The sequence below is a fragment of the Candidatus Methylomirabilota bacterium genome (assembly GCA_035315345.1).
Lineage (GTDB): Bacteria > Methylomirabilota > Methylomirabilia > Rokubacteriales > CSP1-6 > CAMLFJ01.
Genome location: DATFYA010000003.1, coordinates 1 through 56,631 on the forward strand (window position 1 = coordinate 1; position 56,631 = coordinate 56,631).

Below are 56,631 nucleotides of genomic sequence, written 5' to 3' on the forward strand. Positions count from 1 at the left end.
CCTGCTGGAAGGCGTGCCCGGGCTCGGCAAGACATTGCTGGTCAAGACGCTCGCCGAGAGCCTCGAGCTGTCGTTCTCGCGCATCCAGTTCACCCCGGACCTGATGCCGGGCGACATCATCGGCACCAACATCATCGTGGAGGACGCCCAGGCCCGGAAGCACTTCCAGTTCCAGCGAGGCCCCATCTTCGGTCACATCCTCCTCGCCGACGAGGTGAACCGGGCCACTCCGAAGACACAGTCGGCGTTGCTCGAAGGCATGCAGGAGGGCGCGGTCACGGTGTCGGGGGCGGCCCATCCGCTGCCGTCGCCGTTCTTCGTGCTCGCGACTCAGAACCCCATCGAGATGGAAGGCACCTATCCGCTGCCCGAGGCGCAGCTCGACCGCTTCCTCTTCAAGCTGCGCGTCCGCTACCCCGGGCTGGAGGAGCTGACCGAGATCATCGACCGCACCACCCACGTGCGTCAGGTCGAGGTGCGCCGGGTCCTGACCGGGGCCCAGGTGCTCGCGATGCGCGAGCTGGTCCGCGAGATCCCGATCGCCAGCCACGTGCGCGACCTCGCGTCGTTCATCGTTTTGGGCACGCATCCGCAGTGGGAGGGGGCGCCGGAAGCCACGCGGCGCTTCATCCGCTACGGGGCGAGTCCTCGCGGAGCCCAGGCCCTGGTGCTCGGCTCGAAAGTGCGCGCGATCTCGGAGGGCCGCTTCAATGTCAGCGTGGACGACCTCCGGGCCACCGCGCTGCCCGCCCTGCGTCACCGCCTCATCCTGAACTTCGAAGGCGAGGCGGAGGGCATCGACGTGGACGACCTGATCGGCCAGATCGTCGAGAACGCGGAGAGCAGGAGCGGATCCGGGAAAGAGGTCTTTCTCAGGTAGCGGGAGGAGCCACTCATGCCCGGTCCCACGGTGATCGAGCGGCTGGTCGCGGACGTCGGCCGGCAGATCCGGCTGCGGCGGGCCGAGTTCTACGGCCTTCGCGGGCTGTTCTGGGGCGCGGTGGCGGCGGTGGTGCCGCTCGTGGTGAAGGAGTCCTTCGGGGTCTGGAGCTACGTGGCGGCGGCCCTCCTGCTGATCGGTGGAGCGACCGCGGGCGCGCTGCGCGGCTTCCTCATGCGGCTGCCCCAGGCCGAGGCCGCGCGCTTGGCGGACCGCGGCTACGGGCTGGCGGAGCGGGTCAGCACCGCGCTCGAGTGGTCGAGCCGCCCCGACCGTACCCCGATCGTCGACGCCCTCGTCGCGGACGCGTCGACCCGCGTCGAGCAGCTGGGCGCCCGCCGCATCATCGTCCGCCGCGTGCCGCGCGAGGCCAGGCTGGTCCCGGTGCCCCTGGTGATCGGTCTGGCCCTCGCGGCCGCGCCGCCCATCCCGTTGCCCGAAGGGCGCCTGCCCAGCTTCTCGGTCTCGCGCGAGGACGACGAGGAGAAGGCGCCTCCCGACCGCAGCGGCGAGATGCAGGAGGCGGAGCGAAAGCAGGCGACGCGGCGCGATCCCGTCCAGCGCGCCGACGTTCAGGAGCGCAATCTCTCCCCGCGGCTCGGCGGGGGCGGTCAGAGCCAGCCGGGCGACCTCGCGGCGGTCTTCAAGGACACCTCGTTGGGCGGCCGCGCTCCCGACTTCAACTCGTTCCTCAAGAAGGGTGACGACCGGCTGCGCATGCTGGAGCAGCTGGACCGCATTCCCGACCTGCAGAGCGACTTCACCCAGAACCAGACCCGCATGGTCTTCCAGAAGGCGAAGGCGCTTCGAGGCGGGCTCGATCCCAACAAGAAGGTCTCGCCCGAGAAGCTGCGCGAGCTGCTGAGCGAGATGGAGCGGCTCGGCCGGAAGAACGGCGGGCAGGGCCAGGCGGGGAACTGGTCGGGCGACGTCTACGAGGGCATGGAGGCACTCGAGGGCGGCCAGAGCGACAAGGCGATGGAGGCGATGGAGCGGGCGCTGAACAAGATGCGCTCCATGGAGGAGCGCGGCCGCGACGGCAAGTCGCTGAAGGGCGGGCGCGAGAGCGAGCGGCGCGGTGGCCGGCGCGGCGACAAGGGCTCGGGTCAGCAGGCCGGCGGGCCCGGCGACGAGGGCGACTTCCCCGAGGGTGAGGGCCTGCTCCCGGGGCGGGGCAAGAGCACCTCGCCGAAGGGCGATGCCACGTCGCGGCTGAGCGGCAACCCCTTCGACGTGGGCGTCGAAGGCGAGGCGCGGCCGGGCCGCAAGCAGGGCATCGATACCAACATGCTCGGGCGCGGCGCCCAGATGCCGTCGCGCATGCAGTACATGGGTGTGCTCGGGCAGTACCGGAAGATGATGGAAGAATCCATCGCGCGGGAGCAGGTGCCGCGCGACTTCCAGGGGCAGGTCAAGGAGTACTTCCAGTCGCTGGACGAGAAGTAGCGCCGTGACCACGGTCCGCACCGGGCAGGAGCTGCTGTCCGCGGATTTCCTCGTCCAGCTCGAGCGCCTGAGCTTGCTCTCGCGCCGCTCCTTCCGCGGACGGGTGAAGGGGGAGCGGCGCAGTCCGCGCAAGGGCATCAGCGTGGAGTTCTCCGACTACCGTCAGTACGGCGTCGGCGACGACCTGCGCTACGTGGACTGGAACGTCTACGCCCGGCTCGACCGGCTCTATCTCAAGCTGTTCGTCGACGAGGAGGATCTCTGCCTCCATCTCCTCCTCGACGCCTCCGCGTCCATGGGCTTCGGCGAACCGTCCAAGCTCGAGCACGCGGCCAGGCTGGCCGCGGCGCTGGGCTTCGTGGGGCTGGTGAGTCTCGAGCGGGTCGGGGTCGGGGTGATGCGCGAGCGCATGGCCGAGGGCTTCAGCCCCGCGCGGGGCCGCAGCCAGGTGCTCCCCCTCATGGACTTCGTCGGACGGCTACGGGCGGGCGGGGCCACCTCGCTCAACGAGGGCCTCGCCGCGTATGCCCTGCGCTCGCGAGAGGCCGGGCTCGCGGTGCTGATCTCGGATCTGATGGACCCGACCGGATACGAGCGCGGGCTCAAGGCCCTGCTCGAGCGGCGCTTCGACGTGCACGTCGTCCACGTGCTGGCGCCCGAGGAGATGAACCCCGGCTTCGGCGGTGATCTGCGGCTGCTCGACGCCGAGACCGATGAGCTGCGGGACCTCACCCTCGACGGCGAGGCGCTGCGCGCCTACCAGGCCCGCCTGCGCGACTTCCTCGACCGGGCCGAGCAGTTCTGCCGCGGCAACGAGATCACCTACCACCGGGTGGTGACCGATACGCCGGTGGAGGAGTTCATGCTCCGACAGCTGAAGGGTCTGCTCCTCGGATGAACTTCCTGAGTCCGCTCGCGCTCTTGATGGCCACGCTGTCGGTCCCGCTGCTCCTGCTCTACTTCCTGAAGGTCCGCCGGCGGCAGATGCGGGTGTCGAGCCTGCTGCTCTGGGACCCGTCGCTCCGGGATCGGGAGGCCTCGACCTTCTTCCAGCGCCTGCAGCGCGACCCCCTCCTCATCCTGCAGATCCTCGCCCTCCTCGCCCTTTCGGTGGCCCTCGCCCGACCCGCGGTGAACGTCATGGGGCAGGGGGCGAAGCGGGTCGCCATCGTGATCGACAGCTCCGCGTCCATGAAGGCCACCGACGTGCCCGGCTCGCGCTTCATCCAGGCGCAGCGCGCCGCGCTCGGGCTGCTGGGGCAGCTCGGCGAGGGCGCCGAGGTCATGGTGATCGACGCGGGCGTGCAGCCGAGGGTGCTGGTGCCGTTCACCCGCGAGCACGATCGCGTGGCGTCGTCCATCCGCTCGATGGAAGCGCACGACCTGCCCAACCGCCTCGCCGAGGGGCTGCGCACCGCGCGGGCGCTGGTGGGGACCGATCCGCGGGCCGAGATCCACGTCTTCACCGACGGATCCCATCCCGCCGCGGCCCGCGCCCAGGGCAACGACGTGCGGGTGCGCTGGACGGGGACGGGCCGGCGCTCCCACAACGTGGGCATCACGAGCCTCGCGGTCCGGCGCAACTACTTCGGCACCTACAATTCGCAGGCCTTCTTCTCGGTCGGCAATTTCTCGAGCGAGCAGCAGAACCTGTCGTTGCGCCTGACCCTCGACGACGAGGTGCTGAGCGAGCGCACGCTCACCCTGGGGCCCCAGGTGCGGCGGGCCATCGTGGTGCCGTTCAGCGAGCAGCGCGGCGGGGTGTTGAAGCTGCGCCTCGATGTCTCGGACGATCTCGACGCGGACAACGTCGCCTACGCGGTGATCCCGCCGCCCCGCACCATCTCGGTCCTGCTCGTGAGCCCGGGGAACCTGTTCCTGGAGAAGGCGCTGCAGACCGATCCGCAGGTGAAGCTCGAGGTGCGCAAGCCGGACGCCTACCCGGGCGGGATGGAAGGCTTCGACGTGGTGGTGGTGGACAGCGTGAGCCCGCAGAAGCTCGGCAACGGCCGCTTCGTGCTCGTGAACACGGTGCCCTCGGACGTGCCGCTCGAGGTGCTCGGCCGGCTCGATTCGCCGACCATCATGGACTGGGACCGTACGCATCCGATCATGCGGCAGGTCGACCTCGCCAAGGTGACCATGGAAGACGCCATGCGCGTCCGGCCCCTCGCCGCGGGCAAGACCCTGGTGGAGGCGGTCGGCGGCCCGCTGGTCTACGCGCTCGAGGAGCGCGACCGCAAAGCGCTCTTCTTCGGATTCGATCTCTTCCGCAGCGACTTCCCGCTGCGGGTCGCCTTCCCGCTGATGCTCTCCAAGGGTCTGCGCTGGCTGCATCCGGCCGGACTCGATCAGAGCAGCCTGCAGCTGCAGGCCGGACAGCCGATCCTCATCCCGGTCGAGCACGGGGTGACCACCGCCACGGTGCGGACGCCCTCCGGCCGGAGCGTGCGGGCCCAGGTCAACCGGGGGATGGCCAGCTTCACGGAGACCGACGAGGTCGGCGTCTACGCGGTCGTCACCGGGCGCGGCGAGACGCGGGTGGCCGTGAACCTCATGAACGCCGACGAGTCCGACCTCACCCCGCAGCCGCTGCCCACCTTCGTCGAGGGCGCGCGGCCGGAATCCCCGCCGGTCCTGATCCAGCGGGAGCTGTGGCCGTTCTTCGTGGGCCTGGCCCTCCTGTTGTTCGCGGTCGAGGGCTTCCTCTACTGGCGGCGTCAGACCGGCGGCCGGCTCGGCCTGCCGCGCGGTCTGGGCGATCGCTGGGCGCTCGGCCTGCGGTGCCTGCTGGTCGCGGTGCTGCTGCTGGCCCTCACGCGGCCGACCGTGCCCCGCTGGGCGGACCGGCTGAACGTCACGTTCCTCCTGGACGCGTCGGACAGCGTGAGCCTCGCCGCGCGGGAGAGCGCGTATCGCTTCGCCTCCCAGGCGGCCGGCGCGATGCAGCCGGGTGATCAGGCCGCGCTCGTGGTGTTCGGCGAGGAAGCGGTGGTGGACCAGCCGCTGCGGCCCACCGCGAAGATCGAGCGCCCGCAGGCGCAGGTGCCGGGACGCGGGACCAATCTCGCCCAGGCTCTGCAGCTGGGGCTCGCCACCGCGCCGGCCGGCCAGGCCAACCGCTTCGTGCTGCTCACCGACGGACGCCAGAACCAGGGCAATGCGCTCGCGGTGGCGCAAGCCGCGAAGGACGCGGGGGCCGACATCTATTACGTGCCGGCGCCGCTGACCTTCACCCAGGAAGTGGTGGTCGAATCCATGGTGCTGCCCCAGGAGGTGAAGTTCGGCGAGCCGTTCCAGGCCAAGGTGGTGGCCTGGAGCCAGGCCGAGACGCAGGGGCGGCTCTCGCTATACCGTAACGGGGAGTTCCTCGGCTCGCAGGTCGTCCGGCTGTCGCCGGGCAAGAACGTCTACACCTATCGCCAGTCGCTCGAGCAGAGCGGCATCCACGTGTACCAGGCCGCCCTCGACGTCGACGGCGACACCATCGAGGAGAACAACCGCGCGATCGGCACCCTGGTCGTGCGCGGCCGCCCCCAGGTGCTGCTGGCCGAGAAGGATCGCACGCAGGCCCAGGCCCTCTCGGCGGCGCTGCGCTCGCAGCACGTCGACGTCACGGTGGTCGAGGCCGACAAGATCCCGAAGGACATGGCCGGGCTGCAGAAGTATGACGGGCTCATCCTGTCCAACGTCTCCTCGCTCAAGATGACCAAGAAGCAGATGGAGAATATCCGCGACTACGTCCGCGAGCAGGGCGGCGGGCTCATCATGCTAGGCGGCGAGGAGAGCTTCGGCCTCGGCGGCTACTATCGCACCCCGATCGAGGAAGCGCTGCCGGTCACCATGGAGGTGAAGCAGAAGATCGAGATCCCGAGCCTCGCGGTGGTGCTCTCCATCGACCGCTCGGGCTCCATGGCCATGACCACCGACGAGAAGGTGACCAAGCTCGACATCGCCAAGGAGGCCGCGCATCTGGTGGTGGACCTGCTGGACGAGCGCAACGAGGTCGGGGTCATGAGCTGGGACACCGAGTTCATCTGGGACTCGCCGCTCCGACCCGCGCGCGACAAGCAGACCATCCACCACGCCATCGCCACCATCAAGGCGGGTGGCGGAACGGACGGGTATCCCGCGCTCAAGGAGTCGTACCAGGTCCTGTTCGACCGGCCCGCGCTCCTCAAGCACGTCATCTTCCTCTCGGACGGCCAGATGACGCGCGGCGACTTCGCGGGCCTGTTGCGCCGCATGGCCAAGGACAAGATCACGGTCTCCACGGTGGCCATCGGGAAGGACGCCGACGTGCCGTTGATGGTGGACGTGGCCAAGTGGGGCCGCGGCCGCTTCTACTACACCGAGGACGATTCCACCATCCCGCGTATCTTCACGCTGGAGACCCAGCTGGCCTCCAAGGCCTCGCTGGTGGAGCAGCCATTCAAGCCCACGGTGGCGAGCCCGGCCCACGAGGCCATTCAGGAGATCAACTGGAAGGAAGCGCCGCCGCTCGGCGGCTACGTGGCCACCAGCATGAAGGCGAACGCGGACCTGGTGTTGATGACCCACCAGGAAGACCCGCTGCTCGCCACCTGGCGCTACGGCCTCGGCCGCTCGGTGGCGTTCACCTCCGACGCCAAGGCCAAGTGGGGCGTGCTCTGGGTCCGCTGGAGCGGCTTCAACAAGTTCTGGTCGCAGGTGACGCGGTGGGCGTTGCGGACGGGGACCCGCAGCGATACGGTGGCCACCGTCTCGCGAACGGACAACGACGGCGAGGTGCTCGTGGACGCCATCGATCCCAAGGGCGAGTTCATCAACTTCCTCGACTCGCAGGTCGGGGTGGTGTCGCCCGACAAAACGCGGACCGTGATCGACCTCGAGCAGATCGGCCCCGGCCGCTATCGCGGCCGATTCCCGGCGGGACAGGAAGGCGTGTATCTGGTGGGCATGGCGCAGCGGCGCGCCGACCAGATGGTGGGATCCCAGCTCGCGGGACTGGTCGTCCCCTATGGTCGCGAGTTCCGCGACCTGGGCGTCGACGAGACGTTCTTGCGCGAGCTGACCGAGCTGACCGGGGGCGGGATGCTCGCGGATCCGAAGGACGCGTTCCTCCAGAATCGGCACAAGTCACGCCTCAGCCTCGACATCTGGCCGTGGCTGGTGGGGGCGGTGGCCGTGCTGCTGATCCCGGAGATCGCGTTGCGGCGCATCGGACCGGTCGGGCTCGGCCGGCTGTGGGCGCGGGTGGGACGCGGCAAAGGAGGAGCAGGGCATGAGAACGCTGACCGGAGCTAGAAAGGTCGTCGTCACCGCACTGCTGCTCACGCTCGCGGGGGCGGCGAGCCTGGAGGCGGCGCCGAAGCCGCGCAACGTCCTGATCGTGCCGTTCGCGGGCACCGACCTCACCCGCGACGAGCAGTGGATCGGCGAGGGGGTCGCCCAGTCGCTCATGCTCTCTCTCGTCAACGTGCCGGGACTGGTGCAGATCGATCGCGATCGCCTCCGTCAGCTGCCTCAGCCCGAAGCGTGGGACGAGGCGACCACGCTCGCCGCGGCCCGGAAGCTCGCCGCGGACGTCGCGCTGTACGGCGAGGTGAAGCGCACCGGCGCGGATCTCATCGTGCAGCCGCGGTTCCTCGAGCTGCGCGGGGACAAGGTCGACAAGGGGAGCCTCGACACCTTCACGGTCGCGGAAGGCCAGCTGCTCGATCGCCTGCGTCCGCTGCCCGCCGCCTATCTCAAGGCGCTCAACGCGCCCGCGACCGACGCGGAGCAAGCTCGCGCCCAGAAGTGGGCGGCGCCCACCGCGCAGCTCAAGGCCTACGAGCTGTACGTGCGCGGTCGGCAGGCCGGATATCGCGGGACGCAGGACGGCAACGAAGCGGCGGTGGAATTCCTGAGCCGCGCGATCGAGGCCGATCCGCAGTTCGTGGCCGCGCAGTACGCCCTCGGCGTGGTCCACCAGAACCTGGGCAACCGGTGGAAGGCGGCCGCGCAGTTCCGGGCGTCGGCTCAGCTCGATCCCACCTATCCCGAGCCATACAAGGCGCTCGGCGACTTGTACCTGACCGCGCCGCGCCGCCTCTTCGAGGAGGCCATCAAGGCTTACACGAAAGCCATCGAGCTGCGTCCGTTCTTCGCCGAGGCTCACGTGGGGCTCGGCGACGCGCTGGCCGCCAAGGGTGATATCGATCCCGCGGTGACCGCGTACCGCAAGGGGCTCGACTACAACCCGATGAACGCGAAGGTGCACGTGAGCCTCGGGAAGATCTACTACTCCGAGAAGGGCCTCTACTACGAGTCGGTGACCGCCTACAAGAAGGCGATCGAGCTCGATCCCGCGTACCTCGAGGCGCGGACGGGCCTGGCCGAGGTCTACGAGGACAAGGGGCTCTACAAAGAGGCCATCGAGGAGTATCGCAAGGTCGTCGACGCGGACGCCAAGAACACGGGAGCGCTCTACAACCTGGCGCTGGTGTACGAGAAGGTGGATCCGAAGGAATCGATCTCGCTGTGGGAGCGGTACATTGCACTGGCCAGCAGCCTGCCGTCCGAGAAGGATTGGGTCGACGTCGCCAAGCTCCACTTGAAGAAGCTCAAGCACCAGCAACCCAACTAGCCAGTCCGGCTTCCGCGGGGATCGCCTCGATCCCGGCGGCCCGGCCGGTGGGCCAAAGTCGAGCGATCCCGCCGGATTCGGTCACGTCACTTGACCGAGTGCGTCAGGCAGTGCCGGCCAGTCGACCGATAATTCAACAACATGGCATCTCCGATATTCTGGCCTCGGTCTTGCTCGCATACCAGGCATGCGCCGGTCCAATCAGGGACTCGGAGGCGGCATTCCACGCGAGCGCGGGTTCACGCTCGTCGAGCTGATGGTCGTGGTCGCCGTGATCGGCGTGCTCGCCACCCTGGCGATCCCCCTGTACACCAACATCCAGGCTCGCGGCCGGCTGGCGAAGGCCCAGGCCGATTCCCGCACGCTGGCCTCGGCGATCAGCGTCTACGGCACTCACATGGGTCGCATCCCGACCGCGCTCACCCAGCTCACCGTCGTCGCGACCAACGCTCAGGGCCTTCGCGCCGGTCCCTTCGTCGCGAGCGTGCCGCTGGCGCCGGGCGGATGGATCGCCTACACGTACACCCCGAACACGACGGCCGGGACGTTCACGATCACCACCAGCGGAGACGGCACCACCGTCAACATTCCGTAGCGCTCGTGTCGCGACGACGCGCGCGGTTGCCGCACGAGCGGGGCTTTCCTTGACTAACCCGAGCGCATTTTCTATCGTGAGCCAATCATGAGCGATCTGCGCAAGGATCCGACCCGCGGCCGCTGGGTGCTCGTGCGGCCCGGCCTCAAGCGGCCCGCGTCGTCGGTGTGCCCGTTCTGTCCGGGCAACGAGTCCCTCACGCCGCCGGAGATCTTCGCGTATCGCAAGGAAGGCGCCCGTCCGAATGGACCGGGCTGGACGGTGCGCGTGATCCCGGAGGCGGATCCCTACTTCCGCATCGAGCAGGAGCTGGTGCGCGAGGGGGTGGGCCTGTACGATCGCATCTCCCCGCGCGGCGCTACCGAGCTGATCGTGGAAAGCCCGAGCCACGACGATACCGCGGCCACCCTCGGCGACGGGCAGTGGGAGCAGGTGCTCTGGATGTACGGCGAGCGGATCCGTGACCTCAAGCAGGATCCGAACATCCGTGACATCCTGGTGACCCGACGGCACCGCGCGCCCGGCTCGCAGATCACGCATCCCTATTCACGGCTCACCGCGATCCCGATCATCTTCGACGAGGTTCGCCGCAAGCTGCGGGAGTGCCGCGAGCACTACGAGTACAAGCGGCGCTGCGTGTACTGCGACATGATCCGCCAGGAGATCGCCGCGGGGGATCGCGTGGTCCGATTCACCGACCACTTCCTCGCGCTGTCGCCCTACGCGGCGCGATCGCCGTTCGAGACGTGGATCCTGCCCCGGCAGCACAGCTGCGTGTACGAAGGGTCGCTGACCGGCGAGGTGGTTTCCGATCTGGGCACCATCCTGGGCGGCCTCTTCCGGACCTTGGCCGGTAAGCTGGGCGATCCCGCCTTCGAGATGACCCTGTACACCGCGCCAAACCTGGCGGCCAAGATCCTGCCGGGCGAGTGGGCGACCATCGCCGACGACTATCACTGGCACATCGAGGTCTGTACCACCCCCGACCGCTCGAATGGCGTCGGCGGGATCCACGTCAATGACACTCCCCCCGAGGACGCCGCCAAGGAGCTCCGGGAGTCCTGGATGTAGGGTCGGGCCGGCTGCTCCGGTCAGACCGCGCTAAGGCCAGACGAGAGCAAGCCGATTTCACCCCTTTCGCCTTGACAACGGCCCGACCCGCTGGCAAACTCCGACCATAGGAGTCGGAGATCCGGGGAGTCGGAGATACGAGACTCGGATCTCGAGAGCCGGACATTACGGCAGCGGAGACGGACCACGAGTCGGCCTGAGTACAGGGGATCGATGTGCTGAGATTCACGAAGCGGGCGGACTACGGACTGATGGCGATCCACTTCATCGCTTCCCACGGCGACGATGGCGCGGTGAGCGCGAAGCGAATCGCCGAGGAGTTCCACATTCCGCCCGAGCGGCTGGCCAAGATCCTTCAGCGGCTGGCGAAGAAGAAGCTGATCGCCGGCCACAACGGGCCGAAGGGCGGCTACGTGCTGACCCGGCCGGCGTCCCACATCACCGTCGGTCAGGTGGTGCGGGCTCTCGAGGGCCCGCTGAGCGTGGTCAGCTGCATGACGCCTCACGACGACTGCCCGCAGTTCGCGCGCTGCAACTTGCGGGGGCCGGTGCAGAAGATCCAGGCCGGGATCACCCACGTGCTCGATAGCATGACGCTCGCCGAGCTGGCCGTGGAGCCCACAGCTCCAGTGACACCGCTGGTGAGCATTCACTAGGAGAGAGAAAGGGCGATGGCGTTGAAGCTTCCCATCTTCATGGACAGCCAGTCCACGACCCCGGTAGACCCGCGCGTGCTCGAGGCGATGATCCCGTACTTCACGGAGAAGTTCGGCCATCCGGCGAGCCGCAACCATCCCTTCGGCTGGGAGGCGGAGGGGGGCGTGGACCAGGCCCGCGAGCAGATCGCCCGGCTGATCGGCGCCCGCGATCCGAAGGAAGTGGTGTTCACCTCGGGGGGTACCGAGGCGATCAACCTGGCGCTGAAGGGTGTGGCCGAGATGTACCGGGAGAAGGGCAATCACATCGTCACCACCACGATCGAGCAGCGGGCCACCCTCGACGTGTGCAAGCGGCTGGAGCGGCAGGGCTTCGACGTGACCTACGTGCCGGTCGGCCGCGACGGCCTGGTGGACGTCGAGACGGTGCGCGCGGCCCTGACTCCGAAGACCGTCCTCGTCTCGGTGATGTTCGCCAACAATGAGATCGGGACGATCCAGCCGATCGCCGAGCTGGGCAAGCTGGCCAAGGAGAAGGGGATCCTGTTCCATACCGACGCCACTCAGGCGGTCGGCAAGATCCCGGTGGACGTCGAGGCCATGGGTGTCGACCTGCTCTCGGCCACCGCCCACATGCTCTACGGCCCCAAGGGTGTTGGCGCGCTGTACGTGCGGCGGAAGAACCCGCGCGTGCGCCTAGCCCCCATGGTGGACGGCGGCGGTCACGAGCGCGGCATGCGATCGGGCACGGTGCCGGTCCCCCTGGCGGTCGGCTTCGGCAAGGCGGCCGAGATCGCCCGCGAGGAGATGGCGGAGGAGTCGACGCGGCTGGCCGCCCTCCGGGACCGGCTGCAGGAGCAGATCGTCTCGAAGGTGGACGAAGCCTACGTCAACGGCCACCCGACGCTGCGGCTGCCCCACAACCTGAACATCTCGTTCGCCTACGTCGAGGGCGAGTCCGTGCTCATGGGGCTCAACCGCGAAGCCGCGCTGGCCTCGGGCTCGGCCTGCACCTCGGCGACGCTCGAGCCCTCCTACGTCATCTCCGCCCTCGGGGTGGACTCGGAGCTGGCCCACTCGTCCATCCGCTTCGGGCTGCACCGGTTCACCACCGAGGAGGAGGTGGACTTCGTGGCGCGCAAGACGGTCGAGGTCATCCAGCGGCTGCGGGAGATGTCGCCGCTGTACGAGCTGGCGAAGGAAGGCGTGGACCTGAAGTCGATCCACTGGAAAGCGGAATAGCGGGCGCGAGCCCTCAGGCAATCACTCAGGAGGATGTGCGGACATGGCCTACAGCGATAAGGTAGTCGACCACTACAACAACCCGCGCAACGTGGGGTCCTTCACCAAGGACACCCCCGGGGTCGGGACGGGCCTGGTGGGCGCGCCGGAATGCGGCGACGTCATGAAGCTGCAGATCAAGGTCAATGTCGACACCGGCGTCATCGAAGACGCCAAGTTCAAGACCTTCGGCTGCGGCAGCGCCATCGCCTCCTCCAGCCTGGCCACCGAATGGCTGAAGGGCCGGACGGTGGACGAGGCGGCCAAGATCAAGAACACGGACATCGTGAGCGAACTGAAGCTGCCGCCCGTGAAGATCCACTGCTCCGTGCTGGCCGAGGACGCGATCAAGGCCGCGCTCCAGGACTACCGCGAGAAGTGGAACAAGAGCGAAGCCCCGTCCGGGCGGGACGCGTCCTAAGAGGAGGGGACCGACGCCATGGCGCTCGCGATGACCGACAACGCGGTGAAACAGGTGAAGGGCCTCATCGAGGCCCAGAAGCTGGAGAACGTGTATCTCCGCATGGGGGTCAAGGGCGGAGGCTGCTCGGGCTTGTCTTATTCGCTGGAGCTCGACAACGAGATCGGGCCTCACGACAAGACGTTCGAGATCGACGGGGTCCAGGTCGTGTGTGACAAGAAGAGCTACCTGTACCTCAACGGCACCACCCTCGACTACGTGATGCAGGGGCTGACGGGCGGCTTCACGTTCGTCAATCCCAACGCGAAATCGAGCTGTGGGTGCGGCACGTCGTTCTCGGCCTAGGGCCCGGATCGCGGCGGACGACAACGGGCCCGGACGGGCCCGTTCTTCTTTTCAGGAGCGATCGGTGAGCGACTACTTCACGGTATTCGGGCTGCCCCGCAAGCTGACGGTGGACGGAGCGGCGCTGCAGCGGCGCTTCTACGAGCTGTCGCGCGAGCACCACCCCGACTTCCACCAGGGGGCGGCGCCCGAGCAACAGGCGGAGACGCTCGCGCGCTCGGCCCTGGTCAACCGCGCCTATCGGGCCCTGCGGGACCCGCTGCCGCGAGTCGAGTACCTGATCGCGCTGGAGGAGGGGCGGGAGGTTCGCGAGGGCGCGACCGACAAGCCGCGGGCGCCGCGGGAGCTGCTCCAGGAGATGCTGGAAGTCCAGGAGGCGCTCGAGGAAGCCAAGGCCGAGGGCATGAGCCCCGCGGCGGGAGAGCGCCTCCGCGAGGAGCGCGCGCGACTCGAGGCGCGCCATGCGGCCGAAGCCGACGCCATCGTCGGCCGCGCGGGGGAGTGGGACCGGCTGGTCGAAGGGGGCGGCGACCGCGAGGCGCTGCTCGAGTGGTTCAAGCAGCGTCTCGCGACTCGGGCGTACCTGCGCACCGTGATCGACGACCTGACCGAGGCGCTGGGAGAGCGCGAAGAGAGCGATGTCTCGCATCGTCGGCATTGACCTGGGCACGACCAACAGCCTCGTCGCCCACGTGGAGGGCGGCATCCCGCGGGTGATCCCGGACGCGGAGGGCCGCGCGTTGCTGCCCTCCGTCGTGGCCTGGACGCCCAACGGCGTGGTGGTCGGCGAGGCGGCGCGCCGTCAGCTCGCCCGCAACGCCGCGCGCACCGTGTATTCGGTGAAGCGGCTCATGGGTCGCGGCTACGACGACGTGAAGGACGATCTGTCCCGGCTGCCGTTCCCGGTGACGCCGCACGCGGAAGTGGTGACGATTCGCATCGGCGACCGCGAGGTGACCCCGCCCGAGGTCTCCGCCCACGTGCTGCGCGCCCTCAAGCAGCGCGCCGAGGCCCACTTCGGCGAGCCGGTGGAGCAGGCGGTGATCACGGTGCCCGCCTACTTCAACGACGCCCAACGGCAGGCCACCAAGGACGCCGGCCGCATCGCCGGCCTCGACGTCCTGCGGATCGTCAACGAGCCCACCGCCGCCTCGCTCGCCTACGGGCTGCAGCGGATGGCGGAAGGCCAGATCGCGGTGTACGACCTGGGCGGCGGCACGTTCGACATCTCGATCCTGCGGGTGAAGGACGGCGTCTTCGAGGTGCTGGCCACCAACGGCGACACGCACCTGGGCGGCGACGACTTCGATCGGGCGATCGTGGACTGGATCCTGGCCGACATCCAGGCCGGTCACGGAGCCGACCTGAGCGGCGACGCGGAGGCGCTCCAGGAGATCCGTCTCGGGGCGGAGGCGGCCAAGTGTCGGCTGTCGTTCGAGGAGCGCACCGTGCTCACGATCCCCTTCGAGCGGTTCACGTACCGGCGAGACATCGCCCGAGCCGAGATCGAGGCCCTGGTCGAGCCGCTGGTGGCGGCCACTCTCGGTCCGTGCCGGCAGGCCCTGACCGACGCCGGGCTCGATCCGGCTCGGATCGAGCAGGTGGTGCTGGTCGGCGGCGCCACGCGGATGCCGCTGGTCCGGCGACGGGTCGAGGAGCTGTTCGGCCGGACTCCGCACAGCCGCCTGAACCCGGACGAGGTGGTCGCGTTGGGCGCGGCGGTGCAGGCGCAGATCCTGGCCGGCGGAATCACCGACTTGCTGCTGCTGGACGTGACCCCGCTCTCTCTCGGCATCGAGACCTTGGGCGGCATCGTGAGCGTGCTGATCCCGCGCAACACCACCATCCCGACCCTGGCCAAGGAGTACTTCACGACGTCGGTGGACGGGCAGACCACGATCGACATGCACGTGCTCCAGGGTGAGCGCGAGCTGGCCAAGGACAATCGGTCGCTGGCCCGCTTCGACCTGGCCGGGGTGGACCCGATGCCGGCCGGGATGCCCAAGATCGAGGTCACGTTCCTGATCGACGCCAACGGCATCCTGCAGGTGCAGGCCCGCGAGCTGCGGACCGGCAAGGCGGCCAGCGTCCAGGTCACGCCCACCTACGGACTCACCGAGGCCCAGGTGGAGCAGATGGTGGAGGACTCGTTCACCCACGCGGAGGCCGACGTGGAGGCGCGACTCCTCATCGAGACGCGCACCGAGGCCGACACCGTGATCAACCACGTGGAGCGCGCGCTTCGCCAGGCCGGCGCCATCGCCACCGCGGAGGAGCGGGCCATCATCGAGGGCGCGCTGGCCGCGCTGCAGGCCGTGCGGTCCGGGGCCGATCGCGACCGGATCCGCGATCTCACCATCGCGCTCAACGAAGCCACCGCGCCGCTCGCGGACCGGATGATGGAAGCGGCCATCAAGGACGCGGTCACGTCCCGGCGCGCGGACCGACTGCTGGAAAATTCGGAGAGCTCCTGATGGCGGTGCACAAGGTCACGTTCCTGCCCCTGAACAAGACGGTCGAGGTCGACGACAGCCAGTATCCGCTCGCCGACCACGGGCGGCCGGGATCGCTGCTCGACATCGCCCTCGCCAACGATATCCATCTCGAGCACAATTGCGGCGGCAGCTGCGCGTGCACCACCTGTCACGTGGTGGTTCGGGAAGGCGAGCAGAACCTGTCGTCCATGGAGCCGGACGAGGAGGACCGCCTCGATACCGCGGAGGGGCTCACCCTGCACTCGCGGCTGGGCTGTCAGGCGGTGGTCCGTGGCGACGTGGTGGTGGAGATACCCAAGTAAAGGGGCCGACATGAAGTGGACGGACGCCGAGGACATCGCGCTGGCGCTGATGGAGGCGCACCCGGACGTGGACCCGCTCACGGTCCGCTTCACCGACATGCACAAGTGGGTGGTGGCGCTGCCCGGATTCAGCGACGAGGCCAAGAACTCCAACGAGGGGCTCCTCGAGGCCATCCAGATGAAATGGCACGAGGAGTACCAGGACCGCTGAGCTACCAGGTCACCACGTGATCGTGAGCGAAGATCAGGTCGAGCAGCTCGGCGTAGTCCAGATCGCCCTCGGCGAGCCGGCGCACCGTGACGTCGGCGGCCAGCGTGGGCGCGGCGGCGCCGTCGAGCAGCACCACCGTGACGCGGGCGCCGGGCTCGCGCCGGTTGGCTTCGATCACCGACGCGGCGAGCGTGGCCGAATCGCTCTTGACCAGATGGAGGAAGCCGGCCATCAGAACACGAGGAACCGCGTGGCCCGGGGCACCAGTGCCGCGATCTCCTCCCGGCTCACCGAGACGACCGGGTGGCCGTCGGCATTCCAGTCGGGGTGGGTGGGCAGCGCCCCCTCCACGTGGAAGGTCACCCCGAGCTTCTTGAGCGAGGCGCGGAACTTGGCGATGTCGTCGCCGTCGATCAGATCGTCGGTGTCCTCGTCGAGCAGGTGGACCGCGGGCCCGGTGAGCACCACGTGCACCTCGTTGTCGCCGGCGACGATGCCGAGCGCGATACGCATGGCCTCGTTGGCCCGATGCGAGACGCGCGGGTCCTCGGAGATGACGACGAGGGTGGGCTGGCTCGGACTCACGGCCGCACGCGGGCTAGTTGAGCGCGATGAAGCGGTCGGTGCCGTTGATCACGTCGGTGAGCACGACCAGGCCGCAGTTGGTGGCGCGATCCGACAGAGGCAGGCGTCGCTTCTGACAGCCGTACGCGCACACGAACAGCTTGAGGCCACGCTCGGCGAGGGCCTGCAGGCGGGCGTCCTCCACCGCGGCCACCGCATCGTCGATCAGGTACAGGTACACGTCGCCGCCCGCGTCGAGCGCCGCGCGGGACAGTCCGAGCGCGGTGTCGAGATTCGGGTGATCGGGCGCGGTGGAGACCATCAGGCCCAGCTTCCGACTGGCGAGAGCCATGGCGGCGAAGCGTAACATCGTGAAAGGGGAGCGTCAATGAACCGTCAAGTCTATCTCGATCACAACGCGTCCACCCCGGTGCATCCGGAGGTGGTGGACGCGATGCTGCCGTACTTCAGCGAGCGCTTCGGCAATCCGTCGAGCGTGCACGGCTTCGGCCGCGCCGCGCGCGAGGGGCTGGAGACCGCGCGGGAGCAGGTCGCCCACTTCCTGCGGGTTGGCAAGGAAGAGATCGTCTTCACCTCCGGTGGCACCGAGTCCGACAACATGGCGGTCAAGGGGGTGGCGATGGCCCGGCGCTCCGGGCACATCATCACCAGCAAGATCGAGCACCACGCGGTGCTGCGGGCGGTGCAGAACCTCGAGACGATGGGCTTCGACGCGACCTATCTGGACGTGGACGGCTTCGGGATGGTGGATCCCGATGCGCTGCGCCGGGCGATCCGGCCCGACACCATCCTGATCTCGATCATGCACGCCAACTCCGAGATCGGCACCGTCCAGCCCGCGCGCGAGCTGGGCGCGATCGCCCGGGAGCACAACATCCCGTTCCACATGGACGCGGTGCAGACCTTCGGCAAGGTGCCGATCGACCTCGACGCGTTCAACATCGACATGCTCTCGTTCTCTGGTCACAAGATCTACGGGCCCAAGGGAGTCGCCGGCCTGTACATCAGAAAGGGCACCAAGATGGTGTCGGTCCAGCACGGCGGCGAGCACGAGCGCCGGCGCCGAGCCGGGACCGAGAACGTGGCCGGGATCGTGGGCTTCGGCAAGGCGGTCGAGGTTCGCGGGCGCGACATGGCCGAGGAGGCCCAGCGGCTGACCGCGCTCCGAGAGCGGCTCTGGGAGGGTCTGAGCCGCCGGGTCCCCGAGGTGCGGCTGAACGGCCATCCCACCCAGCGGGTGCCCGGCACCTGCAACGTGTGCTTCCGGCACGTGGAGTCCGAATCGATCGTTCTCGGGCTGGATCTGAAGGGCATCGGCGTGTCGGCGGGGTCGGCCTGTACCTCCGGCAACGTGGAGCCGTCGTACGTGCTGGTGGCCATGGGCGTGCCGCTCGATTGGGCGATGGGCGCGGTGCGGCATTCGCTCGGCCGCAGCACGACCGCGGAGGACATCGACTACGTGATCGAGTCCACCGAGCCGCTGGTGGCGAAGCTCCGGAGCGCCATGCCCGCGCGGGCCTGAGCCGGTCGGGGGGCGATGCTCGGGCCCGCGGCCGCCCGAGGCTCATCGATCGCTACCGGAACCCGCGGAATGTAGGCATGATGCGGAATCCCGACGGCGCGGAATCCGGACGGCGTGGGCGAGGGCGAGGCGCGCGACACCCCGAGCCGGCGGACACAAGGAGCGACCGAAATGCTTGAGCAGATGCGGCGGGACGTGAGGACGGTGCTGGAGCGCGATCCGGCCGCGCGGTCGGCGGTGGAAGTCGTCCTCTGCACGCCGGGCGTGCACGCGATCTGGATCCACCGCGTGGCCCACCGGTTGTGGGGCGCGGGCTGGAAGCTCGGCGGCCGGTGGCTCTCCCACGTGGGGCGGTTCCTCACCGGTATCGAGATCCACCCCGCGGCGGTCCTCGGCCCCGGGCTCTTCATCGATCACGGCATGGGGATCGTCATCGGCGAGACCGCCGAGATCGGGGAGAACGTCAGCATCCTGCAGGGGGTCACCCTCGGGGGCACCAGCGCCAAGCGCGAGAAGCGTCATCCCACCATCGGCGACAACGTGACGATCGGCGCGGGCGCCGCGGTGCTCGGCGGCTTCACCATCGGGGCGGGCAGCCGGATCGGCGCCGGCTCGGTGGTGGTGCGCGAGGTTCCGGAGAACTGCGTGGTGGTCGGCGTGCCCGGGCGCATCACGTTCCGGAACGGCGAGCGGGTGACCGGCGGCATCGATCTCAACCAGACCGATCTCCCGGATCCGCTCGCCCGCACGCTCGAGCAGATGGCCGACCGGATCCACTCGCTGGAGGCCGAGCTCGAGCGGCTGAAGAAGATGGCCGACGCGGCGGACGCGCGCACTCACTGAGCTCTTCCCACAAGGGGGTCTATCGACGTGCTGCCCAAGGACACCATGGACGTGAAGGAAGCCTCCCGGTACCTCGCGATGGACGAGAAGGTCGTGACCCAGATGGCGATCGAGCGCCGCATCCCGGCCGTCGAGCACGAGGGCAAGTGGCTCTTCTCCAAGAAGTCCATCGACAAGTGGCGCGGGCGCACCGTCACCCGCTGATTCTTCTTCCCTCCCGTCCGCAGTGACGCGGACGATCCTCCACGTCGACATGGACGCGTTCTACGCGTCCGTGGAGCAGCGCGACCGGCCGGAATTGCGCGGGCGGCCGGTCATCGTCGGCGCGGACCCGTCGGGCCGGGGCGTGGTGTCGGCCGCCTCGTACGAGGCGCGGCGGTTCGGCGTGCACTCGGCGATGCCGATCGGACGCGCCGCCCGCCTCTGTCCCCAGGGCTCGTTCCTCCCGGTGGACATGGCCAAGTACGCGGCGGTCTCCCGACAGGTCATGGAGATCCTCGCGGCGTTCACGCCCCTGCTGGAGCCGCTCTCGATCGACGAGGCGTTCCTCGACGTCACCGGCACCGAAGGGCTCCACGGCGACGGCCCGACGGTCGCGCGCGCCATCAAGTCGCGCATCGCGGAGGCGCTCTCGCTCACCGCGTCGGTGGGCGTCGCCGCGAACATGTTCGTGGCGAAGGTGGCCTCGGATCTCCGCAAGCCGGACGGGCTCGTGGTGGTGGCGCCCGGCGCCGAGGCCGACTTCCTGGCTCCGCTGCCGGTCTCGCGGCTGTGGGGAGTGGGCCGCGTCACCGGCGCGTCGCTGGAGGAGATGGGCATCAACACCATCGGCCAGCTCGCCTCGCTGCCGCTTCCGTACCTGGAAGCGAGATTCGGCTCGGGGGCCCGCGGGCTGCACGATCTGGCCTTCGGACGCGACGATCGCACGGTCGAGCCGTTCGCGCCGCCCAAGTCCATGGGCGCCGAGGAGACCTTCGGACAGGACCACCGCGACGTCGAGCGCCTGACCGCGACGCTGCGCGAGCAGGCCGAGCGGGTGGCCCGCGAGCTGCGCGACGAGGGCTATGCGGGCCGATGCGTGACGCTCAAGCTCCGCTTCGCGGACTTCTCCACCCTGACGCGCCGCCACACCGACGACCCGACGCAGGACGGCCTCGCCATCTATCGGCGGGCCCGCGCGCTGCTCGACCGGATTCCGCTCGGGCAGGCGGTGCGCCTGATCGGTCTCTCCGTGTCGGGGCTCGGCCCCGCTGCGTCCGGCCAGCTTTCCCTACTGGAGCCGGACACCGCGCGCCGCGAGCGCCTCGCGCGGGCGATGGATCGGGTGACCGCGCGCTTCGGCGAGGATTCGCTCCGGCCGGCGAGCCTGCTGCGGAAGCCCCGCCGCGGTCCGCGCCCTTTCGGGCGTAACGCATGACCGGCCGTGCTCGCGTTGCCTTCCCTCGGGCGTTCGGCTAGACTCGCTGAATAGCGGTTCATTTCGTCGCCCGGAGAGGCTCAATGGAACGTCCGATCGCCTACGACAAGCTGGCCCGCGAGGACCGTCTCGTCCGCATGCGAGCCCGCGAAGTGGCGCAGCTGAAGATCGACCAGGGGCTGCCGCCGTTCCCCGACCTGCTCTCCCCCGACGCGATCAAGGAACGGGTGCACGGCATCATGGTGGGCGAGCTGCAGGCCATGGAGGGCGCGGGCCGCACGGTCTACGATTTCCCCGACGCGCCGTGGGAGTTCACCATGGACATGGCGCGACAGGTATGGGACGAGTCGCGGCACGTGGAGATCTACGTGCGTCTGCTCGAGCACCTGGACGGCTACATCGGCGAGTTCCCGGAGACGACGATCCTCTGGCGCTGCGCCTGCGCGGAGGATGCGGCGGCGCGGGTGGCCGGGGTGAACCGCGGCCTCGAGGGCCTGGCCTGCGACGTGTTCAACCAGCTGGTGCACATCGCGCGCAAGATGGGCGATCCGATCCTGGAGCGCGCAGTCGACTACGTACTCGCCGACGAGATCACCCACGTCCGGATGGGATCGAAGTGGCTGACCCGTCTCACCGAGGGCGATCCGGAGCGGCGCCGCCGGGCCATCGAGTTCCAGGAGACCATCGACGAGCGCTTCAACCTGGGCGGAATTCGCCGCGAGGGCCCGCACGAGATGGTGCCGATCTCGATCGCCACCGAGGCGCGCCGCGAGGGCGGCTTCACCGACGAGGAGATCGCGCGACTGATCCGCACCACCCAGCGGTCGGCCGTCTACTAGGATCGCGTCGTGTCCCACCCGCTGGCCGGTCATCTGGAGGTCGACGACTCCGCGAGGACCGTCCGGCATTACCGTTACGCGGTCGAGCGGATGACCCGGATCCTCGGCGGCTGGATCGCGCTGACCCCTGAGCTGTCCGCCAAGCTGCTCATGGGCCGGCACGTGTGGGACAACGCCCAGCACGCCGACGCCTGGGGCAAGCGCCTGCCCGAGCTGCGCGCGGCTGCCCAGGTCTCCGAGCCGGCGAGCGCCGGGCTGGTCGCGTTCATGGACGCGCTGGAGGAAGCCGAGGCTCCCGGCGAGACGATCGAGCGGTTGGTCGCGGTCTATCGGGTGCTGAAGCCGCACCTGCTCGCCACCTACGAGGCGCACCTCGCCCGGGCAAACGCGGTGTACGAGCCCCCCACCTGCCGCATTCTCGCTCGCGCCATCGAAGACGAGCGCCGGCACATCACCGCGGGTGAGACCGTCCTGCGTCATCTGCTGCGGTCTCCCGAGCTCGAGCGGCGAGCCCACGCGCGCGAGGTGCGGCTCTGGACGCTCCTGCACGCGTCGGGCGGCGTCACCGGAACGGAGCCGGTCACGCGCGCGTCCGCCGAGGCCGCCACCGCCCCGCTGAGCGACGACGCGGCCGAGTTCATCCGCCTCGAGCGCTCGACCACGGAGTGGCGGATCGCTCCCGAGCTGGCCGCCGCACTCGCCGCGCTCGGCGAGGCGCTGGTCGCCGGCGACCCGACCGCGGTGCGCCGGTGGCTCAGCGCCGAAACGGTCCCGGGCCCCGAGGTGACCGCGCGGCTCGGCGACGCGCGCGGAGGCCGGCATCGGGTCGTGGCGTTCGCCCGCGTCGGCGCGCACCGGCTGGTGAAGCTGCGCATCGACGGTCCCGCCCAGCCGATCACCCTGCTGATGCGCTGGGTGTCCGACGGAGCCGACTGGCGCATCGCCGCGCTCGAGACCGTCTCCGCCTCCGCCGTCCAGCCGGCCTGAGTGACGTGCTCCAGCGCGTCCTGATCGCCAACCGGGGGGAGATCGCCCGTCGCGTCATCCGGGGCTGCCGCACAATGGGGATCCATGCGATCGCGGTCTACTCCGAGGCCGACGCGGGCTGGCCCCATGTGGCGGACGCCGACGAGGCGGTGGCGATCGGCCCGGCGCCGGCGCGCGACAGCTATCTCGACATCGCTCGACTGCTCGAGGCGGCGCGTCGGACGAAGGCCGAGGCCGTCCATCCCGGCTACGGATTCCTCTCGGAGAACTGGCGCTTCGCCCAGGCCTGCGAGGCGGCCGGGCTCGTGTTCATCGGCCCGTCGTGGCGGGTGATCCAGCAGATGGGCGACAAGGTCGCGGCGCGCGCGCTGATGTCCGCGGCGGGGGTCCCGGTGGTCCCGGGCAGCACGGGGCCGGTGGACTCGGTGGACGCCGCGCGCGAGGTCGCGGCCCGCGTCGGCTATCCGGTGATGGTCAAGGCGGCCGCGGGCGGCGGCGGCATCGGGATGGTGCGGGTGCCGGACGAGGCGGGGCTGGCCTCCGCCTTCACCGCGGCGCAGCGGCGGGCGCAGTCCGCCTTCGGCTCGGGCGCGCTATTCGTGGAGCGTTACCTGGAGAACCCACGCCACGTCGAGGTCCAGGTCTTCGGCGATGCCGGCGGCCGAGTCGTCCACCTGCACGAGCGCGAGTGCTCCATCCAGCGCCGGCATCAGAAGCTGGTCGAGGAGAGCCCGGCGCCCAACCTCCCGGCCGCGCTCAGGGCCCGGCTGACCGAGGCGGCGGTCGCGGGGGCGCGCGCGGTCGGCTACGTGAACGCGGGGACGATGGAGTTCATCGTCCACGGTGAGCAGTTCTACTTCCTCGAGATGAACACGCGCCTGCAGGTCGAGCATCCGGTGACCGAAGAGGTGACGGGTCTGGACCTGGTGCAGGCGCAGCTGCGGGTGGCGTCCGGGGAGCCGCTGCCGTGGACGCAGGAGCAGGTGCCCCAGCGCGGGTGCAGTATCGAGTGCCGCGTCTATGCCGAGGACCCGGCCCGCAACTTCATGCCGTCGCCCGGGCGCATCTCCCGGCTGGTGCTTCCCGCCGGACCCGGCGTGCGCGTCGAGTGCGGAGTGGCCGAGGGCGTGGAGGTCTCGGTGCACTACGATCCGCTGCTCGCGAAGCTCATCGCCACCGGCGCCACCCGGGTCGACGCGATCGAGCGGATGCGTGGGGCTCTCGCGGCCTTCGTGGTCGAGGGCGTGAAGACGGTCATCCCCTTCCAGCAGCGCGTCGTGGACAGCCCCGCGTTCCGCGCGGGCGCGGTGCACACGCAGATGGTGGAGCAGGGCGCCTTCCGCTGAGGCGTCGCTCGAAGCCGGCGCGATGGAGACAACCCTCACCGACGCGCGGACGCGGGCGATGACCGCGGCGGGGTTCTGGCGCAACGAGAGCCTGCTGACCTATCTCGACCGCTGGGCCCGCACGCGACCGGACAAGACCGCCCTGGTCGACGCCCGCGGGCGCCTGTCGTGGAGCGAGCTGGCGCGGGCGGCGGACCGGGTAGCCCACGGGCTTCGCTCTCACGGCGTGGAGCCAGGGCGGGTCATCTCCTGCCAGATGCCCAACTGGAGCGAGGCGATCGTGGTGTTCCTGGCCGCGCTCCGGCTCGGGGCGGTGATCAATCCGATTCCGCCGACCTACCGCGCCAGCGAGGTGCGCTTCATGCTGGGGCTCCTCGAGTCGCAGGTGGCGGTGGTGCCCGCCACGTTTCGCGGGTTCGACCACGCCGGCATGCTGGCCGGCCTGCGCGCGGAGTTGCCGCGCCTCGAGCACGTGTTCGTGGCCCGGGGCGACGGGCCGGCCGGCACCACGCCGCTTCGCACCCTCACCGACGAGGCGTGGGAGGCCCGCGAGGGCCGGCGCGAGTTCCCGGGCACGCCACCCGACGCGGTCCACGAGGTGGTGTTCACCTCGGGCACCACCGGCGAGCCCAAGGGGGTCATGCACACCCAGAACACCACGCTGTCCACGCTCCATCTGGCGATCGAGCGGCTCGATCTGACCGAGCGCGACGTGCTACTGATGGCCTCGACCGTCGGCCATCAGACCGGCTTTCTGTTTGGCCACTGCCTGAACCTGCTGCTGGGCGCCACCACGGTCTGGATGGACGTCTGGAACGTGGAGGAGGCCGCCCGCCTGATCGAGGGCCAAGGGGTGACGTTCTCGATGGGCGCGACCCCGTTCCTGCGCGATCTCACGTATCTCGAGACCGGTCGTGATCGCTCCTCGCTGCGCCTGTTCATCTCCGCCGGGGCGCCGATCCCGCGCGCCCTGGTGCGGGACGCGCGCGAGCGCCTCGGGTGCGTCATCTCGGCGGGGTGGGGGATGACCGAGAACGGGATGGTCACCTGCAACGGCCTGCGCGACGACGAGGGGAAGATCGTCGGCAGCGACGGCTCTCCGCTGGCCGGCATGGAGCTGCGGATCGTGGACGACGACGGGACGCCCGTACCGCCCGGCGTGGAGGGCGATCTGCTGGCGCGCGGGGCCGCCCAGTTCGTCGGCTACTTCCGGCGGCCGCAGTTCACCGCCGAGGCCCACACCGCCGACTCATGGTTCCGCACCGGGGACCGCGGCACCCTCGACCGCGACGGGTACCTGGCGATCACCGGCCGCTCGAAGGATCTCATCATCCGGGGGGGCGAGAACATCCCGGTCGTGGAGGTCGAGAACCTGCTCTACACTCATCCGAAGGTCGCCGGCGTCGCGATCGTGGCCACGCCCGATCCCCGGCTGGGGGAACGGGCGTGCGCGGTGGTGATCCCGCGCGAGGGACAGACGATCACGCTGGGCGAGATCGTGAGCTTCCTGGAGCGTCACCACCTGGCCCGACAGAAGTTCCCGGAGCGCCTCGAGGTCGTCTCCGAGTTCCCCACCACGCCGAGCGGCAAGATCCAGAAGTACAAGCTACGTGACCTGGTGGCCGAACGGGCCCGGCGCACGGAGAAGCCAACATGAATCTCGAACTGGCGGACAAGAGCGTGATCGTCACCGGTGGCGGCTCCAACATCGGGCGGGCGATCGCCCTCGCGTTCGCGCGCGAGGGCGCGCACCTCACGGTCGCCGAGATCGACGAGGGGCAGGGCACGAAGGTCGTGGCCGAGGCCCGGGATCTCGGCGCCGCCTCCGCCACCCTGCTCCCGACCGACGTGACCCGGTGGGAGTCGGTGCAGTCGATGGTGCGCGAGGTCGAGGGCCGCGCGGGCCGGGTGGATGTGCTGGTGAACAACGTCGGCTGGACCTTCGACCGCCTCTTCGTGGAGAAGGAGCGGACGGAGTGGGAGCGCGAGATCCAGCTCAACCTGTGGGGCATGATCAACTGCACCCGCGCGGTGCTCGACGGCATGATCGCCCGCAAGGCGGGCGCGATCGTGAGCATGGGCTCGGACGCCGGGCGCATGGGCGAGTTCCGCGAGGGCGTGTACGGGGCCTGCAAGGCCGGCGTGATCGCCCTCAGCAAGAGCCTGGCCCGCGAGGTGGGCCGTCATGGGATCCGCCTCAACGTCGTATGCCCGGGCATGACGATCCCCGCGTCCGAAGAGGATTTCGGCGACCGCAGCATGTGGGCCGCCGAGGCCAATCGCGCCTTTAGCGCGCCCGACATGCAGGCGCGCATTGCCAAGGCCTATCCACTCCGGCGCGTCGGCCGGCCCGAGGACGTGGCACCCGCCGTGCTGTTCCTGGCCTCCGCCGCCGCCGGCTTCATCACGGGGCAGACCCTCTCGGTGAGCGGCGGCTATACCATGATGTGAGCGGGGACGGCGCCATGGATCTGCAGCTCTCGCCCGAGCAGGAAGCCCTGAGTCGCACCCTCCGCCAGTTCGCCCGGAAGGAGCTGGCGCCGCACTCCGCGGCCTGGGACCGCAGCGGGCAGTTTCCCGCGGAGGCGTGGCGGCGCATGGGCGAGCTGGGGATCCTGGGGCTACGGATCCCCGCGACCTACGGGGGCCAGGAAGCCGACTTCCTGACCTACGGCATCGCGATGGAGGAGATCGGGCGCGGCGACTTCAGCTGCACCTACGGCATCCAGCTGGCCGGGCTGGCCGGCGAGATCCTCGGCGGCAGCGCGCCGGAGGCGCTCAAGGCGCGATGGCTCCCTCCCACCGCGGCCGGCGAGGCGGTGGTGGCCCTGGCCCTCACCGAGCCGGGCGCGGGCTCCGACGCGGCCAACCTGGCCTGCCGCGCCGAGCGCGACGGCGACGGCTACGTGCTCACTGGCGAGAAGTCGGGGATCAGCCTGGGCATGGCCGCGCACGCCGCCATCGTGTTCGCGCGCACCGATCCGGGGACACGGGCGCGGGGCATCACCGCCTTCCTGGTGCCGCTCGACCTGCCCGGGGTCTCGCGGAGCCCGCTGCGCGACATGGGCACGCGCGCCATCGCGCGCGCGGTGCTGAGCTTCGATCACGTGCGGATTCCGGGCTCGCATCGCCTCGGTGAGGAGGGCACCGGCTTCTACCGGGTCATGCAGGGCTTCGACTACAACCGCATCGGCATCGCGCTGGCGTGCCTGGGCGTGGCCCAGCAGTCGGTCGAGGAGACCATGGCCTACGTGCGCGAGCGCAAGGCGTTCGGCCATCCGCTCGCGCGCTTCCAGGGCGTGTCGTTCTCCATCGCGGAGGCGGCCACGCACGTGGAGGCCTGCCGCTGGCTCTGCTACCGGGCGCTCTGGCTCGCGGATCAGGGGAAGCCTCACACCAAGGAATCGGCGATGACCAAGTGGTGGGGCCCGCGTCTGTCGGTGGACACGATCCACCAGTGTCTGCTGCTGCACGGGCACTACGGCTACACCGACGAGCTGCCCTTCGAGCAGCGCATGCGCGACGTCATCGGCCTCGAGATCGGCGACGGCGCCTCCGAGGTCATGAAGATGGTGGTGGCTCGCGAGCTGCTGGGTCGCGAGAGCCTGCCGTACTAGCGCGGCCGTCCGGCCCGTCACGGCTCGGCGGGATGTGAGAGAATGCGGCCGCCTCGAGAGGCGCCGCGCGAAATTCCTCCGCGGAACGACAAGGAGCGCTCAATGTCCGAGGACGTCAAGGCCCATATCACCGGCGTGGTCTTCCAGGTCACCACCAAGCCCGGAGACGCGGTGGCCGCCGGAGATCCGGTCATCGTGCTCGAGTCCATGAAGATGGAGATCCCGGTGGAGGCGCCCCGGGCCGGCAAGGTGCGCGAGATCCGGGTCGCCGAGGGGCAGACGGTGCAAGAGGGAGACACCGTCGCGGTGATCGACTAGGGTCGCGGCCGAGGACACGCCGATGGCCGTCGCGCTGATCCGCGAGCTGTACGAGTATCACCACTGGGCGAACCGTCACCTCCTCGACATCGCGGCCGGCCTCGGCGACGGGGCCACCCGCGACATGGGGGCCCACTGGAGCTTTCCCACGCTCAAGGGCATGTTCGCGCACGTCTACGGCGCCGATCTCTCGTGGCTGCGGCGCTGGCAGGGCTCCTCTCCCCGCCGGCTGATGGGCGACGGCGACTTCGCCTCCATCGCCGCCCTTCGGGAGCAGTGGGACGCGCTCGAGCGAGAGCAGGGCGCCTTCGTGAACGCGGTGAGCGAAGCCGATCTCGCCCGGGTCGTGAGCTACCAGAACACCCAGGGCAAGGCGTTCAGCGTGGCGCTGGGTCCGCTGCTGCAGCACGTGGTCAACCACGCGACTCATCACCGCAGTGAGGCGGCCACGATGATCACGCTGATCAGCGGCTCGCCGCCCGACACCGGGATCAACACCTATCGCGTCGCAGTGGTCAAGGGCTGACCCGTGGGAATGAAGGACCTCGTCGACGATCTGCGCGCGCGCCGTGAGCGCGCGCTCGGAATGGGCGGAGCCGACGCGGTGGCCCGGCAGCGCGCGGACGGCAAGCTCACCGTCCGGGAGCGGCTCGATCTCCTGTTCGACGCCGAGTCGTTCCAGGAGATCGGGGTCCTCGCCACTCACGCCAACGTCGCGCCCGCGATGAAGGGGCGCGAGACTCCCGCGGACGGCGTGATCACCGGTTTCGGCCGGATCGCCGGACGGCCCGCCGCGGTGATCGCCTACGACTTCACGGTGATGGCCGGCTCGATGGGGCGCACCGCCGAGGTGAAGTGCAACCGGGCCCGCGAGATCGCGCTCGGCAAGCGCATGCCGATGATCTGGCTGATCGACTCGGCGGGCGCCCGCATCCAGGAGGCGATCGGCTCCACCTTCGCCGGATCCGGCCTGCTGTTCCGCGAGGAGTCGATCATGTCGGGAGTGGTGCCGATGGTGGCGGCCATGATGGGCCCGGGCGCCGCGGGCACCGCCTACATCCCGGCCCTGGCCGACTTCGTGCCGATGGTCAAGGGCACGAGCCACATGGCCCTCGGCGGGCCGCCGCTGGTGAAGGCGGTGGTCGGCGAGGACATCAGCGCGGAGGAGCTGGGCGGCTCGCGGGTCCACACCGAGGTCTCGGGGGTGGCGGACCTCGAAGTGCCAGACGACGTCGCATGCATCGCGGCGGTCAAGGAGTACCTGTCGTTCTTCCCCGGCTCGAATCTCGAGCCGCCGCCGGTCCAGCCCTGCGACGATCCCGCCGACCGCATGGACGAGGGCCTGCTGAGCGTGGTGCCGGACTCGGCGCGGCGCGCCTACGACATGAAGCACGTGATCGGGCATCTGGTCGACCACGGGCGCTTCTTCGAGATCAAGCCCGGCTGGGCCCGCAACCTGATCACCGCCTTCGCCCGGATGGGCGGCCGTCCGGTGGGCATCGTGGCCAACCAGCCGATGGTGCTGGGCGGCGCGCTCGACGTGGATTCGGCCGACAAGGCGGCGCGCTTCATCATGCTCTGCGACGCCTTCCACATCCCGTTGCTGTTCCTGCAGGACGTGCCCGGCTTCCTGGTCGGCTCCAAAGTGGAGCGCCAGGGGATCATCCGTCATGGGGCCAAGATGCTGTACGCGGTCAGCGAGGCCACCGTGCCCAAGGTCACGGTGGTGGTGCGCAAGGCCTACGGCGCCGGGTACTTCGTCATGTGCGGGCGCGCCTACGAGCCGGACCTGATCGTGGCGTGGCCCACCGCGGAGATCTCGGTGATGGGTCCGGAGGGCGGGACCAACATCATCTTCCGGAAGGAGATCGCGGCCGCCGCCGATCCCGCCGAGGAGCGCGCGCGCCGCGTGGAGGAGTTCCGGCGGCTCATCAACCCCTACATCGCCGCGGGCGGGGCGCTGATCGACGACGTCATCGATCCGCGCGAGACCCGGCCGGTGGTGATCCGGGCGCTGGAGATGGCCCGGTCCAAGAAGGTCGAGCGTCCCTGGAAGAAGCACGGAGTGATGCCGGTCTGACAAGGAGGACCACGCCATGCACATCGGTCTTTGCATGTTCGCCACCGACTACGCCATCCGCATCGACGAGCTGGCCCGCGCCGCCGAGGAGCGCGGCTTCGAGTCGCTGTTCGTGCCGGAGCACACCCACATCCCGGCCAGTCGCCGCACCCCGTTTCCCGGCGGCGGCCAGCTGCCGAAGGAGTACTCGCACACGTTCGATCCCTTCGTGGCCCTGATGGCCGCGGCGGCCGCGACCAAGCGGCTGAAGGTCGGGACCGGCATCTGCCTGATCATCGAGCGCGACACCATCACCACCGCCAAGGAGGTGGCGAGCCTGGACCTCCTCTCGGGTGGCCGCTTCCTGTTCGGGATCGGAGCCGGATGGAACGCGGAGGAAATGGAGAATCACCAGACCGAGTTCAAGAGCCGGTACCGGCGGATGCGGGAGCAGGTGCTGGCCATGAAGGAGATCTGGACGAAGGACGAGGCGCAGTTCCGGGGCGAGCACGTGAAGTTCGATCCGATCTGGTCCTGGCCCAAGCCGGCCCAGAAGCCGCATCCGCCCGTCCTGCTGGGCGGCGAGAGCGGGCACACCCTTCAGCGGGTGGTGGATTTCTGCGAGGGCTGGTTCCCGCGCGGCCGGGCCGGTGACGTGATCCTGAGCGGACTCAAGGACCTGCAGGCGCGGGCGGCACGGGCGGGACGGGACATGAACACGATCTCGGTCTCGGTGTTCGGCGCCAAGCCCGACGAGGCCACGCTCGAGAGCTACGTGGGAGCCGGCATCACGCGCTCGATCCTGCGTCTTCCTTCGGAAGGCCGCGACGTGATCCTGCCGCTCCTCGACCAATACGCCAAGCTGATCCGCTGAGGAGAGACGGAGGGGGGCGTGGGCCCCCCTCCCGGATCAGTTCTCGACGAAGGCGCGGAGGGCGCGGCCTCGCAGTGGATGGCGCAGCTTGCGCAGCGCCTTGGTCTCGATCTGGCGGATGCGCTCGCGGGTCACCGAGAAGCGTCGGCCCACCTCTTCCAGGGTGTGCTCGCCGGCCTCGCCGATGCCGAAGCGCAGTCTCAGAATCTCCTTCTCCTTGGGCGACAGCGTGCTGAGCGCCCGCTCCACCTGATTCGTCAGGTCCTGGGTGATCAGGTTGTCGTTGGGAGACTCCGCCCCCTTGTCCTCCAGGAAGTCGCCCAGCTCGGAGTCGTCGCCGATCGGCGTCTCCAGCGAGAGCGGCTTGCGGGAGGACTCGAGGATGAGCCGCACCTTGCGCGCGGGCACCCCGGTGCGCTGGGCGAGCTCCTCGGGCGTCGGCTCGCGTCCCATCTCGTTGACCAGCGACCGGTTCACGCGGGAGATGCGGTTGAGCGTCTCGACCATGTGCACCGGGATCCGGATGGTGCGCGAGTGGTCCGCGATCGCGCGCGTGATCGCCTGACGAATCCACCACGTCGCGTAGGTCGAGAACTTGAAGCCGCGGCGGTACTGGAAGCGGTCCACCGCCTTCATCAGGCCGATGTTGCCCTCCTGCACGAGGTCCAGCAGCGACAGCTCGCTGCCCAGGTAGCGCTTGGCCACCGAGACCACCAGCCGAAGGTTGGCCTCCATCAGCTCCTTCTTGGCCTGACGGACGACGCGGTCGTGCTCCTCGATCTCGCCGAGGGAGACCAGGAGCGCCTTGCGGGTCAGCCCGGCGGCCTGCTCCCGCTGCCGCAGCTCGGTGCGCGACTTTCCGCCGCTCATGCCCTTGGCGAGATGACGGATGTCGACGACCAGCTGATCGACCAGCGCCGGCTTCAGGGGCAGCCGCTCGAGCACGGTCTGGATGGAATCCCGGTTCTGGGCGATCCACTTGTTGTAGTTGGCGCGGGTGGTCTTGCTGCGCCGCTTGTCACGGAGCGCCTGGTGCAGGCGCTCGATCTCGCGCTCCAGGCGGCGGATACGGGCGAACGCGGCCAGGCTCGAGCGCACCTCGCTGGGGGTGGGCTCCCCGCCCTCGGGCAGCAGGATCACGTCGTCGAGCGGCACTTCGTCCCGGCGGACGCGATCGACCAGCACCAGGAGCTTCGCGGTCGCGAAGGGCACCCGACCCAGGGCGCGGCGCAGCGCGATCTGGCCCACCTCGATGCGGCGGCCGAGCGCCACTTCCTCTTCGGCTCGCAGGAGGGAGACCTTGCCGATTTCCTTCAGATACAGGCGAACCGGATCCTCGGCCGGCGAGGCAGAGGGACGCAGCGCCGCCTCGGACAGGGCCGGGGTCTCGTCCATCTCGACCGCGGAATCGACCACGCGGTCCAGCTCGTCATCGACGGGAGGGGCGCTCTGTGCGCTCGACTTCTGGGGCTGGCGTCCCCGCCGCTTCGTCTCGCTCTGAGCCGGCTTGAAGTGGCTCACCTCTGTCGCGACCATCACGGTGTCGGTCTCTCTGAAAGTCATTACGGCCTCTCGTATCGTCAGGGGTGCACGCGCGCCCGGTAATTGTTTCCCTGGGGCCGCTCGGTGTCGACGCTGTCAGGCCCCGCCACATCGGTTTAGATGAGCGAGGTGATGCAACCGATGCAGTCCGCGAGCCCACCAGCAACCCTCGAGCCAGAAACCGGCGACCGTCACGGCTCGTTCCGGGTGCCCCAGGGGTTCAACAGCTGACGCGTCGAACCCGGCGATTATTCAGCGGCCGAGCGTGTCCAATTGGCCGCAGTCCCGACGGCTCGGAGCACGCGCCGGATAGTGGGGAAGGTCGACTCGGCGGAAGGTTACTGCGCCTTATTCAGGACCAGGTCGAATGTGGCGAGCACGGCTTCCTGGACGGAGATCAGCCAGATTCGGATGGGGACGACGCCCCAATCACGCGGCTTGATCCAGCTTTCTCCCCGTACCCACAGCGCACCACCGGGGCGTAGTCGCACCCGACCGGAAAAATCGACCGGTCGAGATTCCCCTCTCATGGTCAAGACGCCGCGGATGGTCAGCAGGACATCGTTGTTCTCGGCAAGGGAGCTGAACGAGCTCTCGACCTTGTCGATCCGGTACCGGATCTCCGGCTGATGCTCGGCATCCAGCGTGCGGTGGATGGCGACGTCGCGCTTCTTGTCGGCAGATCGCAGGGATGCGGCCGGCACCACGACCTGCCCTCGGATGGGCTGTTTCAGATCGGCGATGTCCGCCTCGATCTCGCCGGTCGGCGACTCGCTGGTGAGCGAAAAGTTCTGAAAGGGGTGAAACGCGTCGAACCCCGCCCGACTCTGGCCGGACTCGACCGTGAATCGCTGCATCTCGGCGGCCGCCGGGCCCGCCAGGATCAGGATCCCGGTAAAGCAGAAGGCCGCGACTCGCCTGAGCATACGCGGTGGGATACCATGGGCGCCCACGACGGGTCAATCGTTCCGGGGAAATGTGTTGACTCCGGGCCGCAGCCGGTTCTACCGTCTAAACGCCCGCCATGATGAGCGATTGATGGCCATTGCCCCCAGCGCCTCCTACAGCTTCACGGTCCGGCTCGCCATCCGGAACAAGCCCGGCATGCTGGGACGCGTCACCTCCGCCATTGGTCGAGCGGGTGGCGACATCGGCGCGGTGGACCTGGTCGAGATGACCGGGGAGCAGGTGCTCCGCGACATCACGATCAAGGCCCGGGACAGCCGACACGCCAGCGAGATCATCGACCGGCTGCGGACTGCCTCCGGGGTCCGGGTCGCCAACATCTCCGACCGCACCTTCCTGATGCACCTGGGCGGGAAGATCGAGATCCACAGCAAGGTGCCCATCCGGACCCGGGACGACCTCAGCATGGCCTATACCCCGGGAGTGGCGCGGGTATGCCTGGCGATCAAGGACGACCCCAGCCGGGCCTTCACCCTGACCATCAAGCAGAATGCGGTCGCGGTGGTGACCGACGGCACCGCTGTGCTGGGCTTGGGTGACATCGGGCCGGAGGCGGCGATGCCGGTCATGGAAGGCAAGGCGATGCTCTTCAAGGAGCTCGCCGGGGTCGACGCCTTCCCGATCGCGCTGGACACCAAGGATCCCGGCAAGATCGTGGACGCGGTGAAGATGATCGCCCCCGCCTTCGGTGGCATCAACCTGGAGGACATCTCGGCGCCGCGCTGCTTCGAGGTGGAGGAGCGGCTCCGCAAGGAGCTGGACATCCCGGTCTTCCACGACGATCAGCACGGCACCGCGGTGGTGGTGCTGGCGGCCCTGCTCAACGCGCTGAAGATCGTGCGCAAGGACATCCGCCGGATCAAGGTCGTGGTATCCGGGGTCGGGGCCGCCGGCACCGCCACCATCAAGATCCTGCTCGCTCTCGGCACCCGCGACATCATCGGCGTCGACGAGCACGGCATCATCCATCGCGGCCGCCCCGTCGGCATGGATTTCATGAAGACGTGGGTCGCGTCGGCCACCAATCCCCGCCGCCTCACCGGCCGGCTGTCGGATGCCATCCGGGGGGCGGACGTGTTCATCGGCCTCTCCGTCCCACGGGTCATGACCGTCCGAGACGTGAAGAGCATGGCACGGGACCGCATCGTGTTCGCGATGGCCAACCCGGTGCCCGAGATCCAGCCCGAGGAGGCGGAGCGCCACGTCCGGGTGATGGCCACCGGGCGCTCCGATTACCCGAACCAGATCAACAACGTGCTCTGCTTCCCCGGCTTCTTCCGAGGCCTCCTCGATTCCCGCGCCCGCCTCGTCAACGACGAGATGAAGATCGCGGCCGCCCACGCCATCGCGTCCTGCGTCGGGCGCGGGGAGCTGGGGCCCGAGTACATCATCCCCAGCGTGTTCAACAAGAACATCGCGCCCGCGGTGGCGCGCGACGTCGCGAAGGCGGCGCAGAAGACCGGGGTGGCCCGCCGGCGGCGCCGGTCAGACGCCCCGGTGTGGACGTAGCCGCGGTGAGCGGCGCGCCTCGCTGGTCCGTGATCATCCCGGCGTACGACGAGGCGGCGCGGCTTCCCGGCTATCTCAAGGACATCCAGGCGTACTTCGAGGGGCGCGACGAGCCCTACGAGATCATCGTGGTGGACGACGGCAGCCGCGACGGGACGGTGGAGCGGGTGCGCGAGGTCGCGGCGGGCCGTCCCGCGGTCACCGTGCACGCCCTGGCCGAGAACCGCGGCAAGGGACACGCGGTGCGGGTCGGCATGGCCGACGCGAGCGGCGCGCTCCGGCTCATGGCCGACGCCGACGGCGCGACCCCGATCGCGGAGGTCGCGCGGCTCGAGGCGGCGGTGGCCGCGGGGGCCGACATCGCGATCGGCTCGCGCGCGCTGCACGATCCCGCGGTGATCCGGCAGGTGCGCACGCACCGCAAGCTCTCCGGGCACGTGTTCAACTTCCTGGTGCGGCGGCTCGGGGTTCCTGGGGTGACGGACACCCAGTGCGGCTTCAAGCTCTTCCGGGGGACGGTCGCGGCCGCGCTCTTCCCGCTGGTCACCACCGACGGCTTCGGCTTCGACGTCGAGTTGCTCATGATGGCGGTGGGGCGCGGCTATCGGATCGCGGAGGTGCCGGTGAACTGGGCCGATCAGCCGGGCTCGAAGGTCGGCGTGCTGCGCCACGGGCCGCGCATGCTCCGCGAGGTGCTGTCGGCGCGCCGCCGCCTCGGGCGGGGGCGGTGACCATGATCGCGCGGCGCGCGCAGGAGATCGAGCCGTTCCTCGCCGTCGAGGTCTTCCAGCGCGCCCAGGCGCTCGAGCGCGAGGGAGCCGACGTGATCCATCTCGAGTTCGGCGAGCCGGACTTCGACACGCCGCCCGTCATCCGGGAAGCGGCCGAGAAGGCGCTGAAGGACGGCCGCACCCGCTACGCGCATCCGCTCGGCATCCTGCCGCTGCGCGAGGCCATCGCGGAGCACTATCATGCCCGCTACGGGGTGACCGTCACGCCGGACCAGATCCTGGTGACCGCGGGCAGCTCGCCCGCGTTGCTGCTGCTCTTCAGCGCGCTGCTGGATCGCGGGGACGAGGTGATCCTCTCCGATCCCTACTACGCATGCTACCCGAAGTTCGTGAAGTTCGCGGAGGGGCGGCCGGTGTACGTGCCGGTCGAAGAGTCGGACGCCTTCCAGTTCCGTCCGGAGGCGGTGGCCGCGCGCCTCGGTCCGGCCACCAAGGCGCTGCTGGTGAACTCGCCCGCCAATCCTACCGGCACCGTGCTGACCGCGGACCGCCTCGCCGCGCTGTGCCGGCTGGGGCCCTGGGTCGTGTCGGACGAGATCTATCACGGGCTGACCTACGAGGGGCCCGAGCACACCGTGCTCGAGCTCACCGACCGCGCCTTCGTGCTGAACGGGTTCTCCAAGGCCTTCGCGATGACCGGCTGGCGGGTCGGCTACCTGATCGCCCCGCGCGAGTTCGTGCCCGCCCTCACCGCCATGCACGGCAACTTCTTCATCTCGACCAACGAGTTCGTGCAGTGGGCCGCGCTCGCCGCGCTGCGCGAGGCCACCGAGGACAGCGCGCGCTTTCGTCGCGTCTTCGACGAGCGGCGGCACGCGATGGTGGCCGGACTGCGAGCCATCGGGCTGGGGGTGGGGGCGACGCCCACCGGCGCGTTCTACGTGCTCGCCAACGCCCGGCGCTACACCGCCGATTCGCTGGCCTTCGCATTCGAGATCCTCGAGCGGACCCACGTGGGGGTCACTCCCGGGGTGGACTTCGGGCCCAACGCCGAGGGCTACCTGCGCTTCTCCTACGCGCAGTCGCTCGAGCGGATCGAAGAGGCGATGCGCCGCATCGGGCCCTTCCTGGCCGCCCGGCGGTGACCGCGCCCGCCTGCGTGATGTGCGGCACGTACGGCGTCGGGGGCGGCGATCTGCACGTCGCCGACCTCGAGAGCTCGCGCGTGTTCCTGCACGAGGATCAGTTCTTTCCCGGCTATGTCCTGCTCGTGCTGCGGCGCCACGCGAGCGAGCTGTACGAGCTGTCGGCGGCCGAGCGCCGACTCCTGATCGAGGAGGTGAGCCGGGTGGCGGAGGCGCTCGCCCGGGTCTTCCGGCCGGCGAAAATGAACTACGAGCTGCTCGGCAACCAGGTGCCGCACATCCACTGGCATCTCGTCCCGCGCCTGTCCACCGACCCGGAGCCGCACGCGCCCATCTGGCGGATCGCGCACGAGCCGGCACCGCTCGATCCGACGGCCGCGCGCGAGCGCATCGACCGGATCCGCCGCGCCCTCGCCGGCGGCGCCTGACCGCGCACCCGGGTCGCCGCGTGTCCGATCGCCCGACCCGCGACTGACGCCGATGGCGGAGAGCCGCCCCGCGAAGAAGGCGCGCGCCCGGAAGATTCTGGCCCGGTTGTCGAAGGCCTATCCCGACGCCCGCACCGAGCTGCACTTCACCACGCCGCTCGACCTGCTGGTCGCCACCATCCTGTCCGCGCAGTGCACCGACGAGCGGGTGAACGCGGTGACCGCCGACCTCTTCACGCGCTACCGGACCGCCGAGGACTGGGCGGGCATCCCGCTGCCGACCCTCGAGCGCCTCATCCACTCGACCGGCTTCTTCCGGGCCAAGGCCCGCTCCCTCAACGGCATGGCGCGCGCCCTGGTCGAGCGGCATCGCGGAGAGGTGCCGAAGGCGCTCGAGGACCTGGTGGATCTCCCCGGGGTCGGCCGGAAGACCGCCAACGTCGTGCTGGGCAACGCGTTCGGCATCCCGGCGCTGGCGGTGGATACCCACGTGTTCCGGGTCTCGCAGCGGCTGGGCCTCGCCCGCGCCGACGATCCGGAGGAGATCCACGATCAGCTGTGCGAGGTGGTGCCGCGGCCGCGGTGGACCCAGGCCAGCCACCTGCTGATCCTGCACGGCCGGCGGGTGTGCTTCGCCCGCAAGCCGGCCTGCCCGGCCTGTCCGGTCCGAGATCTCTGTCCCTGGCCCGACAAGACCCGGGCGACGCCCGCGCCGCCGCCACGCCGCCCCGCATCGGGCCGGAGCAGTTGACCGTTTACGGTGTTTCCTCTATGATTACCCGTTGCCAATTCAGGCGACGATCGACGCGGCAGAAGGGCCCACATTCAGATCTCGCGGAGCGGGCAGATCTCGCGGAGCGGCAGATCTCGTGGAGCGGGCAGATCTCGCGGAGCGGGCAGATCTCGCGGGACGGATGGACGGAGAACGATGACGACGGTCATGCCGAAGGAAAGCGAAGTGGAGCGCAAGTGGTTTCTGGTCGACGCCCAGGACAAGGTGCTGGGGCGTCTGGCCACCCAGGTCGCGACGGTGCTGCGAGGCAAGCACAAGCCCCAGTTCTCGCCGCATCTCGACGTGGGCGACCACGTGGTGGTCATCAACGCGGAGAAGGTGCACCTCACCGGCCGCAAGATGACCGACAAGATCTATCGGTGGCACAGCGGATACATCGGAGGGCTGCGTGAGGTGAGCGCGGAGCGGATGCTCAAGACGCATCCCGAGCGCATGATCGAGTGGGCGGTGCAGGGCATGCTGCCGAAGGGCCGCCTCGGCCGCGCGATGGCCAAGAAGCTGAAGGTCTACAAGGGGGCGGAGCATCCGCACGCCGCCCAGAAGCCCGAGCCGCTCGCGATGCGCGAGCGCGCCCGCTGAGGAGCCCCATGGCCGTCGTCACTCGCTTCTACGGAACCGGACGCCGCAAGACGTCCGTGGCCCGCGTCTGGCTCAGCACCGGAAGCGGCCGCATCCTGATCAACCGGCGCCCCTTCGAGGAATACTTTCCGCGCGAGACGCTGCGGATGGTGATCTCACAGCCGCTGCAGCTCACGAACACCATGGGCCAGTTCGACGCGGTCGTGAACGTGGGCGGCGGGGGCCCGACCGGCCAGGCCGGCGCCGTGCGCCACGGCATCGCGCGCGCCCTGCTCCAGTTCGACGACAAGCTGCGCCAGACCCTGAAGCGGGCCGGCCTGCTCACCCGCGATCCGCGGATGAAGGAGCGCAAGAAGTACGGTCAGCCCGGCGCCCGCTCCAAGTTCCAGTACTCCAAGCGGTGACCCGTCGGTGCTGAGGGTCGCGGTCACCGGGGCCAGCGGCTACATGGGCGCGGAGCTGCTGCGCCTGCTCTCCGTCCATCCCAAGGTGCGGGTCACCGCGGTCACGTCGGAGCGCCTGGCCGGCGAGCGCCTGGACAAGAGCTATCCGCACCTGCGTGGCCTGAGCGACCTGGTCTTCCAGGAGATCTCGGCCGAGCGGCTGGCCGCCGAGGCCGACGTCGTGTTCCTCGCGCTGCCGCACATGGAGTCGCAGCGGCTGATGCCGGCGCTCCGGCGTCACGGGCGCAAGGCGATCGATCTCTCGGCGGACTACCGCTTGAAGGACGCCGCGCTGTACACCACGTGGTACAAGGCGCCCCACGAGGACGCGGCCGGGCTGGCCGAGGCGGTGTACGGGATGCCGGAGCTGCACCGCAAGGAGATCGCGGGCGCCTCCCTGGTCGCCTCGCCGGGCTGCTATCCGATGGGCGCGGTGCTCGCCACCGCGCCGCTGCTCAAGAGCGGCTGCGGCGCCGCCGACGGTATCGTGATCGACGGCAAGTCGGGAGTCACCGGCGCGGGCGCGCAGGGCCGGAAGGCCGACGCGATGTACCTCTTCACCGAGGCCAACGAGAACGTGCAGGCCTACGGCCTGGCCACCCACCGCCACACCCCCGAGATCGAGCAGGAGCTGTCCGCCCTGGCCGGGCGGCCGGTGGTGGTGAGCTTCACCCCGCACCTCGTGCCGCTCAACCGCGGCCTCTTCACCACCGCCTCGGTGCCGCTGACGAAGCCCGCGGCCACCGCCGAGCTGGTCGGGCTCTATCGCGAGTTCTATGCGGGCGAGCCGTTCGTGCGCGTGCTCGACGAGGGCCAGCGGCCGACCACGCGGTCGGTGGTCGGATCGAACTACTGCGACGTCACGGTGGTGGCCGATCCGCGCACCCAGCGCGCGGTCTGCGTGTCCGCGCTCGACAACCTGGGCAAGGGCGGGTCCGCCAACGGGATCCAGAGTCTCAACATCATGATGGGGTGGGACGAGCGGACCGGCCTCGACGCGCCTCCGGTGTATCCGTAAGCGGCATGGCCGACGTCCAGTGGCTGGAGGGAGGAATCACCGCGGTCCCCGGCATCCTCGCCTCCGGCATCGCGGCCGGCATCAAGCCGAGCGGCAAGAAGGACCTGGCCCTCATCTATTCGTCCTCGCCGGCGCGGGCGGCCGCGGTGTTCACGACCAACCAGATCAAGGGCGCGCCGGTGCTGGTCTCGCAGGAGCACGTGCGTGACGGCCGGGCCCAGGCGATCCTGGCCTCGGCGGGCTGCTCGAACGTCTGCACCGGCGAGCAGGGGATCAAGGACGCGCGCGAGATGACGCGGATCACCGGCGAGCTGCTGCGGATCGCGCCCCGCCAGGTGCTCATCGCGTCCACCGGCGTCATCGGCCAGCCGCTGCCCATGGACAAGATCCGGGCCGGGCTGCCCAAGCTGGTGAAGGGGCTGTCGCCGCAGGGCGGCCGCCTCGCCGCCGAGGCGATCATGACCACCGACACCAAGCCCAAGGAAGCGGCGCTGCGGGTCGAGGTGGCGGGCCGGCCGGTCACCATCGGCGGCATCGCCAAGGGTGTGGGGATGATCGAGCCGCACATGGCGACGATGTTCTGCTTCCTCGCCACCGACGCGATGGTGGCGCGCGACTCGCTGCCGCGGGTGCTGCGGCGGGCGGTGGACGGCTCGTTCAACCGCATCACGGTGGACAGTGACCAGTCCACCAGCGACACGGTGGCGGTGCTCGCCAACGGCCTCGCCGAGAACGCCTCGCTCGAGCGCGGCGGCAAGGCCCTCCGCCAGTTCGCGCGCGCACTCGAGGCCATCACCGAGCGGCTGGCCCGCATGCTCGTCGAGGACGGCGAGGGCGCCTCCAAGCTGGTGCAAGTGCTGGTGCGCGGCGCGCGCACCCGGCGGGAGGCGGTGGTGGCGGCCCGCTCGGTGGCCAACTCGCCGCTGGTCAAGACCGCCATCAACGGCGCCGACCCCAACTGGGGGCGCATCATGATGGCGCTGGGCAAGAGCCCCGCGCGGGTGGCCGCGGACCGGGTGGCCATCGCGATCGGCGACGAGCCGCTGGTGGAGAAGGGCATGCTGCGCCCCGGCGCGCGCATCGACCGCATCCACGAGGTGATGGGCGGCCCGAGCTACACCATCGCCGTCGACCTGGGACTCGGGCGCGGCGAAGACGCGGTGTGGACATCGGATCTCAGCGAGGAGTACGTTCGAATCAACGCGAAGTACACGACCTAATACGCACGGCTCCGAGCTTCGGTCCCCGTCGGCCGCGTCGGCCGATCGGGGAAGCGCCGCCTCCCTTTCCGGGGGCCGGCCGCTCGGGACCGGAGGCCAACCGAACGACGACGGAAAGGACGGCAGGACCATGGCGACCCTCACCATGAAGGAGCTGCTGGAGGCCGGGGTGCACTTCGGCCACCAGACCAAGCGCTGGAACCCGAAGATGCAGAAGTACATCTTCGGTGAGCGCAACGGCATCTACATCATCGATCTGCAGAAGACCCTCAAGAAGTTCCGCGAGGCTTACGCGTTCGTGCGGGATCTCGCGGCCGACGGCGGCATCGTGCTCTTCGTCGGCACCAAGAAGCAGGCCCAGGAGACGGTGCTCGAGGAGACCACCCGCTGCGGGATGTTCTACGTCAATCACCGCTGGCTGGGGGGTACCCTCACCAACTTCGCCACGATCCGGAAGTCGATCGCCCGGCTCAAGAAGCTCGACGAGATGAGCGAGACCGGCGAGTACGAGCGGCTGCCCAAGAAGGAAGTGATCGGGCTGGAGCGCGAGCGGGCCAAGCTGCAGAGCGCGCTGGTGGGCATCAAGAACATGGACCGGCTGCCCTCCGCGATCTTCATCATCGACCCCAAGAAGGAATCGATCGCGGTGGAGGAGGCGCGCCGGCTCTCCATTCCGATCGTGGCCATCGTGGACACCAACTGCGATCCGAGCGGGATCGATTACCCGGTGCCCGGCAACGACGACGCGATCCGCTCGGTCCGCCTGATCACCTCGCGCATCGCCGACGCGATCATCGAGGGCAGCGGCAGCCTGGCCAAGCAGGAGGCCGAGGCCGAGATTCCGGCGTCGCCGGACCTGCCGCTGGTGACCGAGGCCGAGATGTCGGCCTCGGCGGAAGCCGGCGCCTGAGCGCGGAGGGCGAGGAGACCACATGGCCGCGTCCGCGGAACAGGTGAAGGAGCTCCGGGAGCGTACCGGGGCGGGAGTGATGGACTGCAAGGCGGCGCTGGACGCCGCCAAGGGCGACATGCAGGGCGCGATCGAGCATCTCCGCAAGAAGGGGCTCGCCGACGCGGCCAAGAAGGCGCACCGCGAGGCCAAGGACGGGGTGGTGACGTCGTACATCCATCCCGGCGCCAAGATCGGCGTGCTGGTCGAGGTCAACTGCGAGACCGACTTCGTGGCGCGCACCGACGACTTCCAGCAGCTGGTGAAGGACATCGCGATGCAGGTGGCCGCGGCCAATCCCTCCTACGTGTCCCGGGAAGACGTGCCGGGGGCGGTGGTGGAGAAGGAGCGCGAGATCTACCGCACCCAGATGGCGGATCAGAAGAAGCCGGCCCAGGTGATCGACAAGATCATCGAGGGCAAGCTCGAAAAGTTCTACGCCGAGTCCTGCTTGATGGAGCAGCCGTTCATCCGGGACGCCTCCGGCAAGACGCGGCTGCGCGACATGGTGGATCAGGCCACCGCCAAGATGGGCGAGCGGATCGTGGTGAAGCGCTTCGCACGCTTCCAGGTAGGCGAGAGCTAGCCTCCATGGCCGCTCCCGGCGCGGCTCCCGCCTACCGGCGCGTCCTGCTCAAGATCTCGGGCGAGGCGCTGGCGGGCGGGCAGGGCTACGGGATCGACCCGGACGTCATCGGCCGCATCGCGGAGGAAGTGGCCGAGGTGGTGCGGCTGGGCGTCGAGCTGGCGGTGGTGATCGGCGGCGGCAACATCTTCCGCGGTATCGCGGCCAGCGCCGGCGGCATGGATCGGGCCACCGGCGATTACATGGGCATGCTCGCCACCGTCATCAACGCGCTGGCCCTGCAGGACTCGATCGAGAAGGCGGGGGTGCCCACTCGGGTCCTCTCCGCGATCGAGATGCGCGCGGTCGCCGAGCCCTACATCCGTCGCCGGGCCATTCGCCACCTGGAGAAGGGGCGGGTGGTGGTGTTCGCGGCGGGCACCGGCAATCCATTCTTCACCACCGATACCGCGGGGGCCCTGCGCGCGGTGGAGATCGGGGCCGAGGCGATCCTGAAGGCCACCAAGGTCGACGGCATCTACACCGCCGATCCGGCCAAGGACAAGACCGCGGTGCGTCTGCCCCGGGTCGGCTACATCGAGGTGCTCAACCGGGGGCTGCAGGTGATGGACACCACCGCCATCTCGCTCTGCATGGACAACAAGCTGCCGATCGTGGTGTTCGATCTCACGCGCAGGGGCAACATCCGCCGAATCGTCACGGGCGAGCCGGTCGGCTCGGTGGTCTCCGCCGACGCGGGCACGCCGAAGGGGTGAGGCCATGGCCCAGCCAGCGATGACCCAGCAAGCGGTGCTGAAGGAGCTCGAGACGCGGATGCAGCAAGCCATCGACGCGCTCGCCCGGGAGTTCGGGTCGGTGCGCACCGGTCGCGCCAACGCGTCGCTCCTGGACTCGATCCGCGTCGAGGCCTACGGCAATCTCACTCCGATCAACCAGGTGGCCTCGGTCTCGGTGCCGGATCCGCGCACGATCATGATCCAGCCGTGGGACGCCACGCAGCTCAAGGAGATCGAGAAGGGTATCGCCAAGTCCGATCTCGGCATCACCCCGAGCAACGACGGCAAGGTGATCCGGCTGACCATGCCGACCCTGACCGAGGAGCGGCGCAAGCAGCTGGTGAAGACGGTGGGCAAGTTCGCGGAGGACGCGCGAGTCTCGATCCGCAACGTGCGGCGCGAGGCCAACGACCGGCTGAAGGCCCTCGCCAAGGAGAAGAAGGTCTCCGAGGACGAGGAGCGTCGCGGCCACGACCAGATCCAGAAGGCGACCGACCGCTTCACCGCCAAGGTCGAAGAGCTGACCAAGAAGAAAGAACAAGAAGTACTGACGGTCTAAGGCGGCCGGCCCGACCGCACGCAATCCCGCGGAATCGCAGCCGCTTTTCGTTCGTATCGACGGGTTTTTCCTGGCAATTCATGAGGCCCTCACGTAACATGCCCTGATATGGCTGCGAAGGCCGGAGTAGACGCCTCGGTGGCGGATCTCTCCACGCTGCACGAGGATGCGCTCCGTCAGCGGATCCTCACCCGTCCCGTCCCCCGTCACGTGGCGATCATCATGGACGGCAACGGGCGCTGGGCCACCAGCCGGGGGTTGCCGCGGGTCGCCGGGCACGGCGAAGGGGTCAAATCGCTCCGCAGCGTGGTGCGCGCGGCCGGCGAGCTGGGCGTGCAGTTCCTCACCATCTACGCCTTCTCGTCGGAAAACTGGCAGCGACCGCCGCACGAGGTGTCCACGCTCATGACCCTGCTCGAGCGCTCGATCGAGCGTGAGCTGCCCGAGCTGATAGAGCGCAACGTGCGCTTCCGCGCCATCGGGCGCCCCGACGGCGTTCCCCCGCGGGTGGCCGCGGGCATCCGGCGGCTCATGGACACCACCGCGGGCAATACCGGGCTCACCCTGCTCATGGCCTTCAACTACGGCGGGCGGGACGAGATGGTGGACGCGGTGCGCGCGCTGGCGCGGCAGGTCCAGAGCGGCGCCCTGCGCCCGGAGGACATCGACGAGGTCCGGGTCTCGCGCGCGCTCTACACCGACGGCGTGCCCGATCCCGACCTGCTGATCCGCACCAGCGGCGAGCAGCGTCTCTCCAATTTTCTGCTGTGGCAGATCGCCTACACCGAGCTGTGGATGACGCCCATCCTCTGGCCGGACTTCGGCGCGCGCGAGTTCTGCATCGCGGTGGCCGAGTTCCAGCAGCGCAATCGGCGATTCGGGAGAGTCTGATTGTCGCGGGCGCAGGACGCTCCGTTCACGCGGCCGGCCGAAGCCGCCCGCCCGTCGCGCGGCGCGGCGCTGGGGCGGCGCTTGCTCAGCACGGTGGTCCTGCTGCCGCTCTTCGTGTGGATGGTGGTCGCGGGGCCCCGATGGCTGTTCGGATCGATCATGGTGCTGGCCGGAGCCCTCGGCCAGTGGGAGTTCACCGGCATGTTCGAGCGGGCCGGCATCTCGAGCTTCCGCTGGCTCGGCCTGCTCGGCGGATCGCTGGTGACCGCGAGCTTCGCGCTGCCGCTTTCCGAGCAGGTCACGCTCACCGCGGTGGTGCTCACGTTGCTGGTGGCCGGGCTGTTGCGGGGCAAGACAGGGCGCACGTGGGAGCCGGTGGCGGTCACCCTGCTCGGCATCGGCTACGTCAACTGGCTGCTCGGCTACGCGTTCTGGCTGTACGACCTGCCCGACGGCGTGAAGTGGGTCCTGCTGCTGGTGTCGGTCACCTGGCTCGGCGAGACGGCGGCCTACGCAATCGGGTCGACCCTCGGCCGTCATAAGCTCGCCCCGGTTGTCAGCCCGCGGAAGACGGTGGAGGGTGCGCTCGCGCAGCTGATCGCCTCGGTGCTGGGCGCGCTGGGTGCGCGCGCATGGTTCTTCCCGAGTCTCTCCATGGAGAGCGCGATCGCGGTGGGGCTCCTGCTCGGCGTGGTCGGGCAGATCGGTGATCTGGTCGAGTCGGCGATCAAGCGCGGCCTCAACACCAAGGACGCCGGCAGCCTGATTCCCGGGCACGGCGGTATGCTGGACCGGGTGGATAGCCTGCTCGTCAACACCCCGGTACTCTTCTACTACGCCACCTACGCGAGGACCCTGGGCACATGAAGCGCGTGACCGTGCTGGGCGTCACCGGATCGGTCGGCCGGCGCACGCTGGAGCTGGTGGAGCATTTCCCGGACGCGTTCCGCGTGGAGGGCATGGCCGCGCGCGGCTCGAACCCCGAGCTGATCGCGGAGCTGTGCCGCCGTCACCGGCCCCGGGCGCTCGCCCTCACCGACCGGAGCGCGCTCGATACGGTGGCCCGCGCGCTGCCGACCCCCCGACCCGAGTTGCTCGCGGGGCCCGAGGGCCTCGTGGCCATCGCGGGACAGGTGGACGCCGACGTGGTGCTCTCGGCCATCGTGGGCGGCGCCGGCCTGTTGCCGACCATGGCGGCGATCCGGACCGGCAAGCGCGTCGCGCTCGCCAACAAGGAGACGCTGGTGATGGCGGGCAGCCTGATGACCGCGGCGGCCCGCGAGCACGGGGTGTCGCTGCTGCCGGTGGACTCCGAGCACAGCGCGGTGTTCCAGTGTCTCGAGGGGCACAATCGCGACGAGGTCCGCCGCATCCTGCTCACCGCGTCGGGCGGCCCGTTCCGCACCGTGAAGGCGGAAGACCTGGGCCGCGTCACGGTGGCGGAGGCGCTCAACCATCCCACCTGGCGAATGGGCGCCAAGATCACGGTGGACTCGGCGACGCTGATGAACAAGGGCCTCGAGGTCATCGAGGCGCGATGGCTGTTCGACGTCCTCCCCGAGCAGGTGCAGGTGGTCGTGCACCCGCAGTCCGTCATTCACTCGATGGTCGAATACGTGGACGGCTCGGTGATCGCCCAGCTCGGCGTGCCCGACATGGGCATCCCGATCCTCTACGCGCTCACCTATCCGCGGCGCCTGCATTGCCCGGCCGAGCGCCTCGACCTCACCCGCATCGCCTCGCTCTCTTTCGAGGAGCCGGACGTGGAGCGGTTTCCGTGTCTGGCCCTCGCGCGCCAGGCCCTGCTCGAAGGCGGGTGCGCCCCGGTGGTTCTCAACGCGGCCAACGAGGTCGCGGTGGCCGCGTTCCTGGAGGGGCGGATCCGGTTCACCCAGATTCCCGAGCTGATCGCGGACGCGCTGGCCAAGGTGCCGGCCCGCGCGCTCGATAGCATCGACACCTGCGTGGACGTCGATACCCGCACGCGGGCGACGGTGCGCGACTGGCTCCCCGGCGGGGTGACCGCCGCGGTGCGATAGCGGAGGCGGCGGTGGCAACGCTCCAGATGCTCGTCTCGTTCGTGGTGGTGCTCGGCATCCTCATCCTGGTGCACGAGCTCGGCCATTTCTTCATGGCGCGGCTCGCCGGCGTCGGCGTGGAGCGCTTCTCCATCGGATTCGGGCCGGTGCTCTGGCGGGTGCGGGGCAAGGAGACCGAGTACTGCGTCTCGGCCATCCCGATGGGCGGCTACGTCAAGATGATGGGCGACGACGAGAACCCGCTCGAGGGCGGCAAGGGCGTCGCGATCGATCCGGCCAAGGCGTTCAACACCAAGCCGCTGATCGCGCGCTTCCTGATCGTCTTTGCGGGCCCGGCCATGAATTTCATCCTGGCCGCGGTCATCGCCGCCCTGATGTTCATGCTGGTGGGACGTCCGGTCGCGCCCGCGGAGATCGGCCGCGTGACCGACGGCGGGCCCGCGGCCCAGGCCGGGCTCAAGACCGGCGAGCGCCTCGTCGCGGTGGACGGCAAGCCGATCCAGTACTGGGAAGACCTCGCCCGGGTCGTGCAGTCCACGGGCGGCCGCGCCCTCTCGGTGGCGGTGCGAGGGCCGAGCGGCGAGCGCACGGTGACCCTCACCCCGGCGCCGGCCAAGCGCAAGGACCTCTTCGGCGACGAGCAGTCGGTGTGGGAGATCGGGGCCACGCCGTACGTACCGGCGGCCATCGGGGACACCGTGTCGGGCGATCCCGCGGACGCGGCGGGCCTCAAGCCGAACGACGTGGTGACTGCGATCGACGGCCAGCCGGTGCTCTCGTGGGACGAGCTGGCCGATAAGATCCACCAGCGGGCGGAGCAGCCGACCCGCCTCGAAGTCAAGCGCGGGGGCGAGACCGTGGCCGTCACGGTGACGCCCAAGAAGGGGAAGATTCCCGGCCCGGACGGGAAGGAGACCGAGGTCGGGCTGATCGGCATCCGGCCGAGCGGCGCGGTGACCTTCGTCCGCTCCAACCCGATCACCTCGCTCTGGGACGGCCTCGTCTGGTCGGTGGACGTGACCGCGAAGACCGCGATCGGGCTCTACAAGATCGTGGTGGGTCAGCTCGACCGCAGCAACATCGGCGGCCCGATCCAGATCGCCAAGACCGCCGGCGAGCAGGCGCGGCAGGGCATCGTGAGCTTGGCCCTCTTCACGGCGGTCATCAGCATCAACCTCTTCCTCCTCAATCTGCTGCCGGTGCCCATGCTCGACGGCGGGCACCTGCTCTTCTTCGCCTTCGAGGCGGTGCTGGGGCGGCCGCTGTCGGTGCGCAAGCGCGAGGTCGCGCAGCAGGTCGGCTTCGCCCTCCTGATGTTGCTCATGGTGTTCGCCTTCTACAACGACTTCAAGCGGATCGGACTCTTCTGATGGGACAGTACGAGCGGCACGTCTTCGTGTGTACCCAGGGCGACACCTGTCCCGCCCAGGCCGACGTCGAAAAGTTCGTCAAGACCCTCCGCACCGGCGTCGCCACCGCGGGCCGCCACGTCGAGGTCCGCGTCAACAAGGCGGGGTGCTTCTCGCAGTGCGGCCACGGCCCCATGATCGTGGTCTACCCGGAGAACGTCTGGTACGGCGGCGTCCAGGAGAGCGATCTGCCCGACATCCTCGAGTCGCACATCCTGAACGGCGTACCGGTCGAGCGCCTGCTCTACGCCCCGGGCGTGAAGGGCGCCAACAAGGTCAAAGAGAAGGACAAGACGTAGCCCCCATGCGGTGGACCCGGTCGCTGATCCCCACGCTCCGGGACGATCCCGCCGACGCAGAAGCCATCAGCCACAAGCTGATGGTGCGCGCCGGCCTCGTCCGCCAGCTCGCGGCCGGCATCTACGTCTACCTGCCGCTCGGCCTTCGGGTGCTCGAGAAGGTCAACACGATCATCCGCGAGGAGATGAACCGCATCGGCGGGCAGGAGCTCGAGATGCCGGTGCTCCAGCCCGCGGAGATCTGGCAGCAGTCGGGGCGCTGGGACGCGATCGGCAGCGAGATGTTCCGGCTCAAGGATCGGTACGGACGCGACATGTGCCTCGGCATGACCCACGAGGAGGTCATCGCGTGGCTGGCCGCCCGGGAGATCCGCTCGTACCGGGACCTGCCCCAGATCTGGTACCAGATCCAGACCAAGGAGCGGGACGAGGCGCGTCCACGCTCCGGCGTGCTGCGCACCCGCGAGTTCCTGATGAAGGACTCCTACACGCTGGATCCCGACGCGGCCGCCCTCGAGGTCTCCTACAACGCGCACAAGGACGCCTATTGCCGTATCTTCGATCGCTGCGGCGTCGGCTACGTGGTGGTGCAGTCGGACCCGGGCATGATGGGTGGCTGGGGCTCGCACGAGTTCATGGCGCCCAGCGCGGCCGGAGAGGACGACGTGGCGCTCTGCGACGCGTGCGGGTACGCGGCCAACGTGGAGCTGGCCCGCGGCGTGCCGAGGCCGCCCGCCTCGTCGGGCCCCGCGAAGGGCGAGGTGGCCACGCCGCACGTGCGCACCATCACCGAGGTCTCGGCCCTGCTCAGGATCGATCCGAGCGCGACCATCAAGTCGCTCGTGTTCATCGGTCCCGACGGGCCGGTGCTCGCCCTGGTGCGCGGTGATCACGTCCTGCACGAGCGCAAGCTCGCGCGCGCCTTGAAGGCGGAAGCCCGGCCCGCGCATCCCGACGAGGTCCGGCAGCATCTGGGCGTTGCGCCGGGCTCGATCGGGCCGGTGGGCGTACACGGGGCCCGCATCGTCGCCGACGAGTCGCTCCGCGAGGGTCGGTACGTGGTGGGCGCCAACCGCGAGGGCGTTCATCTGACCGGGGTCACGCCCGGGCAGGACTTCACCTGCGAGTGGGCGGACCTGCAGGTGGCGCTGGCCGGGGAGGGCTGTCCGAGCTGCGGCAAGCCGCTGCGCATCGTGCGGGTCATCGAGATCGGCAACATCTTCAAGCTCGGCACCACGTACTCGGTTCCCCTCGGAGCGATGTACCTGGACGAGGGCGGCAAGCAGCAGCCCATCGTGATGGGCTCCTACGGCATCGGTCCCGCCCGGATCGCGGCGGCCGCGGTCGAGCAGCGGCACGACGCCGACGGCATCGTGTGGCCCTGGGCGATCGCCCCCTTCCACGTCCACCTGGTCCCGGTCGCGGTCAAGGATGCGGCCCAGATGGCCGCCGCCGAGGAGATCTACCGGGACCTGCGCGCGGCCGGCTTCGACGTGCTGATGGACGACCGCGAGGAGCGCGCGGGGGTCAAGTTCAAGGACGCGGATCTGCTCGGGATCCCGATCCGGGTCACGGTGGGCAACGCGCTGGCCAAGGAGGGCGTGGTGGAGTTGCGGCAGCGGAGCACCCGGACCGATCGCCGCGTCCCCCGGGACCAGGTCGTGGCGGCGGTGCAGGAGATGGCGAAAACGATTTCATAGTCAGCGGGTGCCGTCTTTGCGGGGTCGTGCCCTTGCGGGGGTCGGGTCCCTGTGCTAAAGTCCTGAAAAAAGTGGGCCGGTGCCCACTTTTTTTTGTGGGGGTCTCGGCGTGGCGGACGATGCACAGTGGCTCGGCCAGATCGAGGCGGTCGTGCTGCCGGTGCTCGCGTCGCGTGGCATGAGCCTGGTCGACAGCGAGTGGCAGCGCGAAGGACGCCGGTGGGTGCTCCGGCTGTTCGTGGACAAGCCGGGTGGCGTGGGCATCGCGGACTGCCAGGCGTTCAGCCGGGAAGCCGGTGACGTGCTGGATGTCTCCGGGCTGATCGAGCCCTCCTACGACCTCGAGGTGTCCTCGCCGGGGCTGGATCGGGTCCTGAAGAAGGACCGAGAGCTCCGCTGGGCCATCGGTCGTGACGTGCACTGCTGGGTGAGCGAGCCGGTGGACGGCCGGATGGAGTTCTCGGGCCGCCTGGCCGAGGTCTCGACGGCTGTGCTTATGCTGGAAGAAATGCCGGGGGCGCGGCGGGAGATTCCGCGGCGGCTGGTGACGAAGGTCAAGCTCGAGCTGACCGCCTTCGGCCGTGCGAAGCGATGATGAACAAAGATCTCATCTACGTGATCGAGCAGATCGGGCGAGAGAAGGGGATCAACAAAGAGGTCCTCTTCGAGGCGCTGGAGTCTGCCCTGCTGTCGGCGTCCAAGAAGACGATGGGCGCGGCGGACAACGTCCGGATGCAGATCGACCGGCAGAGCGGCACCCTGCGGGTGTTCGCCCGCAGGAAGGTGATGCCGGCGGTGACCGATCCGAAGCTCGAGATCACGCTGGAGGAGGCGCGGCGGCTCAATGGCGAGGCCCAGCTCGACGACGAGATCGAGATCGAGCTGGCGCCCCAGGAGTTCGGGCGCATCGCGGCCCAGACCGCCAAGCAGGTGATCCTGCAGCGGGTCCGCGACGCGGAGCGGGACGCGGTGTACTCCGAGTTCATCGATCGGGAAGGGCGCATCGTCCGCGGCACCGTCCACCGCATCGAGAAGCGCAACGTGGTGGTGGAGCTGGGCAAGGCCGAGGCCGTGATCACCGAGCGGGAGCAGCTGCCCGGAGAGCGGTACAACCCGGGAGACCGGCTGCGCGCCTACATGCTCGAGGTCAAGAAGACGGCCAAGGGGCCGCAGATCCTCCTCTCGAGGACCCATCCGGGCTTCCTGGTGCGTCTGTTCGAGACCGAGATCCCGGAGATCACCGAAGGCATCGTGCTCGTGAAGGCGGCGGCCCGCGAGCCGGGCGAGCGCGCCAAGGTCGCGGTGGCCTCGACCAAGCGCGACGTGGATCCCATCGGGGCCTGCGTCGGCCTGCGCGGCACCCGCATCCAGGTGATCAGCCGTGAGCTGCGGGGCGAGAAGATCGATATCGTGGAATGGTCGCCGGATCCCGCGGTGTTCGTGGCCCGCGCGCTGTCGCCGGCCAAGGTGTCGTCGGTCACCGTGTCGGAGCCGGAGGAGGGTGACGCTCACGACGACGGCCGCCCCGAGGGTCGGTCGGTCCTGGTGATCGTGCCCGACAACCAGCTCTCGCTCGCCATCGGCAAGAAGGGGCAGAACGCGCGGCTGGCTGCGAAGCTCACCGGCTTCCGCGTGGACATCAAGAGCGAGGGGGAGATCGAGGAGGATCGGCGGCGAGAGGAGCAGGAGCGCCTCGAGGGTCGCGAAGGCCTGGCGAGCCTGCCCGGCGTCGGGCCTCAGCTGGTCGACCGCCTGGTGGACGCGGGTCTACACTCGCCGGACCGGATCGTGGCCGCGGGCATCGTGGCCCTGCAGGCCCTGCCCGGCGTGGGGGAGACGAAGGCGAGCGCGATTCTGGCCGCGGCGACCGCGTGGGTCGCGGAGCATCCGGCGATGTCGGCGAGCGACGACGGGCCGGAAACTCCGGAGGCCGAACCCGGGGGCTCGGAGATCCAGCCGAACCATCTGGAGCGCTGACGCGAGAGGGCGATCGGGGATCAACGGCCCCGAGGCCAACGGCCCAGAGGTCGACGGCTGGTCAGGCCAGGGGCCCAAGGGGCTCCGGCCAAGTCCGCCGTTGCGGACCTGCATCGCCTGCCGGACGGTGCGGGCGAAGGCGGAGCTGATGCGGCTGGTGCGGGACGGGGAGGGCACGGTGCGGGTGGACCGTGAGGGAAGGGCGGCGGGTCGGGGCGCGTACGTGTGTCCTACCGTCGAATGTCTGGAGAAGGCGCTGCAGGCGGGGAAGCTCGGTCACGCGTTCAAGAAAGCGAGCCGGCCTCCGCACGAGAGCGCGGCGAGTATTCTGGCGAACAGGACGAGGAGGTAGGCGCGCGTGGCGGCACGGGTAAAGGTCATCGACCTGGCGAAGGAGCTGGGCGTCACCAGCAAGGACTTGATCGTGGCGCTCGAGGGCATGGGCCACAAGGGCATGCGGGCGATGAGCCCACTGCTCGCGGCGACCGCCAATGAGCTGCGCGTCAAGCTCGGCCGCGGCCGCGAGCTGCCCCCCGAAGCCAAGCCCAAGCGCGTGCCGAAGCCGAAGGCGGCCGAGGGCGAGGGGACCGCGACCGCCCCGAAGAAGCGCACGAGCACCAGGAAGGCGGCGGCCGCCACCGTGACCGAGGAGGCCGACACGGCCGTCGAGATCGCGGCCGCCGTGCCGCTCGAGGCGCCGAAGCCGGCGGCCACGATCATCCGGCCCGCTCCCGCTCCCATGTCGACGCCCACGTCCGTCGAGATCGCGCCGGCTCCTCCGGTCGTTCCTGCAGCCCCGGCGCCGCCCGTCGCGCCGCCGCCGGCCCCGCCGCGCCCCGTGGTGCCGCCGAGCCCCGCGCCGTCGGTCCGTCCGGCCGCGGCCGCGCCGCCCACCGAGGTGAAGCCGGCTCCTGCGCCGCCGGCGTCGCCCCGGCGCATGCCCACGCCACCGCCTCCGCGCACCGTGGTGCCGCCCGCCGCGCCGCCGCGTCCGGCTGTGCCGCCGCGCCCGGCCGCGCCACCGATTCCGGCCCGCCCGGCCGCCGCGGCGCCGCCCGCGCCGCCCAAGCCGGCCCCGGCGCCCGCCCCGGTGGCGCCGCCCGAACCGCAGGAGATCAAGCGCGAGCTGATCAAGCTGCCGGAGTCGGTCACGGTGGGGGAGCTGGCCGCGGCCATGCGCCGGAAGACGACCGAGGTGATCAAGGCCCTGCTCGACCTGGGCGTGATGGCCACGGTGAACGAGGTACTCGATCCCACCGCGGCCAAGCTCGTGGCCGACAAGTTCCACTTCGACGTCGAGGTGCGATCGCTCGAAGGCGACGTGATCGAGGAGGAGGAGTCGGATCCGGCGCAGCTGCGGCCCCGGCCGCCGGTGGTCACGGTGATGGGCCACGTCGACCATGGCAAGACCTCGCTGCTCGACGCGATCCGCACGACCAAGGTGGCCGAGCGCGAGTTCGGCGGCATCACCCAGCACATCGGCGCCTACCAGGTGGACACCAGCCACGGCAAGGTCACGTTCCTCGACACGCCGGGCCACGAAGCGTTCACCGCGATGCGGGCGCGCGGCGCGCAGGCCACCGACATGGTCATCCTGGTGGTCGCGGCCGACGACGGGGTGATGCCCCAGACCGTGGAGGCGATCAACCACGCCCGGGCGGCGAACGTGCCGATCCTGGTCGCGGTGAACAAGATCGACAAGCCGGGCTCCGACCCCGACCGGGTGAAGCGCGAGCTGTCCAACCACGGTCTGGTCCCGGAGGATTGGGGCGGACAGACCATCTTCATCCACACCTCCGCGAAGCGCGGCGACGGCATCCCGCAGCTGCTCGAGATGACCGCGTTACAGGCCGAGATCCTGGAGCTGCGCGCCAACCCGGCGCGGGCGGGCCGCGGCGTGATCGTGGAAGGGCGGCTCGACCGCGGCCGCGGTCCGGTGGCCACCGCGCTCATCCAGTCCGGCACGCTCAAGGAAGGCGACGCGGTGGTGGTGGGCTCCCACTCCGGTCGCGTGCGCGCGATGTTCAACGATCGGGGCAAGAAGGTGAGCAGCGCGGGGCCCTCGGCGCCGGTCGAGATCCTGGGGCTTTCCGGCGTGCCGCAGGCTGGCGACACCATGCTGGTGGTGTCCGACGAGCGCAAGGCCCGGCAGATCGCCACCGTGCGTAGCGAGCGCGACCGCCTGAAGGGTAAGAGCGCGGCGCGGGTCACCCTCGAGGACCTGCACAAGCAGATCGCGGCGGGCGAGGTCAAGGAGCTGCGCCTGGTCATCAAGGCCGACATGCAGGGCTCCGTCGAGGCCCTCACCGAGTCGCTGGAGCGGCTCTCCACCGACGAGGTGAAGCTCAAGGTCATCCACAGCTCGGTGGGCACGGTGACCGAATCGGACGTGATGCTGGCTTCCGCCTCCAACGCCATCGTGCTGGGCTTCAACGTGAAGGCCGACCCCAAGGCGGCGACCCAGGCCCAGGCCAACGGCGTGGACATGCGCAGCTACAACGTCATCTACGACGCGATCAATGACGTGAAGGCCGCGCTCTCCGGCATGCTGGCGCCCGAGATCCGCGAGGTGGTGCTGGGCCGAGCCCAGGTGCGGCAGCTCTTCCCGATCTCCAAGGTGGGCACGATCTACGGCTCCGCGGTCACCGAGGGCAAGATGGTCCGAGGGGCCAAGGCCCGCATCAAGCGCGGCGAGACCGTCCTGGGCGAGAGCACGGTCTCCTCGCTCAAGCGCTTCAAGGACGACGTGCGCGAGGTGCTCCAGGGCCTCGAGTGCGGGATCGGCATTGAGGGCATCAAGGGCGTGCAGCCCAACGACGTCATCGAGGCCTTCACCACCGAAGAGGTCGCTCGGACCTTGTAGCGATGTCGGGCGCGCGGGTGGCGGTCGGCACCGTCGAGCTGCACCTGCCCGACGTGGGATCGCTCAAGGGCAAGCGCCACGCGCTCAAGGGGCTCAAGGACACGCTGCGCCGCCGCTTCGAGATCTCGGTCGCCGAGGTGGACCATCACGACGTCTGGCAGCGCGCGACGCTCGCGCTGGCCTGCGTCTCGGGAGACTCCCGTCACGCCAACGAGGTGATCTCGAAGGCGATGGACTACATCGAGGACCACGTGGACGGCTACGTCACCGACATTCAAGTCGAAGTCTTGTGAGCTGCAGCCGAAGGCGAGGCGAACGCATTTGAAAGTTCGGTGAGCTGCAGCCGCAGGCGAGGCGAACGCATTTGAAAGTGGGGTTCAAGGTTCGGGAGAGGTCACGATGCAAGGCAAGCGACTCGAGCGGGTGAATCAGCTGATCAAGGAAGAGATCTCGATGCTGGTCCAGCGGCAGCTCAAGGACCCGCGGCTGGGCTTCGTCACGGTCACCGAGGTGGACACGAGCCCCGATCTCAGGCACGCCAAGATCTACGTCTCGGTGCTGGGCCCCGAGGCGCAGTGGGCCGCGTCCTTCAAGGCCCTCGAGAGTGCGCGCGGCTTCATCTGGAGCTGGCTCCGTCGTCATCTCGCCCTGCGGGCGACCCCGGAGCTGCTCTTCCGCCCCGACCGGTCCATGGAGCACGCGGCCCACATCCAGTCGCTGCTCGCCTCGCTGAAGAGTCACGACGCCGATGGCCCGGAGCGCGACTGAGATGAGCCCCGACGCCGCAAGCCTCACCGTGGTCGCCCCCGAGCCGCCGGCGCGCCTGCTCGAGCTCCTCCGCCGTCCGCGCGGCGAGGCCCTCATGCTGGGCCACGTGCACCCGGACGGCGACGTGCTCGGCACCCTGCTCGGGCTGGGTCTCGCCATGGAGCGTGCCGGATGGACGGTCAGCTACGCGGGCCCCGACCCGATTCCGGAGGTGCTCGACTTCATCCCGGGCGGCGACCGCTGGCGGGTCTGGCGGAAGGCGCCGCGTCGCTTCGAGACGATCGTGCTGACCGACTGCCCCAACGACGGCCGCACCGAGGGCCTGCTCGAAGGTGTGCGCGGCCCGGACAGTCAGGTGCTCAACATCGATCATCATCCGGACAATCGCCGCTACGGCACCGTCAACTGGATCGACCCGTCCGCGGCGGCCACCGGCGAGATGGTCTTCGACCTGCTGACCGCGCTGGAGTGGCCCATCGGACGGGACATCGCGCTCGGGCTCTACACCGCGGTCCACACCGACACCGGGTCGTTCCGCTACTCGAACACGACGCCGCGGACGTTCCGCATCGCGGGCGCGCTGACCGCGGAAGGCGCCGAGCCGGCGCTGGTCACCGACCGGCTGTACCAGCGGCGCCCGAAGGACGCGCTGCTCACCCTG

General features: G+C 69.7%; 60 protein-coding genes (1 of these 60 only partly in view). 55 read left to right on the forward strand and 5 right to left on the reverse strand.

What is annotated here, in order from left to right:
- The 15 genes from VKN16_00105 to iscX all read left to right on the forward strand — a co-directional run.
- A partial coding sequence (locus VKN16_00105) for an AAA family ATPase (protein ID HME92598.1) occupies positions 1–880 on the forward strand: 880 nt, incomplete at its 5' end.
- Between the two features lie 15 nt (positions 881–895).
- Entirely contained in the window at positions 896–2,386 is a 1,491-nt protein-coding gene (locus tag VKN16_00110; GenBank protein HME92599.1) for a hypothetical protein, read from the forward strand.
- Between the two features lie 4 nt (positions 2,387–2,390).
- Positions 2,391–3,284, forward strand: coding sequence for a DUF58 domain-containing protein (locus VKN16_00115; GenBank protein HME92600.1), 894 nt, complete (start codon positions 2,391–2,393; stop codon positions 3,282–3,284).
- Complete coding sequence (locus VKN16_00120) at positions 3,281–7,672, forward strand: VWA domain-containing protein (protein ID HME92601.1); 4,392 nt, start codon at positions 3,281–3,283, stop codon at positions 7,670–7,672. The genes VKN16_00115 and VKN16_00120 overlap by 4 nt, the downstream gene beginning before the upstream one ends.
- On the forward strand, positions 7,650–8,996 hold the full coding sequence (locus VKN16_00125) for a tetratricopeptide repeat protein (protein HME92602.1): 1,347 nt from the start codon (positions 7,650–7,652) through the stop codon (positions 8,994–8,996). Before VKN16_00120 ends, VKN16_00125 begins: the two co-directional genes overlap by 23 nt.
- 187 nt (positions 8,997–9,183) lie before the next feature.
- A complete protein-coding gene (locus VKN16_00130) occupies positions 9,184–9,591 on the forward strand; it encodes a prepilin-type N-terminal cleavage/methylation domain-containing protein (GenBank protein ID HME92603.1) in 408 nt (135 codons plus the stop codon).
- 87 nt (positions 9,592–9,678) lie between these two features.
- A complete protein-coding gene (locus VKN16_00135) occupies positions 9,679–10,662 on the forward strand; it encodes a galactose-1-phosphate uridylyltransferase (GenBank protein ID HME92604.1) in 984 nt (327 codons plus the stop codon).
- A gap of 215 nt (positions 10,663–10,877) precedes the next feature.
- Positions 10,878–11,318 carry an Rrf2 family transcriptional regulator gene (locus VKN16_00140; GenBank protein ID HME92605.1) on the forward strand — a complete coding sequence of 147 codons (441 nt, stop codon included), beginning with the start codon at positions 10,878–10,880 and terminating at the stop codon, positions 11,316–11,318.
- A gap of 15 nt (positions 11,319–11,333) precedes the next feature.
- Positions 11,334–12,560, forward strand: coding sequence for an IscS subfamily cysteine desulfurase (locus VKN16_00145; protein HME92606.1), 1,227 nt, complete (start codon positions 11,334–11,336; stop codon positions 12,558–12,560).
- 43 nt (positions 12,561–12,603) lie between these two features.
- Positions 12,604–13,020 (forward strand): Fe-S cluster assembly scaffold IscU, encoded by a 417-nt coding sequence (iscU, locus tag VKN16_00150; protein ID HME92607.1) that lies wholly within the window; start codon positions 12,604–12,606, stop codon positions 13,018–13,020.
- Between the two features lie 18 nt (positions 13,021–13,038).
- Entirely contained in the window at positions 13,039–13,365 is a 327-nt protein-coding gene (locus tag VKN16_00155; protein HME92608.1) for an iron-sulfur cluster assembly accessory protein, read from the forward strand.
- A 64-nt stretch (positions 13,366–13,429) separates the two neighbouring features.
- Complete coding sequence (hscB, locus tag VKN16_00160) at positions 13,430–14,026, forward strand: Fe-S protein assembly co-chaperone HscB (protein ID HME92609.1); 597 nt, start codon at positions 13,430–13,432, stop codon at positions 14,024–14,026.
- On the forward strand, positions 14,004–15,839 hold the full coding sequence (gene dnaK / locus VKN16_00165; protein HME92610.1) for a molecular chaperone DnaK: 1,836 nt from the start codon (positions 14,004–14,006) through the stop codon (positions 15,837–15,839). The genes hscB and dnaK overlap by 23 nt, the downstream gene beginning before the upstream one ends.
- Positions 15,839–16,162: a 2Fe-2S iron-sulfur cluster-binding protein gene (locus tag VKN16_00170; GenBank protein HME92611.1), complete on the forward strand. Its 324-nt coding sequence runs from the start codon at positions 15,839–15,841 to the stop codon at positions 16,160–16,162. The genes dnaK and VKN16_00170 overlap by 1 nt, the downstream gene beginning before the upstream one ends.
- Positions 16,163–16,172: 10 nt before the next feature.
- Positions 16,173–16,373: a Fe-S cluster assembly protein IscX gene (iscX, locus tag VKN16_00175; GenBank protein ID HME92612.1), complete on the forward strand. Its 201-nt coding sequence runs from the start codon at positions 16,173–16,175 to the stop codon at positions 16,371–16,373.
- Position 16,374: 1 nt separating this feature from the next.
- On the opposite strand, the gene VKN16_00180 is transcribed toward iscX, so the two are convergent.
- The 3 genes from VKN16_00180 to VKN16_00190 are packed head-to-tail and all read right to left on the reverse strand — an operon-like array spanning position 16,375 to position 17,289.
- Positions 16,375–16,605 (reverse strand): hypothetical protein, encoded by a 231-nt coding sequence (locus tag VKN16_00180; GenBank protein ID HME92613.1) that lies wholly within the window; start codon positions 16,603–16,605, stop codon positions 16,375–16,377.
- Positions 16,605–16,958: a DsrE family protein gene (locus VKN16_00185; protein HME92614.1), complete on the reverse strand. Its 354-nt coding sequence runs from the start codon at positions 16,956–16,958 to the stop codon at positions 16,605–16,607. Before VKN16_00185 ends, VKN16_00180 begins: the two co-directional genes overlap by 1 nt.
- A 13-nt stretch (positions 16,959–16,971) precedes the next feature.
- A complete protein-coding gene (locus VKN16_00190) occupies positions 16,972–17,289 on the reverse strand; it encodes a DsrE family protein (GenBank protein HME92615.1) in 318 nt (105 codons plus the stop codon).
- 36 nt (positions 17,290–17,325) lie between these two features.
- Between VKN16_00190 and VKN16_00195 the strand changes: the two genes are divergently transcribed.
- From VKN16_00195 to VKN16_00260, 14 genes are all read left to right on the forward strand, one after another.
- Complete coding sequence (locus VKN16_00195) at positions 17,326–18,480, forward strand: IscS subfamily cysteine desulfurase (GenBank protein HME92616.1); 1,155 nt, start codon at positions 17,326–17,328, stop codon at positions 18,478–18,480.
- A gap of 114 nt (positions 18,481–18,594) precedes the next feature.
- Positions 18,595–19,323, forward strand: a complete 729-nt coding sequence (gene cysE / locus VKN16_00200) for a serine O-acetyltransferase (protein HME92617.1) — start codon at positions 18,595–18,597, stop codon at positions 19,321–19,323.
- Positions 19,324–19,350: 27 nt separating this feature from the next.
- The gene (locus tag VKN16_00205) at positions 19,351–19,527 is read left to right on the forward strand and encodes a helix-turn-helix domain-containing protein (protein HME92618.1); all 177 of its coding nucleotides are present in this window, start codon (positions 19,351–19,353) and stop codon (positions 19,525–19,527) included.
- Positions 19,528–19,549: 22 nt separating this feature from the next.
- Positions 19,550–20,740 carry a DNA polymerase IV gene (dinB, locus tag VKN16_00210; protein ID HME92619.1) on the forward strand — a complete coding sequence of 397 codons (1,191 nt, stop codon included), beginning with the start codon at positions 19,550–19,552 and terminating at the stop codon, positions 20,738–20,740.
- 83 nt (positions 20,741–20,823) lie between these two features.
- On the forward strand, positions 20,824–21,579 hold the full coding sequence (locus tag VKN16_00215) for a DUF455 family protein (protein ID HME92620.1): 756 nt from the start codon (positions 20,824–20,826) through the stop codon (positions 21,577–21,579).
- A 9-nt stretch (positions 21,580–21,588) separates the two neighbouring features.
- A complete protein-coding gene (locus VKN16_00220) occupies positions 21,589–22,566 on the forward strand; it encodes a hypothetical protein (protein ID HME92621.1) in 978 nt (325 codons plus the stop codon).
- Between the two features lie 5 nt (positions 22,567–22,571).
- Positions 22,572–23,912 carry an acetyl-CoA carboxylase biotin carboxylase subunit gene (locus tag VKN16_00225; GenBank protein HME92622.1) on the forward strand — a complete coding sequence of 447 codons (1,341 nt, stop codon included), beginning with the start codon at positions 22,572–22,574 and terminating at the stop codon, positions 23,910–23,912.
- Between the two features lie 22 nt (positions 23,913–23,934).
- Complete coding sequence (locus VKN16_00230; protein HME92623.1) at positions 23,935–25,569, forward strand: AMP-binding protein; 1,635 nt, start codon at positions 23,935–23,937, stop codon at positions 25,567–25,569.
- Positions 25,566–26,363, forward strand: a complete 798-nt coding sequence (locus tag VKN16_00235) for an SDR family oxidoreductase (GenBank protein HME92624.1) — start codon at positions 25,566–25,568, stop codon at positions 26,361–26,363. The genes VKN16_00230 and VKN16_00235 overlap by 4 nt, the downstream gene beginning before the upstream one ends.
- 14 nt (positions 26,364–26,377) lie before the next feature.
- Complete coding sequence (locus VKN16_00240) at positions 26,378–27,529, forward strand: acyl-CoA dehydrogenase family protein (protein HME92625.1); 1,152 nt, start codon at positions 26,378–26,380, stop codon at positions 27,527–27,529.
- Between the two features lie 102 nt (positions 27,530–27,631).
- Positions 27,632–27,847, forward strand: a complete 216-nt coding sequence (locus VKN16_00245) for a biotin/lipoyl-binding carrier protein (protein HME92626.1) — start codon at positions 27,632–27,634, stop codon at positions 27,845–27,847.
- A gap of 22 nt (positions 27,848–27,869) precedes the next feature.
- Positions 27,870–28,373 (forward strand): DinB family protein, encoded by a 504-nt coding sequence (locus VKN16_00250; protein HME92627.1) that lies wholly within the window; start codon positions 27,870–27,872, stop codon positions 28,371–28,373.
- 9 nt (positions 28,374–28,382) lie between these two features.
- Positions 28,383–29,927, forward strand: a complete 1,545-nt coding sequence (locus tag VKN16_00255; GenBank protein HME92628.1) for an acyl-CoA carboxylase subunit beta — start codon at positions 28,383–28,385, stop codon at positions 29,925–29,927.
- A gap of 16 nt (positions 29,928–29,943) precedes the next feature.
- Entirely contained in the window at positions 29,944–30,780 is an 837-nt protein-coding gene (locus tag VKN16_00260) for an LLM class F420-dependent oxidoreductase (GenBank protein HME92629.1), read from the forward strand.
- A gap of 36 nt (positions 30,781–30,816) precedes the next feature.
- Here VKN16_00260 and VKN16_00265 read toward each other — a convergent pair whose 3' ends face one another.
- Together VKN16_00265 and VKN16_00270 are read right to left on the reverse strand one after the other, a co-directional pair.
- Positions 30,817–32,343, reverse strand: a complete 1,527-nt coding sequence (locus tag VKN16_00265) for a sigma-70 family RNA polymerase sigma factor (GenBank protein HME92630.1) — start codon at positions 32,341–32,343, stop codon at positions 30,817–30,819.
- Positions 32,344–32,660: 317 nt separating this feature from the next.
- Positions 32,661–33,248 carry a YceI family protein gene (locus VKN16_00270; GenBank protein HME92631.1) on the reverse strand — a complete coding sequence of 196 codons (588 nt, stop codon included), beginning with the start codon at positions 33,246–33,248 and terminating at the stop codon, positions 32,661–32,663.
- A 112-nt stretch (positions 33,249–33,360) separates the two neighbouring features.
- Between VKN16_00270 and VKN16_00275 the strand changes: the two genes are divergently transcribed.
- From VKN16_00275 to VKN16_00400, 26 genes are all read left to right on the forward strand, one after another.
- Positions 33,361–34,797, forward strand: coding sequence for an NAD-dependent malic enzyme (locus VKN16_00275; protein HME92632.1), 1,437 nt, complete (start codon positions 33,361–33,363; stop codon positions 34,795–34,797).
- Between the two features lie 5 nt (positions 34,798–34,802).
- Entirely contained in the window at positions 34,803–35,528 is a 726-nt protein-coding gene (locus VKN16_00280) for a dolichyl-phosphate beta-glucosyltransferase (GenBank protein HME92633.1), read from the forward strand.
- A gap of 2 nt (positions 35,529–35,530) precedes the next feature.
- Positions 35,531–36,673 carry a pyridoxal phosphate-dependent aminotransferase gene (locus VKN16_00285; protein HME92634.1) on the forward strand — a complete coding sequence of 381 codons (1,143 nt, stop codon included), beginning with the start codon at positions 35,531–35,533 and terminating at the stop codon, positions 36,671–36,673.
- Positions 36,670–37,101 carry an HIT family protein gene (locus tag VKN16_00290; protein HME92635.1) on the forward strand — a complete coding sequence of 144 codons (432 nt, stop codon included), beginning with the start codon at positions 36,670–36,672 and terminating at the stop codon, positions 37,099–37,101. Before VKN16_00285 ends, VKN16_00290 begins: the two co-directional genes overlap by 4 nt.
- 52 nt (positions 37,102–37,153) lie before the next feature.
- Positions 37,154–37,852 (forward strand): endonuclease III, encoded by a 699-nt coding sequence (gene nth / locus VKN16_00295; GenBank protein ID HME92636.1) that lies wholly within the window; start codon positions 37,154–37,156, stop codon positions 37,850–37,852.
- A gap of 177 nt (positions 37,853–38,029) precedes the next feature.
- Complete coding sequence (gene rplM, locus VKN16_00300) at positions 38,030–38,473, forward strand: 50S ribosomal protein L13 (protein ID HME92637.1); 444 nt, start codon at positions 38,030–38,032, stop codon at positions 38,471–38,473.
- Positions 38,474–38,481: 8 nt separating this feature from the next.
- Complete coding sequence (gene rpsI / locus VKN16_00305; protein ID HME92638.1) at positions 38,482–38,877, forward strand: 30S ribosomal protein S9; 396 nt, start codon at positions 38,482–38,484, stop codon at positions 38,875–38,877.
- A 7-nt stretch (positions 38,878–38,884) separates the two neighbouring features.
- Positions 38,885–39,934, forward strand: coding sequence for an N-acetyl-gamma-glutamyl-phosphate reductase (gene argC / locus VKN16_00310; GenBank protein HME92639.1), 1,050 nt, complete (start codon positions 38,885–38,887; stop codon positions 39,932–39,934).
- 5 nt (positions 39,935–39,939) lie between these two features.
- Positions 39,940–41,154 carry a bifunctional glutamate N-acetyltransferase/amino-acid acetyltransferase ArgJ gene (argJ, locus tag VKN16_00315; protein HME92640.1) on the forward strand — a complete coding sequence of 405 codons (1,215 nt, stop codon included), beginning with the start codon at positions 39,940–39,942 and terminating at the stop codon, positions 41,152–41,154.
- Between the two features lie 130 nt (positions 41,155–41,284).
- Positions 41,285–42,064, forward strand: coding sequence for a 30S ribosomal protein S2 (rpsB, locus tag VKN16_00320; protein ID HME92641.1), 780 nt, complete (start codon positions 41,285–41,287; stop codon positions 42,062–42,064).
- Between the two features lie 22 nt (positions 42,065–42,086).
- Positions 42,087–42,689, forward strand: coding sequence for a translation elongation factor Ts (tsf, locus tag VKN16_00325; GenBank protein ID HME92642.1), 603 nt, complete (start codon positions 42,087–42,089; stop codon positions 42,687–42,689).
- 5 nt (positions 42,690–42,694) lie between these two features.
- Positions 42,695–43,444 (forward strand): UMP kinase, encoded by a 750-nt coding sequence (gene pyrH / locus VKN16_00330; protein HME92643.1) that lies wholly within the window; start codon positions 42,695–42,697, stop codon positions 43,442–43,444.
- 4 nt (positions 43,445–43,448) lie between these two features.
- Entirely contained in the window at positions 43,449–44,024 is a 576-nt protein-coding gene (gene frr, locus VKN16_00335; protein ID HME92644.1) for a ribosome recycling factor, read from the forward strand.
- A gap of 108 nt (positions 44,025–44,132) precedes the next feature.
- Positions 44,133–44,915 carry an isoprenyl transferase gene (locus VKN16_00340; GenBank protein HME92645.1) on the forward strand — a complete coding sequence of 261 codons (783 nt, stop codon included), beginning with the start codon at positions 44,133–44,135 and terminating at the stop codon, positions 44,913–44,915.
- Positions 44,916–45,782, forward strand: a complete 867-nt coding sequence (locus VKN16_00345; protein ID HME92646.1) for a phosphatidate cytidylyltransferase — start codon at positions 44,916–44,918, stop codon at positions 45,780–45,782.
- Positions 45,779–46,954 (forward strand): 1-deoxy-D-xylulose-5-phosphate reductoisomerase, encoded by a 1,176-nt coding sequence (locus tag VKN16_00350; protein HME92647.1) that lies wholly within the window; start codon positions 45,779–45,781, stop codon positions 46,952–46,954. Before VKN16_00345 ends, VKN16_00350 begins: the two co-directional genes overlap by 4 nt.
- Positions 46,955–46,965: 11 nt before the next feature.
- Entirely contained in the window at positions 46,966–48,324 is a 1,359-nt protein-coding gene (gene rseP / locus VKN16_00355; GenBank protein ID HME92648.1) for an RIP metalloprotease RseP, read from the forward strand.
- Entirely contained in the window at positions 48,324–48,662 is a 339-nt protein-coding gene (locus VKN16_00360; protein HME92649.1) for a (2Fe-2S) ferredoxin domain-containing protein, read from the forward strand. The genes rseP and VKN16_00360 overlap by 1 nt, the downstream gene beginning before the upstream one ends.
- Positions 48,663–48,667: 5 nt before the next feature.
- Positions 48,668–50,362, forward strand: a complete 1,695-nt coding sequence (locus VKN16_00365) for a proline--tRNA ligase (protein ID HME92650.1) — start codon at positions 48,668–48,670, stop codon at positions 50,360–50,362.
- Positions 50,363–50,471: 109 nt separating this feature from the next.
- Positions 50,472–50,957 carry a ribosome maturation factor RimP gene (gene rimP / locus VKN16_00370; protein HME92651.1) on the forward strand — a complete coding sequence of 162 codons (486 nt, stop codon included), beginning with the start codon at positions 50,472–50,474 and terminating at the stop codon, positions 50,955–50,957.
- Positions 50,954–52,339, forward strand: a complete 1,386-nt coding sequence (nusA, locus tag VKN16_00375) for a transcription termination factor NusA (GenBank protein ID HME92652.1) — start codon at positions 50,954–50,956, stop codon at positions 52,337–52,339. Before rimP ends, nusA begins: the two co-directional genes overlap by 4 nt.
- Positions 52,340–52,439: 100 nt before the next feature.
- Positions 52,440–52,691, forward strand: coding sequence for a YlxR family protein (locus tag VKN16_00380; GenBank protein HME92653.1), 252 nt, complete (start codon positions 52,440–52,442; stop codon positions 52,689–52,691).
- Positions 52,692–52,697: 6 nt separating this feature from the next.
- The gene (infB, locus tag VKN16_00385) at positions 52,698–55,202 is read left to right on the forward strand and encodes a translation initiation factor IF-2 (GenBank protein HME92654.1); all 2,505 of its coding nucleotides are present in this window, start codon (positions 52,698–52,700) and stop codon (positions 55,200–55,202) included.
- 2 nt (positions 55,203–55,204) lie between these two features.
- The gene (locus VKN16_00390; GenBank protein ID HME92655.1) at positions 55,205–55,495 is read left to right on the forward strand and encodes a DUF503 domain-containing protein; all 291 of its coding nucleotides are present in this window, start codon (positions 55,205–55,207) and stop codon (positions 55,493–55,495) included.
- Between the two features lie 106 nt (positions 55,496–55,601).
- Positions 55,602–55,970, forward strand: a complete 369-nt coding sequence (gene rbfA, locus VKN16_00395; GenBank protein ID HME92656.1) for a 30S ribosome-binding factor RbfA — start codon at positions 55,602–55,604, stop codon at positions 55,968–55,970.
- Position 55,971: 1 nt separating this feature from the next.
- A protein-coding gene (locus VKN16_00400) for a bifunctional oligoribonuclease/PAP phosphatase NrnA (protein HME92657.1) crosses the window boundary here: on the forward strand, positions 55,972–56,631 show its 5' portion. Its footprint extends 348 nt past the window's final position; 660 of the gene's 1,008 nt are visible here — the first part of the coding sequence; it begins with the start codon at positions 55,972–55,974; the stop codon falls past the right edge of the window.

Bases quoted from the DNA above. Each gene is read 5' to 3' on its own strand.
- VKN16_00110 (HME92599.1), top strand. From the start codon at position 896: ATGCCCGGTCCCACGGTGATCGAGCGGCTGGTCGCGGACGTCGGCCGG.
- VKN16_00120 (HME92601.1), top strand. From the start codon at position 3,281: ATGAACTTCCTGAGTCCGCTCGCGCTCTTGATGGCCACGCTGTCGGTC.
- VKN16_00125 (HME92602.1), top strand. From the start codon at position 7,650: ATGAGAACGCTGACCGGAGCTAGAAAGGTCGTCGTCACCGCACTGCTG.
- VKN16_00130 (HME92603.1), top strand. From the start codon at position 9,184: ATGCGCCGGTCCAATCAGGGACTCGGAGGCGGCATTCCACGCGAGCGC.
- VKN16_00135 (HME92604.1), top strand. From the start codon at position 9,679: ATGAGCGATCTGCGCAAGGATCCGACCCGCGGCCGCTGGGTGCTCGTG.
- VKN16_00145 (HME92606.1), top strand. From the start codon at position 11,334: ATGGCGTTGAAGCTTCCCATCTTCATGGACAGCCAGTCCACGACCCCG.
- iscU (HME92607.1), top strand. From the start codon at position 12,604: ATGGCCTACAGCGATAAGGTAGTCGACCACTACAACAACCCGCGCAAC.
- VKN16_00155 (HME92608.1), top strand. From the start codon at position 13,039: ATGGCGCTCGCGATGACCGACAACGCGGTGAAACAGGTGAAGGGCCTC.
- dnaK (HME92610.1), top strand. From the start codon at position 14,004: ATGTCTCGCATCGTCGGCATTGACCTGGGCACGACCAACAGCCTCGTC.
- VKN16_00170 (HME92611.1), top strand. From the start codon at position 15,839: ATGGCGGTGCACAAGGTCACGTTCCTGCCCCTGAACAAGACGGTCGAG.
- iscX (HME92612.1), top strand. From the start codon at position 16,173: ATGAAGTGGACGGACGCCGAGGACATCGCGCTGGCGCTGATGGAGGCG.
- VKN16_00180 (HME92613.1), bottom strand. From the start codon at position 16,605: ATGGCCGGCTTCCTCCATCTGGTCAAGAGCGATTCGGCCACGCTCGCC.
- VKN16_00190 (HME92615.1), bottom strand. From the start codon at position 17,289: ATGGCTCTCGCCAGTCGGAAGCTGGGCCTGATGGTCTCCACCGCGCCC.
- VKN16_00195 (HME92616.1), top strand. From the start codon at position 17,326: ATGAACCGTCAAGTCTATCTCGATCACAACGCGTCCACCCCGGTGCAT.
- VKN16_00215 (HME92620.1), top strand. From the start codon at position 20,824: ATGGAACGTCCGATCGCCTACGACAAGCTGGCCCGCGAGGACCGTCTC.
- VKN16_00230 (HME92623.1), top strand. From the start codon at position 23,935: ATGGAGACAACCCTCACCGACGCGCGGACGCGGGCGATGACCGCGGCG.
- VKN16_00235 (HME92624.1), top strand. From the start codon at position 25,566: ATGAATCTCGAACTGGCGGACAAGAGCGTGATCGTCACCGGTGGCGGC.
- VKN16_00240 (HME92625.1), top strand. From the start codon at position 26,378: ATGGATCTGCAGCTCTCGCCCGAGCAGGAAGCCCTGAGTCGCACCCTC.
- VKN16_00245 (HME92626.1), top strand. From the start codon at position 27,632: ATGTCCGAGGACGTCAAGGCCCATATCACCGGCGTGGTCTTCCAGGTC.
- VKN16_00250 (HME92627.1), top strand. From the start codon at position 27,870: ATGGCCGTCGCGCTGATCCGCGAGCTGTACGAGTATCACCACTGGGCG.
- VKN16_00255 (HME92628.1), top strand. From the start codon at position 28,383: ATGAAGGACCTCGTCGACGATCTGCGCGCGCGCCGTGAGCGCGCGCTC.
- VKN16_00260 (HME92629.1), top strand. From the start codon at position 29,944: ATGCACATCGGTCTTTGCATGTTCGCCACCGACTACGCCATCCGCATC.
- VKN16_00265 (HME92630.1), bottom strand. From the start codon at position 32,343: ATGACTTTCAGAGAGACCGACACCGTGATGGTCGCGACAGAGGTGAGC.
- VKN16_00270 (HME92631.1), bottom strand. From the start codon at position 33,248: ATGCTCAGGCGAGTCGCGGCCTTCTGCTTTACCGGGATCCTGATCCTG.
- VKN16_00275 (HME92632.1), top strand. From the start codon at position 33,361: ATGGCCATTGCCCCCAGCGCCTCCTACAGCTTCACGGTCCGGCTCGCC.
- VKN16_00285 (HME92634.1), top strand. From the start codon at position 35,531: ATGATCGCGCGGCGCGCGCAGGAGATCGAGCCGTTCCTCGCCGTCGAG.
- nth (HME92636.1), top strand. From the start codon at position 37,154: ATGGCGGAGAGCCGCCCCGCGAAGAAGGCGCGCGCCCGGAAGATTCTG.
- rplM (HME92637.1), top strand. From the start codon at position 38,030: ATGACGACGGTCATGCCGAAGGAAAGCGAAGTGGAGCGCAAGTGGTTT.
- rpsI (HME92638.1), top strand. From the start codon at position 38,482: ATGGCCGTCGTCACTCGCTTCTACGGAACCGGACGCCGCAAGACGTCC.
- argJ (HME92640.1), top strand. From the start codon at position 39,940: ATGGCCGACGTCCAGTGGCTGGAGGGAGGAATCACCGCGGTCCCCGGC.
- rpsB (HME92641.1), top strand. From the start codon at position 41,285: ATGGCGACCCTCACCATGAAGGAGCTGCTGGAGGCCGGGGTGCACTTC.
- tsf (HME92642.1), top strand. From the start codon at position 42,087: ATGGCCGCGTCCGCGGAACAGGTGAAGGAGCTCCGGGAGCGTACCGGG.
- pyrH (HME92643.1), top strand. From the start codon at position 42,695: ATGGCCGCTCCCGGCGCGGCTCCCGCCTACCGGCGCGTCCTGCTCAAG.
- frr (HME92644.1), top strand. From the start codon at position 43,449: ATGGCCCAGCCAGCGATGACCCAGCAAGCGGTGCTGAAGGAGCTCGAG.
- VKN16_00340 (HME92645.1), top strand. From the start codon at position 44,133: ATGGCTGCGAAGGCCGGAGTAGACGCCTCGGTGGCGGATCTCTCCACG.
- VKN16_00350 (HME92647.1), top strand. From the start codon at position 45,779: ATGAAGCGCGTGACCGTGCTGGGCGTCACCGGATCGGTCGGCCGGCGC.
- VKN16_00360 (HME92649.1), top strand. From the start codon at position 48,324: ATGGGACAGTACGAGCGGCACGTCTTCGTGTGTACCCAGGGCGACACC.
- VKN16_00365 (HME92650.1), top strand. From the start codon at position 48,668: ATGCGGTGGACCCGGTCGCTGATCCCCACGCTCCGGGACGATCCCGCC.
- nusA (HME92652.1), top strand. From the start codon at position 50,954: ATGATGAACAAAGATCTCATCTACGTGATCGAGCAGATCGGGCGAGAG.
- VKN16_00390 (HME92655.1), top strand. From the start codon at position 55,205: ATGTCGGGCGCGCGGGTGGCGGTCGGCACCGTCGAGCTGCACCTGCCC.
- rbfA (HME92656.1), top strand. From the start codon at position 55,602: ATGCAAGGCAAGCGACTCGAGCGGGTGAATCAGCTGATCAAGGAAGAG.